The sequence below is a fragment of the Paenibacillus polymyxa genome, assembly GCF_015710975.1.
In the GTDB taxonomy this organism is placed as follows: domain Bacteria; phylum Bacillota; class Bacilli; order Paenibacillales; family Paenibacillaceae; genus Paenibacillus; species Paenibacillus polymyxa.
In genome coordinates, this window is the sequence record NZ_CP049783.1 from 4709288 (window position 1) to 4766958 (window position 57671).

The following is a 57671-nucleotide window of genomic DNA, read 5'->3' on the forward strand; positions in this document are numbered from 1 at the left end:
TACAATTATGCTGGAACGATGGATCCCCGGTGAGGGAGCATCAGGAGCAGCGGCGGGAATGCTGGCAGCGGAAAGCGAAGAGTTCTCAGACCTTGAGCTGGCGCGATTTGCTCGCGCAAGTCGAGATGCTTTCCCTGACCTTGTCTGTGATTTGGAGCGTTTATCGGGTATTTCAGTTGATTTTCGTACAGAAGGTTTTGTGACCCCTTTTCGTTCAGAAGCAGAGGGCCAGAGACGCTGGAATGCTGCGAATATCCGAGAGGATGATAGCCCTATTTGGTGGGATGCCAGGGAATTGGCTCGACGGATTCCGGGCTTGGCAGATCAAGTAATTGGGGCTATATACCGATCAAAGGAGACACAAGTGGCCCCTGTTCAGCTTTGCCGTGCTTATGCAGGGGCAGCTGCGGTGCTGGGAGCAACAATATGGTCTGGAACTCATGCTGAGGAACTGATCATACAGGACGGCCGAGTTTGCGGTGTGCGAACGGATAGTGGATTTTTTTCCTGCGATCAGGTCGTGATTGCCGCAGGCTTGGACAGCTTGAAATTGCTAGAACAAATTGGATTTGATTATCCTCTTTATCCAGTCAAGGGTGAAGTGGTAGCAGTCTCCTTGAAGGACCATCCGTTGGATTATACCATTTATGCCGATGATGTTTACCTCGTGCCTAAACAGAATAACGAGCTTTGGATTGGGGCTACGAGTCTTCCACATCAATATGACAAAGAGGTGACCGTAGGAGGCTTAAAAGGACTGTTAGTACGTGCATCTGCCTGGTTGCCGCGTGTACAAGAAGCTTCTTTTATACGTGCTTGGGCGGGCTTACGTCCACAGGCAGCTGCGGAGCGTCCTTTCATTGGCCCTGTTCCTGGAGTAGAGGGCGTCTATGCTGCAGTCGGGCATTATCGTAACGGTGTCTTGCTTAGTGATGCGACTGGGCGAGCGATGGCAGCTATGCTTAAAGGGGCTGATGCGGCTGGACTTGGAATAAGCAAATTTTCTTCTGAACTCCTCAAGGAGGAAAGCTTATGAAGCTGATCATTAACGGACAGAGCATGACCATTTCTAATCGAATCACTCATGTGGATCAATTGCTGCATGAACTTGATTTAAAGGTGAAAACCGTAGTGGTAGAGCTGAATCGGCATATATTGACCCGTGAAGATCATCATGAGACGGTACTTAAGGATGGAGATTGCCTAGAAATCGTACATTTTGTAGGAGGCGGTTGATCATGTTAACCATTGGAAAAGCATCATTTACCTCAAGGTTGTTGCTGGGAACAGGGAAATTTTCGGATCTGGATATCCAATCCCAGGCTGTAGAGGCTGCTGAGACGGAAATATTAACGTTCGCTGTGCGCAGACTGAATTTGGAGGAACGGGATAAGCAACATTTTCTTGATACGCTAGATTTGAGCCGGTATACACTTCTTCCCAACACAGCAGGAGCAACAACAGCAGAAGAGGCAATCCGTATTGCCAAGTTGGCAAAAGCCTCTGGTTTGTGCGACATGATTAAGGTGGAAGTCATTGGGGATAACAAAACGCTGTTGCCTGACCCTTTTGAAACGTTGAAGGCTAGTGAAAAACTGCTAGAGGAAGGCTTTGTCGTACTGCCCTACATATCGGATGATGTGATACTAGCAAAGAGGCTGCAAGAGCTTGGAGTACATGCCATTATGCCTGGTGCCTCACCGATTGGTACAGGACATGGTTTGCTCAATCCGTTTTCATTAGAGTTAATTATTGAGCAAGCAGAAGTTCCGGTTATCGTCGATGCAGGTATTCGCTCACCTGGTGACGCAGCAATGGCGATGCAGTTGGGAGCAGATGGTGTTCTGCTAAATACAGCTGTGGCGGGAGCGAAGAACCCTGTGAAAATGGCTGAGGCCATGAAGCTGGCTGTGCGTGCAGGCAGATATGGTTTTGAGGCAGGGATGATACCTGTAAAACGATATGCTTCAGCGAGCAGTCCAACTGAAGGTATGGTTCAAGGATGAGGATATCTGAAAAATCCGGTGCTGGAACATCACAAATTGATCGTTATTCCAGACAGGAAAGGTTTGCACCCTTTGGGCCTGCAGGCCAACGCCGGCTTGCTTCTTCTCACGTACTAATCATAGGTGTTGGAGCGCTGGGTACAGGCATTGCAGAAACGCTAGTTCGTGGAGGCGTAGGTACGGTAAGTCTCGTAGACCGGGATTATGTGGAATGGAGCAATTTGCAACGCCAGCAGCTTTTTCAGGAAAGTGATGCAGCGCAAAGGTGTCCCAAAGCAATAGCGGCCCAGCGAAGATTAAAGGATATTAATTCGCAAACAGTCATACATGCACATGTTTTGGATGTTGGGGTAGAAGAGCTGGAAGAGTTGATCCAGGGAGTGGATCTCATGATGGATGCAACCGATAACTTCGATACCCGGCTTCTTATGAACGACATGGCTCTCAAGCATCATATTCCTTGGATTTATGGAGGATGTGTGGGTAGCTACGGTGTAACTTACACTTTTTTACCGGGTCAAACACCTTGTCTACACTGTCTGATGGGAACTGTACCGTTTGGAGGAGAAACATGTGATACAGCCGGCATTATTCCGCAGGCAGTACAAATGGTCACCGCTAACCAGACTACAGAAGCTTTCAAACTTCTTGGTGGATATCCCGAGGACTTGAGAGGAAAATTGCTTTCGTTTGATTTGTGGAAAAATGAATATGTAGCAATAGCAGTGGATCGTCTTAAAAAGTCGAATTGTCCTTCTTGCGGTAGCCAACCAACGTATCCCTATTTATCGGCCTCTCATCGGCAGAAAACAGATGTTTTGTGCGGTAGGGATACCGTTCAAATAAGACCTGCCAACCGGATATATCTGAATCTCGCAGAGATAGCAGATAGATTTGCAGCATTGGGCGAGGGAAACGTAGAGTGGAATTCGTATCTGGTTTCCTTTAGTGTGGGAGAGCATCGCTTGGTGGTTTTTGCAGATGGCAGAGCGCTGATCCATGGGACAAAGGACGTGGCCAAAGCAAGAAATCTATATCATCGTTATTTGGGCTAAAAACCATAAACCTTAAAGCAGAAAGCCATTCTTCAGAGAATGATTTTCTGCTTTTTTGTTACACTAATACAAATATGTTTAATGGCTTATAACAAACTTGTTCGTATCCAATATGTAATGCGATGTCCAAACCAGGTGGGTGAAAAAGATGAGCCCGTTAATTGTACTTGTGGATGAAAATGAAGCGCCCGCTGTATTCGTTCGTCCATTGGAGCAGGCAGGTTATCAGGTGGTTCATGTTCGTAATACGTCGGATGTACGCTCTTATATAGCTCAGCATCCTGTAAGTTTGCTACTCCTAAACATTAAAGATGAACAGGCGGGCACTCAAGGCTTGATTCGCATTTTGCAGCAGAACCATCCTCATGTCCCGATACTTGCAATGATTTCATCAGATGAAGAGGCACATATGGTTTCCTGCTTTGAACAAGGAGCTCATGATGTAATGGTAGTGCCCTTTTATCCTAGAGTTCTTCAGGCTAGAGTGGCTAATTTATTACGAATTTTTGGTGTTGAACGTGATGTGAAAAGGGCAATCGAAGCGGGGGATATACATATAGACACTGCAAGCAGAATGGTGAGCAGAGGGGAGCGAAAACTGGAATTAACTCCAAAAGAATTCGATCTTTTGCTACATCTGGCAATACATCTTAACCAAGTTTGCAGCAGGCAGCAAATTTTAAAAGATGTTTGGAAACATGATTATATCGCTGATACGAACGTAGTAGATGTGTACATCAGGCATTTAAGGGTTAAAGTAGATAGAGGACAAAAGTTTAAAATGATTCGAACGGAACGAGGTATTGGCTATTCACTCAGAACGCCAACCGAAGCAAAATAGCATAAGTTATATAAAAAAAGCCGGAACTTTTCGTCCCGGCTTACCTATTTCAAATGAGTGTTACATTACAGCACGCGACGTGCTTTAATGTATGTTCTTTTCCAGTTGCCAGAGTTTAAATCAGAGATGGTCACCCCAGGTCCGCCGTAAGTGTGTAAAATTTTACCCCCGCCCATATATACTGCTACGTGAGTAATGTTACGTCCTGTGGCACGGCTACCGCTTGAAAAGAAAACTAAGTCCCCTTTTTTCAAATTGGCCTTGGATACGGCATGTCCGACTTTAGATTGTTGAACAGAAGTACGCGGCAAATCGACTCCGTATTTCTTGAATATGTGCTTCATGAAAGAAGAACAGTCAAAATTGCGTGTGGTGCTTGTGGAAGCTCCAAACTTATAAGGAGTACCCATATATTTTTTGCCGTAGTTAATTACTTTTTGACCTACGGTAGTAGTAGCAGTAGCAGCTTGTGCTGTATTTGTTCCCTCTATGGCAAAAGTACCAAAGCCGATCGTGGCAGCGACTCCTGCGATAATTACCTTTTTTATGATTTTATGCATATTCATGTTGTAAATACCTCCAAAAATTGATTTGTGCAATAATTTGCTGAGTTGCTAACTAACTGACAGCGTTGAGTATAACAGTTTTGAAGCCACCTAATAGTTGGAAAACTACTCTCAAATGCTTGAGGGACAAGGCTTACGTCGTAATTATTAAAAAACGATTAAAAATTACAATTTGTAAAAAATAAAATGATTCTAGAACCTGTGAAAACGGAAAAACCCTTGTTAATCAAGGGTTTTGAGTGGGTGAACAACTTTTGAAATAGTTACAACAATGTCATAATTAATCCTTGCTTTGAATAACGAGTAGTAGACCGCTTTTAATAGAAATTGTACCTTTTGCAGCCGTTAGCTTATTGCTAACACCACGTGATTGTCCCATTTTAAGGGTTGCATTATGAAGTGGATACATAAATCCTTCCAGTTGTATACCTGTTACTTCGGCGGTCATTGGAATCAGCGATGCATATGTATAGCCCATAGGCTGGATCTCGAGCGTTGATCCGGTCAGCTCGATATAATTATGTGCGTCCATGATAGCGCAACTAATATGATGCTGCATAGCCCGTACTAATATTTGAACATTGGCTAATGTGTGGTCCATCCGAGTACCAGTCACACCGAGCATGAGTACATGATCTGCTTGTTCGTCCATAGCGATTTCTAAAGCGAGTTCTGTATCTGTTAGGTCCTTAAGTACTGGATCACACGCAAGCATACGTTGGCTTGCTGATTTTACCCTTTCTTGTTCCTCTGAAGTAATCGAATCAAAATCTCCTACAGAGACATGAGGCGTAATACCGTGTTCTATCAGGAACAGGGCACCTTTATCTGCACCTATAATAAAATCATCGGGTTGTATTTGTTGTAAATCTTCTTCATTAAGACGACCGCCTGAAAATACAATGGCTCGTTTTTTCGTCATATCCAACATCCTTTCTTTCTGCATACGGTCCCATATATACGATCATTTTAAGTATACCGCGATAAATATGGCTTGCACAATTTTGGAGGACCTGGCTACAATGGAACAGAAAAAAGAAGTGTGACGTGAATAGGAAGGGGAACGAAATGATTAACGTTTTGTTTGTGTGTTTGGGCAATATTTGCCGCTCTCCCATGGGGGAGGCAATACTGAGACATAAAGCAAAGGAACGGGGATTAGACGCAGAAATCCGGGTGGACTCGGCAGGAACAGGCGATTGGCACATTGGAAATCCTCCGCATGAGGGAACGCTAAAGCAGCTTAAACTGCACGGAATCAGCGAACAAGGCATACAGGCACGACAAATAACGGATCGTGATTTTGACGCGTTTGATTATATTGTGTGCATGGATGACTCTAATGAACGAAATATGCGTAAACTTGCAGGTGGAGCAGATGCTGATATTCTAAAGTTCATGGATTTGCTTCCCCAAGAAAAGTTAAGAGAAGTACCCGACCCATATTATACCGGAAATTTTGAAGAGACCTATCGATTATTGGACGCGGGATGCGAGGCCTTGCTGGACAAGATCATAGAAGAAAAGCTATAATGTGAACGACAGATGACGGCAATCGTTGCCGTTTTTCGTTATACATTTTTGAAAGCGTAACCAAATTATAAAAAAGAGGAAGGAGCCTTATGACCTCCTAGGTCAATGCTCCATTCCTCATCATGCTGGGATGTTTTTTACTCAGGCACGATCCAAAAAATACATTAGCGCGTCAGGCAACTCGTTTTGCCAAAAGCCCCATAAATGTTTGCCATCCTTTTCACGGTAAGAAACTTCGGCGTTCCGCTCGCGCAGTAAATCTGCGCATTGACGGTTCAGCTCTACAAAGTTGTAAATGCCGGTATCACTCTCAAAAGCATCTTCCTGAAGGCCAACTGTCATCCAAACATTTAGATGCGACAGTTCTTTCTCACGGGCAATAATTTCTTGCGAAGCTTCATAGTAGGCACCTGAGAGGCTGATAATACGATTAAACAGCTCAGGATACAATAGCGCCAAATGCAAAGACACACTGCCTCCCAGTGAATCTCCAGCAAGAATGCGGGAAGTTGCATCTTTTCTTATAGGATACTTTTGCTCCACATAGGGAATAATCTCTTCTGCAAAACAGGCAGTGTATGCCTTAAAACGATTGCCGAAGGGAGCGTACTCCTGAGTTCTGATTTTGGTGTTCACTTCTACACCTACAATAATGAAGGGTTCCACGCCTTCATCCAGTATGAGACGGTTGGCGTGTGTTGCAATGCGTCCAAAGTTGAAGAATTCCTCTCCATCCTGACAGTAGACGACAGGGTAGCTCAATATTTCATTATAGCCGGGCGGCAAATAAATCCGAAGAATTCGGGTTTCGCCAAGTAAGCGGCTGTCTACTTCGTCTTTAAGGATAGTTCGTTTTAAATACCGAGAATCCGTCATTTTTCGTCACCTTTCTTGGGTATTATTTTGCATTAAGGATCACAATAAGTTAAGATTACCCTGATTGCAATAGATGTTTAAAATTTCAATCATGTACTAAGCTGTTATAGTAAAAAACACACCCTGTTACATACACAAAAATGTGGCAAACTCAAAAAAAATAACTAAATCTTTGACGCGAGCGATATAACAGGTGTATAATAATCCTATAACAGCGGAACTTGATATTCAAATTTTTTTGTTGAGGTGAAGAAAATGAGCAAGGTTCCTTATGAAGTTTACACAGAGGAAGTTGAGGCTCTGTCCGTGCTTTCTCCGGATGGTGAAATTATCAATAAAGATAAATTGCCTAAACTTACAGATGATCAATTGAAAGAAATTATGTATCGTATGGTATTTACACGTACTTGGGATGACCGTGCTGTTAACTTGGGCCGTCAAGGACGTCTCGGCTTCTACGCTCCGGTATCCGGACAAGAAGCAACAATGGTTGGTAGTGAATTTGCGCTCCAAAAAGAAGACTTTATTGCACCAGGCTACCGAGATATTCCGCAACTCGTTTGGCATGGCCTGCCATTATATCAAGCTTTCTTGTATTCCCGTGGTCATCAACACGGTGGTCAAATTCCGGACGGCGTTAACGTATTGATGCCGCAAATTATCATTGGTGCGCAAATTCTGCACGCTATGGGTATTGCAATGGGCTACAAACTGAAAAAACAAAAACAAGTCGTCATTACATATACAGGCGACGGCGGTTCTTCCGAAGGTGATTTCTACGAAGGTCTGAACTATGCTGGTGTGTACAAGTTGCCAGTTATTTTCTTTGTGCAAAATAATGGTTACGCGATCACAACGCCATTCTCAAAACAAACAGCTGCTCTTTCGATTGCTCATAAAGCAGTAGCTGCTGGTATTAAAGGTGTTAAAATTGACGGTATGGACGTGCTTGCAGTTATTAAAGCCGTTCAAGAAGCTGCAGAGCGTGGACGTAATGGCGAAGGCGCAACATTGATTGAAGCCGTTACTTACCGCTTCCGTCCGCATTCCCTTTCTGATGATGCGACGAAATATCGTTCTAAAGAAGAAGAAGGCGAATGGAATGCAAAAGATCCAATTGCCCGCTTTGCGAAATATCTTGAGAAAAAAGGCCTTTGGACTGAAGAAGATACAGCTCGCGTAAAAGAAGAAGCTAAGGCAAAAGTGAACGAAGAGATCAAAAAAGCCGAGAAAACAGAAAAAATGACAATTCCTGGCCTGATCGATAGCATGTTCGAAACTACGCCTAAGCATTTGGAAGAACAAAAAGCTGATTTTAAATAATTGAACTTGAAAGAGACCGGGTGGCAACCCGATCCGGTCTGCTTTTCGATTGACCTGAACTGAAATTGATCTGTCAATGTTTAAGGAGGAAATGAAGCAAATGGCACAAATGAACATGAAAGAAGCGATTCGTGACGCACTGCGCGTAGAGTTGAAACGCGACCCTAACGTCCTGCTTTTCGGTGAAGACGTAGGTCATGTAGGTGGCGTATTCCGCGCTACAGAAGGTTTGCAAAAAGAATTTGGCGAAGAACGTGTATTCGATACTCCGCTGGCGGAATCCGCAATCGGGGGTCTTGCTGTCGGTCTGGGTATCCAAGGGTTCCGCCCTGTAGCTGAAATCCAGTTCGTAGGCTTTATCTTTGAAGCGCTCGATCAAATGGCGATTCAAGCATCCCGTATGCGTTACCGTTCCGGTGGACGTTACAATTCTCCAATCGTATTCCGTACACCTTTTGGTGGCGGTGTTAAGGCAGCCGAGCTGCATACAGATTCCTTGGAAGGTCTTTTGACTCAAACACCAGGTATTAAGGTTGTTGTTCCTTCCAACCCTTACGATGCAAAAGGTCTTATGATCGCGTCTATTCGCGATAACGATCCAGTATTTTTCATGGAGCATTTGAACCTGTACCATGCATTCCGTGCTGAAGTTCCTGAGAATGATTACACAGTTGAACTGGGCAAGGCTAATGTAGTTCGTGAAGGTTCTGATGTAACGATCATTACTTACGGTATGATGGTACACACTTCAGTTAAGGCTGCTGAAGAGTTGGAAAAAACAAAAGGTATTAAAGTGGAAATCATTGATTTGCGTACAATCAGCCCGATTGACATTGATACCATTGTTGCTTCCGTTCAAAAAACAAATCGTGCCATCGTTGTTCAAGAAGCGCAAAAGAGTGCCGGTGTTGCTGCTGAAGTTATTGCACAAATTAATGAAAAAGCAATCCTGCATCTGGAAGCACCAGTTCTGCGTGTAGCAGGTCCGGATACCGTTTATCCATTTGCTCAAATTGAAGATACTTGGTTGCCAACGCCAACACGTATCATTGATGCGGTTAATAAAGTATTGGAATTTTAATTAAAGCACACCGTAAATTTGGGAGGTTTTAAACGTGGCAAAATTTGAATATAAATTCCCGGAGCTAGGTGAAGGTCTTCACGAAGGCGAAATCATCAAGATGCACATCAAGCCCGGCGACAAAGTAACTGATGATGATATCATCATGGAAGTACAAAACGACAAGGCTGTAGTTGAAGTTCCATGTCCGGTTAATGGTACGGTTCAAGAAGTATTTGCCAAAGACGGAGACATCTTTAACGTAGGTCAAGTTGTAGCTATCATCGACGCAGAAGGTGAACTTCCTGAACAAGAAGATGCACCGGAAGCACCAGCTGCTAGCCCTGAGCCAAGTGCTGCTGCGCAAGGCGGAGCTGCAGGTACAGCTAGATTTGAATATAAATTCCCAGAGCTGGGTGAAGGTCTGCACGAAGGTGAAATCATCAAGATGCACATCAAGCCCGGCGACAAAGTAACTGATGATGATATCATCATGGAAGTACAAAACGACAAGGCTGTAGTTGAAGTTCCATGTCCGGTTAATGGTACGGTTCAAGAAGTGTTTGCCAAAGACGGAGACATCTTTAACGTAGGTCAAGTTGTGGCTGTGATCGCTGCTGAGGGTGAGCTTCCTGAGCAAGAAGAAGCACCAGCTGCTGTTAAACAAGAAGAGGATGCTGCAAAAGGTGGAGCGAACACGCAACCAGGTGCAACACCTGCTGCTTCAAATAAAGACGTACTGGCTACACCTAGCGTCCGCAAATTTGCACGTGAGCAAGGTGTTAACATCGCTCAAGTGAGTGGCTCCGGCAAAAACGGTAAAATCACTAAAGAAGATGTAGAAGCTTTCAAAAATGGCGGAGGCCAAGCGGCTGCACCAGTAGCGAAAGAAGCTGCAAAAGCGCAAGAGCCAGCTAAAAAAGAAGCGAAAGCTGCAGCACCATCCGCACCAGCTGCAGATCCGCGTGCTGAGGAAGAACGCGTACCATTCAAAGGTATCCGTAAAGCAATTTCCAATGCTATGGTTAAGTCAGCTTACACAGCTCCACACGTTACAATTATGGATGAAGTGGATGTAACCGAGCTGGTTGCTTTCCGTACTCGTATCAAACCAATTGCAGAGAAGAAAGGTACAAAAGTAACTTACCTGCCGTTCATCGTAAAAGCTTTGGTTGCTGCTTCCCGTCAATTCCCGGCTCTGAATGCCTCGATCGACGAAGAAGCTAACGAAATTGTCTACAAAAAATACTACAACATCGGTATCGCTACTGATACAGACAACGGCTTGATCGTTCCTGTTATCAAAGATGCTGATCGTAAGAGTATCTGGATGATTGCTGATTCCATTCGTGATCTGGCTGTACGCGGTCGTGATGGTAAATTGGCTGCCAATGAGATGAGAGGAAGCACGATTTCCATCACGAACATTGGTTCCGCAGGCGGTATGTTCTTTACTCCAATCATCAACTTCCCTGAAGTTGCAATTTTGGGTACTGGCCGCATCAGTGAAAAAGCAGTCGTGAAAAACGGTGAAATTGTTGCCGCTCCAGTAATGGCTCTTTCCCTGAGCTTTGACCACCGTATTATTGACGGTGCAACTGCTCAAAACTTCATGAACTATATTAAACAGCTGCTCGCTAACCCTGAGCTGCTTGTAATGGAGGTGTAATCAATGGTAGTAGGAGACGCTTCTCTGGATATTGACACATTGGTTATCGGTGCGGGTCCTGGCGGCTATGTAGCTGCCATCCGTGCCGCACAATTGGGACAAAGCGTATTGATCGTTGATAAATCTGAGCTTGGCGGTGTTTGTCTGAACCGTGGATGTATTCCATCCAAAGCTTTGATCTCTGCGGCTCATCAATACGAAGCAGCTAAACATGGCGAAACTTTCGGTATTACAGCTGAAAATGTAAAAGTTGATTTTGCTAAAACACAAGAATTTAAAAACGGTGTTGTTAAGAAAATGACAGGCGGCGTAAGCGGCTTGCTCAAAGGTAACAAAGTTGAAGTTTTCAATGGTGAGTGCATGTTTATCAACGAAAACGAAGCACGTGTATTCAACGAACATGAATCACCACGTTACCGTTTTAAAAATGCAATTATCGCAACAGGCTCCCGTCCTATCGAATTGAAGCCATTCCCGTTTGGCGGACGCATTCTGTCTTCTACTGAAGCATTGAACCTGCCTGAAATTCCGAAAAGCCTGATCGTTATCGGTGGTGGATACATTGGTGCAGAGCTTGGACAAATGTATTCCAAATTCGGTTCCAAAGTAACGATCATTGAAGGTATGGATACTGTTCTTCCTGGCTTCGATAAAGATATGACTTCCATCGTTTCGAAAAGCATGAAGAAAACAGGTATCGAAATCTTCACTGGCGCTAAAGCGGAAAGTGCGGAACAAACTGATAAAGATGTAACAGTGAAATTCTCTGTTAATGGTGAAAGCAAAGAAGTAACTGCTGAGTACCTGCTTGTAACTGTTGGACGTCGTCCAAATACAGACGGTGAACTGGGTCTGGATTTGATCGGTGTAGAACTGGATGACCGCGGAATGGTGAAAGTTGACCACCAAGGACGCACAAGCATTCCTCACATCTTCGCAATCGGTGATATTGTTCCTGGTCTTGCTCTGGCTCACAAAGCTTCTTACGAAGGTAAAGTAGCTGCTGAAGTAATTGCCGGCCAACCATCCGTTGTAGACTACAAATGTATTCCGGCTGTTGTGTTCACAGATCCAGAATGCTCTAGCGTAGGCTACACAGAGACACAAGCTAAAGAAAAAGGCTACAATGTCAAAGTTGGTAAGTTCTCTTACGGAGCAAACGGTCGTGCTGTTTCCCTGAACGCTGCTGAAGGCTTTGTGAAAATCGTAGCTGACGCAGATACAGGTCTGGTACTGGGTACGCAAATCGTAGGTCTGGAAGCTTCCAACCTGATTGCTGAGCTGGGTCTGGCGATTGAAATGGGTGCTACACTTGAAGATATCTCCCTGACTATCCATGCTCACCCTACACTGGGCGAACTTGTGATGGAAGCAGCAGAAGTCGTAATGGGTCATCCGATCCACGCATTGGCGCCACGTCGCTAATTCCATTTCATTATCTTGTTTTTGGATTCATACATGAAAAAGAGGCAAGGAGCGCTATATGTGTGCTCTTTGTCTCTTTTTTTCAAACTTTAAGATTATTGGACTATCATGAAAATTCACACAGTACATGGTCAAAAAAGTACCCTACATGATAAACTAAATATAGATTAATGGTGTAGATCGAGAGTTTTCAAAATTAAAAATGGACGATACTGTTTTTTATTCATGCTCAAAGGAGAGAAACGACGTGCGCAACTACTTGGAATTGCTGGAGGATATTTTAGAGAACGGGGTAAAAAAAGAGGATCGGACAGGAACGGGAACATTATCTGTTTTCGGAAGGCAACTTCGTTTTGATCTGGCCAAGGGCTTCCCGTTAGTGACCACTAAAAGAGTACATTTGAAATCCGTTATACATGAGCTGTTATGGTTTTTGCGAGGTGATACCAATATTGCTTATCTCAAGGAGAACGGAGTTAGCATTTGGGATGAATGGGCAGATGAACAGGGGAATCTGGGACCTGTATATGGATCGCAATGGCGCGCATGGGAAACAACGGACGGACAACATATTGATCAAATTGCGAATGTCATTGAAGCTATCAAAAACAATCCGGATTCACGTCGACATATCGTCAGTGCTTGGAATGTGGCTGAAATTGAATCGATGAAGTTGCCGCCATGTCATTTTGTATTTCAATTCTACGTAGCTGGAGGAAAGCTATCCTGTATGCTGACGATGCGTTCAGTGGATACCTTCCTTGGACTGCCGTTCAACATCGCTAGTTATGCATTGCTGACGCATATGGTTGCACAGCAGTGTGGTTTGGAGCCTGGAGAGTTTATTTGGTCAGGTGGCGATGTGCATATTTATTCAAACCATATACAACAAGTGCATACGCAGTTGGAACGTGACCCATATCCGTTACCACAGTTAAAAATCCTGCGCAAACCGGAATCCATTTTTGATTACACTTACGAGGATTTTGTTTTTGAGAATTACGAGCATCATCCAGGGATTAAGGCGCCTGTCGCCATCTGATTAGAGGAGGTGGAAAGATGAGCATTTCGATGATATGGGCTATGGCGCAAAATGGTGTGATTGGTCGGGATAACAGACTTCCTTGGCGCCTTCCCAGAGACATGGCCTTCTTTAAAGAGCAGACGATTAATAAAACAGTACTCATGGGACGCAAAACGTGGGAATCCTTTGGCGGGAGAAGCCTACCAAACCGCCGCAACGTCGTTTTGACTCGTGATGAGCACTATCAGGCAGAAGGTGCAGAAGTGATCCATACACTGGAGGAGGGGCTCCAACTTGCACAGCAAGAAGAGCTAATGGTCATTGGTGGATCGGAGATTTACTCACTGTTTTGGCCACATGCGGATCGGCTGATTGTGACTCGAATTGAGGAGACTTTTGAAGGCGATACGACGTTTCCTGAGCTGGATTGGAGCGGCTGGACTATAGTCAGTGAGACGCCAGGTATCAAGGACGACAAAAACTTGTATGACTACTGTTTTGTTGTTTACGAGAGAACAGAATAACATACATGAATTCAACCTAGCTCATTTGAAAAATTAATAAACCATATAAAAAATCCTTTTGGCTGTAGATGCAGAAAGTTGCATAAGTTTTCATTACTTTTACGCTGTATTGTGATACAATAAATCAAATTCAATGAGAACAGACCCTTTCATAACACAAACAGACAAGTTCGAATTTGATTAGAATTCTGAATGGATGATCGGGGTTCATAAGCGAAGAGATGGGGGAACGTAACATGTCTACACCAACTGGATTTATGGAATACACACGACAACTTCCTACAGACCGGGACCCGGCAGAGCGTATAAAGGATTGGGAAGAATTCCATAAGCATATGTCTGAAGAAGAGCTGCGTACCCAAGGGGCGCGTTGTATGGACTGCGGAACTCCTTATTGTCATACGGGGATGGATCTCATGGGAGCAACTTTAGGCTGCCCGGTTCATAATCTTATTCCGGAATGGAACAATCTCGTATATCGTGGTTTGTGGAAGGAAGCGTTAGATCGGCTGCACAAAACGAATAACTTCCCCGAATTTACGGGGCGTGTCTGTCCTGCGCCATGTGAAGGCTCATGTACTGTTGGCCTTATCGGGCAGTCTGTTACCATTAAGACAATTGAGGAAGCGATTATCGAAAAAGGTTTTGAGGAAGGCTGGGTTGTTCCTAACCCGCCGGAAAAACGTACAGGAAAACGAGTGGCTGTTGTCGGCTCGGGTCCTGCGGGATTGGCTGCGGCAGCACAGCTCAACAAAGCAGGACATAGCGTGACTGTGTACGAGCGTGCAGATCGTATAGGTGGGTTACTGATGTATGGAATCCCATCCATGAAGCTGGATAAGAAGGTTGTACAGCGTCGTGTAGATTTGCTGGAGGCTGAAGGTATCCAATTTATCACGAATACGGAAATCGGCAAGGATATCCCTACTGAGCAGCTGATTGCTGACTATGATGCAGTTGTGCTATGCGGTGGATCTACAAAGCCGAGAGAATTCAATATTGAAGGCAGCGATTTGAATGGTGTCCATTATGCTATGGATTATTTGAATGGCACCATCAAGAGTTATCTGGATTCCAACCTCGAAGATGGCAACTATTTGTCCTCCAAAGGTAAGGACGTTATTGTTATCGGTGGCGGTGATACAGGTTCGGACTGTGTAGCTACTTCTTTGCGGCACGGTTGCCGGAGTGTCACTCAATTTGGCACACACACCAAAGCTCCACTGGAGCGTGATCCGATTGCGAATCCTTGGCCGCAGTTTCCGAATGTGTACTCTCTCGACTATGCACAGGAGGAAGCTAAAGCATTGTTTGGGGAAGATCCGCGTGAGTTTTCCATCATGACAACCAAATTCGTGGGTGATGAGAATGGCAATCTGAAAGAACTGCACACCATTCAAATTCAACGTATTGTCGATGAAACAGGACGTAAAATCTATCAACCGATTCCAGGTACGGAGCGCGTATTTCCGGCACAAATTGCGCTGATTGCGATTGGGTTTGACGGACCTGAGCAAACGATTGTGAAGGAAATCGGTTTGGAAACAGACCGTCGTTCCAATGTTAAGGCACGTTATGGGAAATATGTGACGAATGTGGATAAGGTTTTTGCTGCAGGTGACATGCGCCGCGGACAAAGTCTTGTTGTGTGGGCTATTAATGAAGGTCGAGAAGCAGCACGTGAAGTTGATAAATACCTCATGGGTGCTACTGTTTTGGTATAATTATAAATTTTTATGTTACCGTTACGAATCAAGTAAAGGCTCCATCTTAGGATGGGGCTTTATTTGTTTTTAAAGCTTTATCACTAGTAGTTGTTGAAACCAATTTTCTAGTGAGGTATACAAATCGTTGTGAATTCAATGTTATATAAAATCACTCTAAATTAACTTTTTAATCATGTAGTTGTTATCTATAGTGATCATAACATAAATAAGGACGGTGTGTGTAGCCTTTTTTAAAGAAAATACATTTATTTTACAAAATAATTAGATGAAAACTTAAATTGTGTAATATAAATTAACATTAATATTACACAAATTTGCTAATAGTGCAGTTTTATTTTGGGTTTTCTATATTTATATTGCTTTAAAAGGAAGATGACATGATCTTTTCCAAGGTTACATAAAATCATGACCTGAGAGAATCATGATATCTATGGTATAATAGACGTACATTGTTGAAGCGCTAGACTAAATGAATTTACAAAGGAGCTTTCGCCGGGAGAAGGCTCCTTTTGCATGAGGCCGGGAACCTGTGTTTTCATTTGCGTTCCATGTATATCTATGATTCATGGAAGAGAAACAGAAGGCCGTCAGGAAGGAATGGAATGAATGAAGACGTTGATTATTGCTGAGAAACCAGATATGGGGCGGACAATTGCCGCTGTTATGGAGCCGCGTGCTAAAAATAACCGTACCTATTTGGAAGGGGAGAAATACATTGTAACCTGGGCGATCGGTCATTTGTTGGGTCTGGCTGAGCCGGATGCTTACGATGCTAAGTACAAACGATGGAATATTCAAGATCTTCCGATTATCCCTGAACAATTCAAAATTGTACCTAATCCGAAAACAAAAGATCAGCTAAAAATGATTGGTGAGCTGGCCAAACGCTGCAATGCCATCGTGAATGCTTGTGATGCTGGACGGGAGGGGCAATATATTTTTGCGTTAATTCAGCAGCAGTTAAAGCTACGACAGCCGGTTAAGCGATTGTGGATCTCGGACTTGACGGCGGAAAGTATTGCGACAGGCTTTGAACGATTGCGAGATGCCTCGGAGTTTGAATTCCTGACTCAAGCTGCGCGGGCACGAAGTGAAGCAGACTGGCTGATTGGCATGAACGCCTCCAGAGCGTTCACAACACGACATAACACCTTGCTGTCGGTAGGACGGGTGCAGACTCCCGTGTTAGCACTAATTCATGATCGAGAAAAGGAAATTGAAGCATTTCAGTCTCAAACCTTCTATGACGTATGGGCTGAGTTCAAGCAAGATCAGATTAAGTACAAAGGGGCATGGCAGGGTGATCGGCTGACGAATCCGGAAGAAGCTGAGGGGATCGCTGCGGCGGTACGCGGAAAAGAGGGTGAAATTACCAAATATGATACAAAGCAGACAAAGGAGTATCCTTTTAAATTATACGATTTGACGCTGCTTCAACGCGAGGCGAATGCCAAGTACGGTTATTCGGCTAAAAAAACGCTGGATGTGGCACAAGCGCTTTATGAGCGTCACAAGGTCATTTCCTATCCGCGGACCAACTCTAATTATGTGACAGAGCAGAATATAGACGGCATGCATAAGGCATTACGGATGCTGGGGACAGGCCCTTATGCTGATCTGGTACAACAAGCAAACCCTAATTTGGTCCATAAACAGAATAAATCGGTCTGCAATCCGTCTCGTGTTGAGGATCACCATGCTATTTTGCCGACGTTAAAAAGGCCGGGAACGCTAAGCAAGGAGGAACAAAATGTATATGACCTGGTTATTCGTAGGTTTCTGTCGCATTTTTTTCCGCCAGCTGAATATAAAATGCATACCGTAATGACGCAGGTGGACAAGCATCTGTTTAAAACTAATATTAAGGAGCTTCTGTCCTTGGGATGGAAAGTGGTTTTGGGTAAGGCTGATCAGGATAAAGGTAAAAAAAGCAAAACATCCAAAAAAGAGGATGAAGAGGAAACGGACGAGTGGACGGACAAGAAGTTTGAAATTGATGCAGGGCGTCCGGTAGATTGTGTGCGCGCTGAGATGAAAGAAAAGGCGACTCAGCCTCCTAAAAGCTACACGGAGGGCACATTGCTTAAAGCGATGGAAAGCGCGGGCAAGCAGATGGAGAATGAGGAATTACGCGAGGTTATGAAGGATGCTGGCTTAGGTACACCTGCGACACGGGCCGCTACAATTGAACGATTAAAGAAAGTCGGCTACATTGAAATGAAGGGCAAAAAGATTCTGATTACGGATAAAGGAAAGATGGCTATTAACCTGATCCGTCATGCCGGGGTAGATCTATTAGCTTCACCGGAGATGACAGGTCAATGGGAACGCCGTCTTCATCAAATTTCCAAGGGTGAGGCAGCTCAGGAGAAGTTTATGGATAACGTTAAAAGATTTACGTTGTCCATCATTGATAAGGTAAGGCAGCAGCCACCTGCTCCCGCAAATGCCTTTGGCGAGGAGGCAAGGAGTAATCGCTCGGGAGGAAAGACGAACGCCCGCGGCGTAGGTACGAGTGGACGTGCCACCACCGCCAAAGGAAGAGACCGCACAGCATCAGGAGGCGGTAGCAGTGCAGGAAGTGCTGCGCTAAAGCAAGCATCGGCGCCAATAAGTCGCAGTTCGACTACAAAAGCAGTGCGGAGCTCATCTGATGGACAGTCAGATACTTCAGCGAGCCAAAGGCAGGCGTTAGGCAGCTGCCCGTGCTCCAATTGCGGTGGAAGCATTATTGAAGGCCGCAAAGGGTATGGGTGTAGCCACTTTAAGCAGGGCTGTGGTTTTGTCATTTGGAAGGAATATGCGGGCAAGCAGATTACCGAAACGATGCTCAAGTCCCTGCTCGCCAAGGGGCAGACGCAATTGTTGTCTTTTAAACGTAAAGATGGATCGACCGTCAAAGCGCGGATTGTTCTGGATGTGCCAGGAACAGGACAACTTAGCGTTCGTGAGGATGCCTGAGATAGGAGCATCAACAAAAAAGGACCCTATCCGAGGGTCCTTTTTTGTTGATGCAATTGTATGCTTTCGTGGATCACCCGTGGCACTTCTGTTAGCTTTTGTATAGTATACATCACAGAGTTCACGTTTTTTTGCAATTCAACCATATTGTAAATCCATTCTTTGGGCTGCTTAAGATACACAGCGTGAATACCTGCCGCAAGGGCTGGAGATACGTCGGTGCGTAAAGAATTCCCAATCATCCAGGTAATGTTTCGGTCCAAGCGATTCATTTGGATGATTTCTTCCAGTGCATCTACATTTTTATGCTGGCGAATGTAGATACGGTCATCAAAGTAAGTAGCCAGCTTCATTTGTTCAATCTTTCTTTCTTGAATGACCTGCTCACCCCCAGTGTAAAGATGAAGGGAATGCCCTGCTTTTTGGAGTGAATTTAACGTTTCGGCCATACCTGGATACGGTTCGATTTCCTGCTCGTACACACTTCGGCCAAGCGAGCGAAGCTCCTGCTCTTCCCGAGAATCCGTACGGCGTCCAAATTGTTCCGAGAAAAACTGGTACGTATCTATTAGGGATTGTGGAAAATGCTCGCTGGCAAAACCCACCTGATGAACTCCAGCCACATCAATTTCGATTTGTTTTTCACGGATCGAATTTCTCGTTAGGTTATGAGCTGCAAACCATTCCTGAAGCAAATCGAAAAAGTGGTTGAGAATAAGATCGAAATACTTGTTGCAGTGGACCAAAGTGTCATCAAGATCAAATAAAATGTGCTGCTTCGGATACGACATGATGCATACTCCTTCCAAGCCAAAGCTTTAACGGTGTTCGGTTTATAACTAAGTTGAGATTCAAATTACAGTCCAATATAGGATTCCAAAAATACCTGCAAATCAGCCGCACCGTCGGGACGGATGCTGAATTTTTCCTTGTGATAGCGTCCAATGTGAATGCGGAGCAAGCCAGCCACACGCAAAATCATCATATCAGACATAAGTGTATCTTCCAATCGGCTCAAATCATGACGCATGTCTTCAAGAGACTTAGGACCTTGAGCTACATAACGCAAAATGCGCAGTCGTTGCGGATCATTGACAGCACGAGTAAGCCGTAGTAGAAGCGTAGGCGGTTCTTCCTCACTCTCCTCGGGAATATCTACCGGATACTGGATCAGCAGTGTACGGGTATAAAAGCAATATGAATTAATTGGGCGATTATGGACGACCGGAAACAGCACCACTGTATCGAGATCTTCCATATGTGGGACGACTAGCCCGGCTGTTGCATATTCAACAAGTGCTTCCGGTTCCATTTTACTTAACAGCATGCGCTTTTCCGCAGCGTCTTCTTCTGCCAACACACGCAGTTCGCCTTCCAAGGTCCGAAAATAATCACGATCCCACAATCTGAGGAGTGGTGCATATACCTTACGAATGCGTAAAGATTCTTCAAAGGTTAAAAAAGGAATATGCGGAACAAGTAGCTCAAACATATCCTTGTCCGGTCCGTGATCCAAGTAAGAAATATAGTCGGATATTTCATCTGATTCCGGTCGAAGCAACGCCCAGGCATAGAGTGCGTCATAATCGCTAAAAGGGCAATCCTGAGCTGTAGCAAGCTCAGTACGAACTTCTTGTTGTAGTCGTGCATCCACCTTGTCGATCCATTCATGGCCCAAGTCCATATCTTGGACCCACTTTTTAGTTACATAGGCCATAAAGCTGCCGAGCAATTCATAAATTGGAGAAGTGTCTATTTTAATTTGATAACTCATGGAACCAAATGCCTCCTATTCTGTCTTCTAGCCCAGAGCGGTGAACGTAAATAAAGCCCGTCCATAAGCAAAACATGAGCATTTTGAAATTGCCCACTTATTTATTATGGCTTGTTCTGCCGGGCATTGTCCACTATAATATGAAATAGTGCGTTGTGACGTGAACTTGGTCGGATTGAACATACGAGGCTCACCAAATGGAGTCGGATACATACCAGACTAGCTCTATCCGTAAAATCGTCATCTCAGATGGCGATTTTTTTCTTTCTCTCTTTAATACACTAAAATTAACGCTAAAAACATCTTAATATGTAATATACCGATTTTTCAGATGGTCATGGTATACATCGTGATAAGAATTATTATTGATTATGGTATCAAATGCAAATCATTTCTAAGCATTCATTTTATGATGTTAATAATTTAATTGTTCGGGCAGGAGGAGCTAGGATGTCGTCGTCGTTACGTGTTCATTATTTTATTTTAATTGCAGTTATTATTGTTGCTGGATTATGTCAGGGTTTACTATTACCTATTTTGTCGATTTCTTTGGAACAAATGGGGGTTTCGTCTTCGCTAAACGGAATGAACGCGGCTGCACTGTATATTGGTTCATTTGCAATGACACTGGTGGCTGAACGGACTTTGGGATGGCTGGGGTTCAAAAAGCTGATGGCCGGTGGTCTTGTGCTTGTGCTCATTACCCTGCTGCTGTTCCCGCTAATTCCTGATATTCGGATTTGGTTCGTACTGCGTCTGCTCGTAGGTATTGGAGACAGTGCGTTGCACTATTCTGCGCAGTTGTGGATATTGCTAGTAACTCCACCAGAGAATCGAGGCCGCAACATTTCCTTTTATGGTATGTCTTACGGTCTGGGTTTTGCATTAGGCCCATTGGGATTATGGCTACTCGATTATGGAATGCTGGTTCCATTTGCTGCGTTGGCTTTTTTGTGCTTGCTTGTGTTGCTGTTAGTGTTAATCAAGTTACCTGACTCAAGACCCGAGAAGCAGGAAACTGAGGCGCGTCCCGCACAAAGATTCCGACGCAGCTATAGCTGGGCATGGTATGCTCTGTTGCCTGCATTTCTATACGGTTATATGGAAGCGAGCCTGAACAGTAATTTTCCAGTCTATGGCCTGCGTATTGGCTTCCATACCGATGAAATTGCTGCTTTGCTGCCTTTCGTTAGTTTGGGAGGCTTAGTGTTGCAACTGCCTTTGGGTATATTAAGTGACCGTTGGGGACGTAAAAAAGTGCTAATGAGCGTAGGTATAGCGGGAGGATTGTCCTTTATGTTGCTACCCTGGAGTGGTAATCATTTTATGTTCACTTTGGTATTGCTGACCATCGCAGGTGGATTGGTAGGCTCCTTTTTCTCACTCGGTTTGGCCTATGCAGCTGACCTGTTGCCCAAATCATTTTTGGCGGCTGCAAATGTGCTGGCATCCTTTCATTTTAATCTGGGAAGTGTGGTCGGACCTAATATTAGCGGAGGGTTGCTAGACATTGGAACTCAAGGCAGCATGTTTCTAGTTCTTGGAGGTAGTTACATTGTTTTCGGATTGTTGGGTCTGTTTTCCCGAAAAAGAGTACCGGCGGTTTAAAACTGCGGTTTGCATGGTATTTGTTTCACAATTACTATAAAATATAAACATGTATTGATGGCGGACAAAGGGGAATCATAGATGATTAAAATTCGGAAGCTGACCAAGCAAGTGGGGCCTGAACGTACCCCGTTGCTTCGAGGGATTGATGCTGAAATTCATCAGGGTGAATTCATTGCTATAGTGGGGCCAAGCGGAAGTGGTAAAACGACACTTCTTCGCTGTCTTGCTTTACATGAATCTTGGGAAGAAGGCAGTTTAATTGTAGGAGGCAATGATGTACTGAAATCCGGGTGGACAGGCAAGATGAAATTAAAGCGGGAATGGGCATATCTGGAGCAAAATCCGCATCTTAATATGAATCGGACCGCTCTTAAAAATGTGCTCATTGGCAGATCGGGTCAGACCCCCTGGTGGAGAATGGTTACTGGCATGGTGCGTTCCGACGACTATATGGGAGCGATGGACGTTCTGGAGGATCTGGGTCTGCTGGATAAGGCGCATGATAAATGCGACAAACTCAGCGGCGGCGAACGGCAGCGGGTAGCCACAGCGCGTGCTCTCGTTCACGGAGCCAAGGTTATTTTAGCTGATGAGCCTGTAAATGGACTTGATCCTGCCTCAGCAGCGCATGTACTGGAAACCTTTCGCAAGCTGTGTTCTGACGAACGAGTAACAATCATTACTGTACTGCCGCTGGAAATGGCTGAACGTTTTGCTTCCCGAATCTGGGGGCTGAATGAGGGCGAGCTGGTGTTTGATATCCAGGGAAGACGATTGACACAGGCAGAAAAGAACAAATTGTGAAGGGGACGGCAAGAGAAGTGAAAAAAATGCTGTTGAAAATGGTGGCGTGCTGCTGTTCCTTGCTGCTCCTTGCCGGATTTTTAAGCGGCTGTAATGTGATTAGCGATCCGATTTCGCTGATGCAGACACCAACGATGTCTGATGAGAAACAACAGCTGAATGGAGCAGTGAATACGCAATTAGGGGCGGTACAGCCTTTAAGGCCGAATGATCCGGATGATCCTACGCCAATTCGGACGGGAGATTTGAATAATGATGGTATAGATGAAGCGGTGCTCTTTTATGAAACACCAGATGAGAGCGTAAAGATACATGGTGCCTTGTTTGAAGATCAGGGCGGCACGTGGGTAAAGAAGCTTACATTTGATGGGGAAGGCACGGTGTTGGAATCATTTAAGCTTGTGGATTTAACCAATGACGGTACGCTTGATATTGTAGCAGGTTTTTCGAGCGGAGACAGTAGTGAGAACGGGGACCAGAAGGGCCTCATCGTATACTCTTATACTGGAGGAACGTTGGAAAAAATATATGCAACGGGCTATACGGACTTCGTTGTAGACGATTTTAACCATAAGAAGATGGATTTGAACGGGGACAATCTGAATGACTTGACGATTATCTTGCTCCGTCGTAATGAATTTTTTACCGTGAAAACATTCCAGTTCAGCGGAGGGACCTTTAAGGAGATCGGGTCGTTGGAATTGGACAGTCAGGCTTTAGGCGTCTACAATGTCGTCGCTGGTAAGGTAGCCCAAGGTAGGCAAGGGATCATTATTGATACAAAGATTGCCGAGACAACTACGGTTTCCAATGTTATCGTGATGGATCACGGCAAACTCAGAAAGCTCAATCTTATGGATGTTACCTTTAAGGATGCTACCATCGCCAGTGGTGATGTGGATGGTGACGGTATTCTCGAATTTGGGAATTTAGAGAAGCCTAAAGGTTGGAGCAACAGGCCGCTGGATGAAGTTCCTTATTTTGTATCGTTCTATCAGTGGGATGGGGCCAAAGGGACGATTTTCAAGCAGCAACAGTATCGTGATTCTAATGAACAGGTCTACTTCAGACTGCCGAAAGAGCTGCATGGCAAGGTGACTATTGATCCGAAGGTTTCCAGGAAAGACAGCTATTTGCGGTTTATTCTGGATGATACAGACAAAACAATAGCGGAAATTAAATTTTTCTCATTGTCACAATGGGAGCGAAACAATGAAGGCTATAGCCAATTGTGGCGAACGAACGCACAGGTAATTGGCATTAAGCGATCCAGCGAGCTGGAACCACGTAAAACCATTAAAAACAAGATGGGGGAAAGGCAGGTAGAATAGAGTGAGTAAAGTTTTAATCATGGAAGATGAGGAATCGATCCGTAGCTTTATCGTTATTAACTTGAAACGTAACGGTTTTGAGGTGCTGGAGGCAGCAGATGGGCATGAGGCTCTGAATATTTTGAACACGGTGCGGGATATTGATATCGCGCTGCTTGACGTGATGGTGCCTGGGATGGATGGTTTTGAGGTTTGTCGGAGAATTCGGGAAACGAATGAGCGTATTGGCATTATCTTTCTGACAGCCAAGGTACAGGAACAGGATAAGGTGTATGCCTTGTCTGTAGGGGCTGATGATCATGTGAGCAAGCCTTTCAGCCCGACAGAGCTGATTGCACGTATCCAATCGTTATTGCGTCGGGTAAATGTACATCGTGAAACAGCAGCCAAGGTGTCTTTCCAATCCGGTCCGTTCACGCTGGATTTGATAGCTAAGCAATTTAAGAAAAACGGACAGCTGATCGAACTGACACCGACAGAGTTTTCGCTGATTCAGTTTTTTCTGGAGAAAGAAAATACGCCGCTTAGCCGAGATGTGCTACTTGACCACGTATGGGGCAAGGAATATATGGGCGATCCGAAAATTGTAGATGTGAATATCCGACGTCTGCGGCAGAAAATTGAAAACAATCCATCCGAGCCGGCTTTCTTACAAACCGTGTGGGGACATGGATATAAATGGAAAGGTCAGTCTCAATGATCAAAAAGGGGATTCGCCGACAGATTGTGCTTCACTATTTTTTCGTAGTGTTCTTGGCGCTTCTGTTAGTAGAAGTCATTTTTATGTTTGCACTCCGGTCGTATTATTACGACTCCATTTACAAACACATCGAAAGCCGTATCGAATCGGTAAGTGAATTTGCATCCAAATTCAAAGAGCCAGAACAGTCTTTACAATCGTATTTGTTGAATACATTTTCTCTGCCCTTCACTGAATTACAATTGCTTGATGAACAGGGAAATGTAATTGATAACTCGACAAATTTTGCTGCGGATCTAAGTGTGCAAACCAGTGATGTGACACAAGCCTTAGCTGGAGATACGGGCAAATGGATTGGAAAGCAACCCGGCACGGGACAGCAGGTGATGGCGGTATCTCAGAAACTGGACAATATCGTCGGAGATCAGGTGTATATTATCCGGTATACGACTTCGTTGGAATTAGTAAATGATAAATTATTCATCATTACATTATTTTCGGTGGGAATCATGGCAGCTGTACTGATTATTGTATTTATAGTAAGCACAGGGCTTGCCAATTCCATTGTCAGACCGATTAACAATATTCGCGATGTATCTGCTCAGATGGCGCAGGGACGATTTGATGCACGTATCAAAGGCGATTATCGCTATGAACTGGGTGAATTGGCATCGACGTTGAACTACATGGCACAGGAGATTGTCCGAACCAATCAAATCAAGGATGATTTTATTTCTTCTATTTCTCATGAGCTGCGTACTCCGCTTACATCGATTAAGGGCTGGAGTGAAACGCTAAATTCTGGCGGGTATGACCCGGAAGAGACTAAGATCGGGATGCAGATTATTTCCAAGGAAACGGATCGGCTGATTGGCTTAGTGGAGGAAATTCTCGATTTTTCCAAACTGGAGCAAAATGCCATGAAGCTCGTGATGGGAACAGTTGATCTTCGAGAGCTTTTGCAGGAAATTATGCTGAACGTATGGGCAAAGGCAGAAATGAAGCAGATCAAGCTTCAACTGGATTCCGAGGAAACGGCTTATCTCGTTCATGGAGACGGTAACCGTCTGAAGCAGGTATTTTTGAACATTGTAGATAATGCTATCAAGTTTTCGCATGAAAGCTCGATTATTTATTTGTCTCTTCAACGCATTAAGGGTAATATCGAGATATCGGTACAGGATACGGGGATTGGGATTAGTGAAGAAAACCTTGCCAGAGTAAGGGATCGCTTTTTCCAGGTAGACCACCAAAATGGGGGGACGGGTCTCGGATTGGCAATCTCGCAACAGTTTGTTGAGCGTCATCACGGTCAGATGCTCATCAGAAGTGAATTGGGAGCTGGAACCACCATTACGGTTTCATTGCCTGCTCTGCAAGCAGAGTCATCCGTGGAACTACCACAACTCTCGGAAGGGCAAATTTAAAGTCAGTTGTAAGAGGTAATAAAAAACAGCCAGTCCTCACTATATTGGAGGGCTGGCTGTTTGAAATTTTAGGGAGAGTTATGATGTAAAGCCTTCTGCACGCAAGCGTGTGTTACGCTCATAGGCTTCTTTTAGCATACGTGTAGTTTGCGGCCGTACTGCCATTTTACCAAATACTGTTTCATTGGGTCCGATAACCATAATTTCGCTCGGATTACCTTTAATCACAGCACCATCACGAATCACAGCACCTTCACCGATAATGGCATGCTCAATATGCACGTTGCGCCCAATACGTGTGTCGGGCATAACGATACTTTCCTTGATGGATGAGCCTTTTCCCACCTCGACGCCACTAAACACTACAGAGCGCTCAATTTGGCCTTCTACTTGGCAGGAATCATGCAGGAGGCTGTCCAATGACTGCATTTTACGACCAGGCACCTTTTGCGCGCTCAGCCTTGTGCGGCGTTCACGTGTATACATCGGCCAGTCTTGACGCTGAAGGTCAATTGCGCAATTTTCATGGAGCAGGTCCATGTGGGAGTCCCATAGGCTTTTAACTGTACCTACGTCTTTCCAGTAGCCCTGGAATTCATAAACGTATAGAGATTCTTGGTCCGCCAGCATTTTAGGTATGATATCTTTGCCAAAATCATGACTGGATTGAGGATCCTGTGCGTCTTCCAACAGGTAATTTCTTAAGTAATCCCATTTGAAAAGATAAATCCCCATAGAGGCCAAATTACTTTCGGGTTTCTCCGGCTTCTCTGCAAATTCAGTGACACGCAGATCTTCATCGGCGCTCATAACACCAAAACGGTGTGCTTCATCCCAAGGAACCTCCATGACAGAAATGGTTGCCGCAGCTCCTTTTTCCTTATGGTAGTTCAGCATCTCGCGATAATTCATATAGTAAATATGATCACCGGATAAAATAAGCACATGCTCTGGATTTTGGCTGTCAATATATTCGATATTCTTATGAATAGCATCTGCCGTTCCTAAGTATTCAGCGTTACCTGTATTATAAGATGGAAGCAGGGTAATTCCTTTGTCATCCGTTTTTGTAAGGCCCCATGGAGTCCCATCCCCAATATGTTCGTGCAAGGATTCCGCCTCATATTGCGTCAGTACACCTACAGTATCAATGTTTGAATTTACGCAATTACTGAGAGGAAAATCGATGATCCGGTAATGACCGCCAAAAGGTACGGCGGGTTTTGCAATCGTTGAAGTAAGGGGAGCAAGACGGCGTCCCTCTCCGCCTGCCAGCAGCATGGCAATGCATTCTTTATTAAACATTTCGTTTCCCTCCCGGTTTAGTTGTCTGTTGTAGTACATACATAAACGGTATGGGGTACTCTTGAAACCATCAGGTATATAAGATTCCCCAAAAACTAAGGTTTATTTTTTTCCTAGTCATTTTTCTGTTCATTGTGGCTAGAATGGGGTAATAACTCAGGTCAGCTTTGACCCAAAAGCGAATGCATTACCGACTCATACATTTTTACTCACAAAACATAAAAGGGTGGTGACGTGATGACAGACCAAACTCTTCCGCAACAGACGATATCATCGGAAGATACTTATTTGTTTCATGAAGGAACGCTTTATCACAGCTACCGATCTTTGGGTTCCCACCTTACTGTGGAGAACGGAGAACAGGGCGTTCGTTTTACGGTCTGGGCTCCTCATGCTCTCCATGTCGGGCTTGCTACAGATCGCAACAACTGGAATGGGGAACAGGATTCCTTATATAGGGTTCCCAAATCCGGTTTTTGGAGTCGTTTTTTTCCGGGGATATCCCAAGGAACATTTTACAAATACGACATTACAGGTCCAAATGGTGAACGATTTCTGAAAGCAGATCCTTACGCCGTACGTGCTGAAGTAAGACCGGCTACGGCGTCAGTGGTAGCTTCATTGGATGGTTATGTTTGGAATGATGCAGCTTGGCGCCGTAAACGTAGAGCACCATATGGTAAACCTCTACATATATATGAGCTTCATCTAGGCACTTGGAAGCAAAAAGCAGATGGTACGTTTTATACATACAGGGAGATGGCTGAGCTTCTTGTGCCTTATGTAACAGATATGGGGTATACACATATTGAGCTGATGCCGCTGAGTGAGCATCCGTATGATCTTTCCTGGGGCTACCAACTCACCGGGTATTTTGCACTCACAAGCCGTTATGGTGAACCACATGATTTTATGTATTTGGTGGATCGTTGCCATCAGGCGGGAATTGGAGTGATTATGGATTGGGTTCCAGCTCATTTTGCCAAGGATGCTCATGGATTGAGACGGTTTGACGGATCGCCGCTGTTCGAATACGCGGACCCGCTAATTGCGGAAAAGCCCGGCTGGGGAACCCTGACATTCGATTATAGCAAGCCAGAAGTACGTTCTTTTCTGATCTCCAATGCATTGTTCTGGATGGATGTGTACCATATTGATGGTCTGCGTGTAGATGCAGTGACGAGCATGTTACGGCTTGATTTTGAAAAGCAGGATGGACAATATTGTCTCAATTCCAAGGGAGGGATTGAAAATGAGGAGGCTATCGCCTTCCTTCAACAGCTGAATGAGACGGTATTCCGCTATTATCCATACGCACTCATGATGGCAGAGGAGTCCAGCGCTTGGCCGATGGTGACCTCCCCAGTAAGCGATGGAGGACTCGGTTTTAATTACAAATGGAATATGGGTTGGATGAACGATACACTTGATTATATGGAATCAGAGTTTGATCAACGACCCGATCGCCATAATTTGCTGACATTCCCCATAGCCTATGCGTACAGCGAAAATTTTACACTGCCATTGTCACATGATGAGGTTGTGCATGGTAAAAAGTCGCTGCTTGATAAAATGCCGGGCACCTATGAACAAAAATTTGCCGGACTACGGGCACTTCTTGGCTACCAAATGACCTCACCAGGTAAAAAGCTTTTATTCATGGGAGGGGAATTTGGTCAATTTATTGAGTGGAAGGATGAGGATCAGCTTGACTGGTTTTTGCTGGACTATGACAGTCATCGGTCTCTGCACGCATATTCGAAAGCACTGAATCATTTATATCTTCAGGAGAAGGCACTATGGGAATTGGACCATTCGTGGGACGGCTATCAATGGATTGAAGCTGAAGACCGCGGACAGAGTGTGATTACGTATTTACGTAAAGGCAAAAAAGCAGGAGATACGCTGGTTGTCCTCATTAATTTCCAACCTGTGCCAAGAGAAAATTATCGAATTGGGTTGCAAAAGGCAGGAAGCTATATGGAATTACTGAACAGCGATCATAAGGACTTTGGGGGGAGTGGTCAGCTTAACTCTGGGGTGATACGTACTTCCAAAATCCCTTACCACGGCCAGCTTCACAGCTTGGAAGTGACGATTCCACCCCTAGGCATCGTTATACTCAAGAAAACACCACCACGTAGGTCTAAAAAAGTAGATTAACCACATAAGGAGGAAGCACATATGAACATTTTGTTTGCGGCAGCAGAAGCACATCCATTTATTAAAACAGGCGGGTTGGCTGATGTTATTGGCGCACTGCCAAAGGCACTTCATCAGGCAGGATGCGACGTCCGAATCATCTTACCTAAATATGCGGGCATTCCCGATACCTATAAGAAGTCTCTGCGTCCGGTAACGGTCAAGCATGTAGCTGTAGGCTGGCGTGATCAGTATTGTGGAGTAGAGGAGCTGACGTTGGACGGGATCAGGGTTTATTTTATAGATAATGAATATTACTTCGGTCGTGACGGTATTTACGGTTACATGGATGATGGCGAACGCTTCTCCTTCTTTAACCGGGCGATTTTGGAAGTGCTGCCTGAACTGAATTTTCGGCCGGATATTGTGCATTGTCATGACTGGCATACGGCAATGGTTCCGCTGCTTCTGAATGCCGATTATCGACATTTGCCCTTTTACAACGATATTCGCACGGTGTTTACGATACATAATCTGTTGTATCAGGGTGATTTTCCATATGAGGTCTTAACGGAGCTGCTTAACTTGGATGGAAGCTATTTTACTTCCGAAGGTGTGGAATATTATGGCAGACTGAATTTTATGAAAGGTGGGCTTACTTACTCCGATCATGTCACGACCGTGAGTCCAACCTATGCAGAGGAGATTCAAACTGAATTTTACGGATACGGACTGGAGGGTTTACTTCGTAAACTAGGAGAGCAGGGACGCTTAACGGGGATTGTGAATGGAATTGATACCCAAAGCTACAATCCTGCCACAGACAACCGTATTTATACAAAGTACCGCACAAGTCTGGCAAAGAAAAAGGAAAATAAAATTGCCTTGCAAAAGGAGCTAGGTCTGCCGGTGCGTCCGGACGTACCTATGATAGCAATGGTAACTAGACTTGTGGATATGAAGGGACTAGATCTGGTTACGAGAGTGCTTGACGAAATCTTGTATTATGACGATATTCAGTTTGTCGTGCTGGGAACAGGGGACCCGGCTTTTGAGCACTGGTTCCGGGAAGCAGCGGGACGGTATCCTCTGAAAATGTCGGCGCAGCTTACTTTTAGCGAGCCACTGTCACGAAAAATATATGCGGCAAGTGACATGTATCTTATGCCATCGAGGTTTGAGCCTTGTGGGATTAGTCAACTGCTGGCGCTTCGTTATGGAAGTATCCCTATAGTGCGAGAAACTGGAGGGCTGAACGATACTGTACAGGCTTACAATGAATCCACAGGTGAAGGTAACGGTTTTAGTTTCACGAACTATAATGCACATGACATGCTGCACACCATTCGTCGTGCTGTTGATTACTATCGCCAACCTGAGCATTGGAACAAGCTTATACAGACGGCCTTTGCAGGAGAGTACAGTTGGGATGTATCGGCCGAGGCTTATATGGATATTTACCATTCGCTAGCAAAGATTGATGGAACAGAGTAGGATACCATATTTGTGCTAATAAAAAAGGGAATCCCTTTAGCCAGTGTCTGGCTGAGGAATTCCCTTTTTTGCTGCGGTCAGTCGCCCCCGCCACCACAACTGCTTCCACACGAAGATCCGCTGCTACAAGAGGAATGACTCCCAGAATCGCCTGAATCGTGGTGAGAAGAGCCTCCACCATGAGAACTGTCATGGGAGGAATGATGGTGCGAGTGGTGTGTATCCCAGTTTGAGCAGCCGCTTGCAGAGCTACAGCCGGATGAACTGGCTAGGGCGGCACTGCTTGTAGAGTCTGGGTGCATGTGTATGGCAAATTCATCAGGCCGATACCATGAATACCACACAACAGCCAGTAGCAAATAGTCAACCTGCAAATAGTTGATCTTGGGGAGCTGCTTGCCCTCAGGATCATTTACAGCTTTATTTACCCGCTCACGGAGGTGTTGGACTATCTTATGAATCGCTTGTTGTGTCTGCTTTGAAATGCCCATATTTTCACTTATATTCCATCGGTCACCTACTGGCTGCGCTGAAGCTGTCAGGTTGTAATAGTGTGAAAGCTCATCATTCGGTAATGGATGATTAAAAAAAGTTCCCCACAAACTGGCGCTATAGCGATTCCAGCCAAAGCATTCCACATACAACCAGTCAAACCACGCCCGCTCCTCTGGCATCGGCTGAGAGCTGCCCGAATGGGGAGCATGGTGAAGCATACGACCAAAAAAAGCTTCCGAGAACTGCTGGTATTCGCGCGTAAACATTAACATTTCGTGCCATAGTTCATCCACATCACTACTGAACATAGGCACTCGATTCATAATCGCGCATAGCATGAAGTATCGTTTTAGCTCATGCCAGCGCCAGTCATATTCTTGTTCCGTCAGATTAGGGTGGGCTTCCATGACACGTTGCTTTACGTTGTGAGCATAGGAGGCTGGAATGGATCGCTCCAGCAGCTCCTTCAGCTCCGTAATTTCTGGATGACGCTCTTGCGTGAGTGACGAAGGAGACGGGGAACTAAGGAAAAATGCATTCCGGCGGCGCGTGCTTCTGTTTCCACGATTCCTGCGTATTGCTCGGAATATAAACCAAAAAATGATGAGGTCAACCACAATAAACAACGTCCAAAAGCTACTCATACTATTCATAAAGGCACTCCTTTCTCCAAGAAGACGGCATTTCCGATTTTAGCTTTTGCTATTCAGTAGAGCGAATTCTTCTTTAATCTGTGCCAGCAGCTCAGAACCTGTGATTACATCGCAAGCTGTCCATGCCAAGGTCCTCGCGGCCAAGAGCATTCCTTCCATTGCGCGGTCCTGCATCGCCAAATCGCGGAATTCTGGTGTATGCAAGGCATGCTTCTCGTCAATAACTTGAATGTACGGATGGATCGCAGGGCAATGAAGTGATACATTTCCGATATCCATAGAGCCATGATCTTCGCCTTCCGTAATATCTTCTTGCGCAATACCAGCCTGCACCAAATTTGCAGTAAAGATGTCGGAGAGTACACCGTTAGTCACCATTTCATCATAAGAAGTCTCATAATTGGAGGTTTCCAAGCGACACCCGGCTTGTAAAGCAGCTCCTTCAGCAATTTGAATAACACGACGGGTAAGCGGGTTCAGTTCTTGGCGTGTCGCGGCTCTCACGTAAAATTGAGCTGAGGCGTAATCAGGAATAATATTGGCAGCCTGCCCACCCTGATTAATGATGCCATGGATACGTACTGTACTTTTCACCTGTTGCCGAAATGCGTTGATCCCATTAAACGTTTGAATCACAGCGTCCAAGGCATTAATCCCTTCGTGCGGACTGGCCGCAGCATGAGCGGATTGACCAAAAAATTCGAACTGTACAGCATCAATCGCCAGCGATTTTCCTGATTTTTCGTAGCGATCGAAGGGATGTGTCATCATGGCTATGTCGCAATCATCAAACAATCCAGCCGCCGCCATCGGAACTTTTGCACCGCGTGTTTCTTCGGCAGGTGTGCCGTATACACGTACTTCTCCACCAGTCTCGTCGATGATCGATTTGAGACCGACGGCAGCGCCTGTACTCATCATGCATATCAAATGGTGTCCACAGGCGTGCCCTAAACCTTTCAGGGCGTCATATTCTGCCAGAAAAGCAACAACTGGTCCAGGCTTGACTGCTTTGTAAGTAGCAATAAAGGCCGTTTCTATACCCAATATGGGTGCCTGAACTTCAAAACCGTGAAAGGCAAGTTCTTCTTTTAGACGGGCAGAGGCCAGGAATTCCTCGTTTCCAAGTTCAGGGTTTGCGCCTATATACAACGAAATGTCCTTAAACCGCTCGGCATGCTGTTCAATGGTGTGTTGAATGGTCTGTTTAAAATTCATGCTGAAAACTCCTTTATATATGCTGTAATGTAGGTACTGCGATAGATATACTAAAATTGTACTATAACATTCATTGCATAATCATGCATATTCATTTATAATGACACAATCTTATTTATTATAAAGAATTTAAGGAGAGAAAAAAAGATTGAAAAAGGCATATCGTTTTACCGCCCTGGTTTTGACGGCGGTTATCTTGCTGTTGGCTGGTCTTCCTATGCTCACTGCATACGGATCGGAAGGAAAGCCACAGAAAAAACTTGTAGTGGGTATGAGTGCTGACTTCCCGCCGTATGAGTTTCACAAAGTTATTAACGGTCAGGATACCATTGTCGGGTTTGATGTTGAAATCGCCAAGGAAATCGCCAAGGATCTGGATGCAGAGATGGTCCCAGAGGACATGAGTTTTGACTCTTTGCTGCCTGCTCTGCAAAGTGGTCGCGTAGACCTGGTGCTGTCTGGTATGACACCGACGGATGAACGCAGAAAGAGCATTGATTTTTCGGATGTATACTATCGTTCCAAGCAAGTCATTATGGTACGTCCAGAGGACAAAGACAAATATTCAACGATGGCTGCTCTAAAAGGAGAGAAGCTCGGTGCGCAGAAGGGGAGTATCCAGGAAGAAATTGCGCAAAAAGTACCTAATGCTTCGGTAACCTCATTGGATAAAATATCCGATCTGGTACTCCAGCTTCGGACCAAGCGTATCAACGCGGTTGTAATCGAAGATACCGTTGCTAAAGGATACACGCTAGACGGTACCGTAACACTTGCCAAAGCAGTACCTGAAGATGAAGGAGCAGAAACTGCTGTAGGCATCCGTAAAGGAAATGCGGAATTGCTTGCTTCAGTAAATAAAACGTTGGCTCGCCTGAAAGCGGACGGTTCGATTGAGAAGTTTTCTACAGAAGCGAGTGCACTGTCTGCTGACAGACAGGTTTCTTCGAATAGCATTGTAGATATATTTTTGAAATATCGCAGTTTCTACGCTACGGGTATCGGCTACACTCTATTGCTGTCTGCGCTCGGAGTACTGTTCGGATTCATTATTGGGCTGATCATATCCTTGCTACGGATGAGTGGTATTCGTATTATCGAGTGGCTAGGTACCGCATATGTAGAGATACTGCGCGGCACACCTATGCTGGTGCAGCTTATGATTATTCATTACGGAGTTGCTTTGACGTTAGGTGTTAATTTTACGCCACTCCAGTCCGGTATAATTACGTTGTCTCTGAATAGTTCGGCATATTTGGCTGAAATTTTCCGTGCTGGTATTCAGGCCGTAGACCGTGGACAGATGGAAGCTGCCCGCTCGCTCGGGATGGGACGAGGCAAAGCGATGCGTCACGTTATTTTACCGCAAGCATTTAAATCTATATTGCCTGCTATTGGTAATGAGTTCATTACGATCATTAAAGAATCTTCTATTATTTCGACCATTGGGATGGTGGACATTATGTATCAAGCCCAGGTCATTAAGAATATTACCTACGAAGGCTTAAGTCCATTCGTAATCGCAGCCGCTATTTATTTTGTAATGACATTCAGCTTATCTAAGCTGTTGGGTTTATGGGAAAGGAAGTTGAGAGCCAGTGATCACCGTTAAACAACTGCGTAAATCATTCGGTAAGAATGAAATTTTAAAAGGCATTGATATAGATATCGCCAAAGGTGAAGTAGTCGTCATTATCGGCCCGAGTGGTTCGGGGAAAAGTACGTTTTTGCGTTGTATGAATCTGTTGGAACAGCCAACAGAAGGGGAAATCTTGTTTGAGGGTGAGCCGATTACGGCCCGTGGTCATAATATTAATGCGACTCGGGAGAAGATGGGGATGGTTTTCCAGCATTTTAATCTGTTCCCGCACAAAACAATACTGCAGAATCTGACGCTTGCACCAACGCAGGTGAAAAAGCAGTCGGGGAAAGAAGCGGAGAAAATTGCGTTGGAGCTCCTGCGGACCGTGGGTCTTGAGGATAAGAAGAATACCTACCCGAACCAGTTATCTGGCGGTCAAAAGCAACGTATAGCGATAGCACGTGCTCTGGCTATGCAGCCGCACGTAATGCTGTTTGATGAGCCTACTTCAGCTCTGGACCCTGAAATGGTTGGAGAGGTTCTAGATGTAATGAAGAAGCTCGCTGAAGGCGGCATGACGATGGTGATCGTGACGCACGAAATGGGCTTTGCCCGTGAAGTAGGGGATCGGATCATCTTTATGGACAACGGCCAAATTATAGAGCAAGGCACGCCTGAGCAAGTTTTTGGTACTCCAAGCCATGATCGTACTCGTGACTTTCTTGCTAAAGTACTGTAAGAAAATGCTTTTATAAAATATTGACATAGCCCTTCTCGTGACGATGGTTCACGGAGGGCTTTTCTTTTTTTGTCACCATATCTCCATATTTTCGTAACAAAAAACGGATTCTTAATGACAAAATTGTAATGAGTGTAGTATGATGTTCAAGGTTCCCAACATTTTCATGCAGATAAGGTTACAAAATTGTGATATTATGCAGTAAGCCAAAACTTACCGAGGCAGCACTTATGATAATAAATACTCAGGTGCTGGACTCAAACTATGGGAAGTACGGGGGACGTAACAACGGCCATTGTTCCAATACATCATAAAAAGTATGGAATATGACCTAGGGGTGAATTGCGCAAGCATAGGGCTTCTCCTGAGCCCGAATCCGACAGCTAACCTCGCAGGCACAACAGAGGAGGTACATATCTTTGAAACACTTAAAACATATTGGAAAAACCATGAAATTTGCGGTGCTTGCCGCAGCGATTGCAGGATTGGCACAGACAGCTGGAGTAGCAAATGCTGCTTCGCTTCATACTGCCAAAGAAGGCGATACTTTCTTTTTGCTTGCTCAACGTTATGGGGTATCGGTAGATGACTTGACGAAGGCTAACCCGGATATTGCGTCCAACAACATATATGCAGGTCTACAAATTAAAGTGCCAGACGAAAAAAGTGTGAAGGCGGCTTCGGATTCGAAACCACAGCTACTTACGGAGAAAGCACCAGCGAATGAGAGGCCAACAATTGAAGCATGGGGCAAAACATTCAATTACAGTAAAGTTGTTGATGTTAAAGCAACAGCATATTCAGCCGCAGCTGATGAAAATGGCAAATGGGGTGCAGTCGATTACTACGGTAATCCGCTTAAACTGGGTACAATTGCAGTAGACCCGAAAGTCATTCCTATGGGAACAAAGGTGCTAGTTACAGGCTATTCCCATCCCGGCTTGCCAGACCATTCTTTTGTAGCCGTTGCCCGTGATCAGGGCAGCGCTATTACCGGAAAGCGGATTGATATCTTTATCCCTGGCAACAAATCATTCGTGAACGACTTCGGCTTCCAAAATGTGAAACTGTACGTTATTGATAAATAGCATTGTGCATATATTTGATTTCATTAAACATAATATATATTATGTAGACTTAATATTATAGCACACAACATATAACTGGGACGACTTCTTATCAGTACGGTCGTTTATCGCTAAAAAAGGCTGTCTTACAAGCAGAAGCATTCTGCTCGTCAAGGCAGCCTTTTTACGTTGTTGGTATATACGAGGCTTAGACATACTGTTATTTTCGTTCCGATGTGTGAAGTAGCCGGGGGACTGTGACAAACTTGTAGCCCTTAGCTTTTAAAGAGTGGATTAGACCCGGCAAAGCTTGGACAGTACCTTGCAAGTTGGAACTTTGACCTCCACCTGCATGCATTAAAATAATGGAGCCAGGTCTGGTAGCCGGGATCACGTTACGCTGAATCTGTGTTTTGCTTAATCCCTTCCAGTCTAGAGAGTCCACATTCCAATTGACGATCATGTACCCATGACGACGCGCCCACTGAATTTGAGGCTCCGTGATTTCACCATAGGGTGGTCGTATCAATCTGGGCCGAAAACCTGCGCTGGCTTCTAAAATGCGTTCTGTTTTTGTAATCTGGTGGCGAAAGCGTTCTGGTGTGGCCTTCCTGAAATCCGGATGAGTATAGGAATGGTTTCCTATAGCATGACCCTCGCGGATGATGCGGCGTATGATCCCCGGATGCTTTTCCGCACGATGGCCGACGATAAAAAACGTAGCTTTGATACCGTTTGCGTGTAATACGTCCAAAACCTGCGGCGTATACCTTGAATCGGGCACATCATCAAAGGTTAAGGCAATTTGGCGGGTGTGCGGGCCGCACATTTTAAAAATGTCCGCATGCTTTTTTCGTAGCATCGCTAATGTTGGAGTAGCTCGATCTTTACTTTGATATACCGAAGTAGCGACAGTAGCTTCCTTGGGATGGGGCGTTCCGATGTTGGGAGGCGTGTCAGCGTGAACGGGAAAACTTGAAAATGCTAGTAACAGTGCTAAACATGGCAACACTCCCCTGTACCGCATTTGTATTCCCCCTTTCCGTGCAGTGGTACCTAGTGGTGCTCTCAGCTATTATGTACCTGTCCTATTAAAATTATGCTGGTGATTGAGTGAAGTCCTACACGACTGAAGAGAAGCACATCATGAAGCGGATATCCGTGAAGATGACGAAGTAAACGCGCATATTCTCTTAAACATGAACGAAAACTGGAGCATTTTCGTAAGTTTTAGCCTTACAAAGGATTCGGTATACCGTGACAGCTGGTGTATAATGGGGATGCTATTCATAATGCTACAGACTTGGAATTGAGGGAAGGATGGATAAAAGTGACCGACTTGTTTACTCCTTATCAATTAAAGGGGCTTTCTTTAAGAAATCGGATTGTCATGCCCCCAATGTGCCAATACAGCGTGGAGGCCAAGGACGGCAAACCGACGGATTGGCATTATGTCCATTATGTGAGTCGCGCGGTAGGAGGGACTGGACTCATAATTGTGGAAATGACAGCGGTTCATCCGGATGGGCGCATTACGGATCGTGATTTGGGCATTTGGAGTGATGAACATATTCCTGCATATCGTAAAATGGTAGAGGAAGTCCACAAGTATGGTGCCAAAATTGCCATTCAATTAGGCCATGCCGGACGCAAGGCTGAAGATGCTGAGCCACCTGTAGGCCCGTCCTCGATCCCCTTTAGTGAACGATTTAAAGGGCCGCACGCTTTGACGCGAGCAGAAGTCAAGGAACTGGTTCTTGCCTACAAAGAGGGGGCGCGCCGGGCGGTAGAAGCTGGTTTTGACACGGTAGAGATTCATGGCGCTCACGGCTATCTAATCCATCAATTTCATTCTCCTTTAACCAATACTCGAGAAGATGAGTATGGGCAGGATTTATCACTGTTTGGTGTTGAGGTGATACGTGCTGTTAAAGAGGTACTTCCTGCTGATATGCCTGTGCTAATGCGGATATCTGCCAAAGAATATGTCCAAGACGGATATGATGTTGAATACATAGCAGCCATAGGGGAACGATATCGTGATGCGGGTGTAGACATTTTCCATATTTCTTCTGGTGGTGAGGGTCCGATTGGTTCCAGCGGAGGTCCGTCTGCGCGTGCTGGTTATCAGGTGGATTTGGCTCATACCATCCGTGAGAAACTGAATGTGCCTGTCATTGCTGTCGGCTTATTGGATGATTATGAGGATGCCCGCCGAGTCGTTCAGCACAATGAAGCTGATCTGGTAGCCATAGGGCGTGCCATGCTGCGTGATCCCTATTGGGCGCTGCATGCATCACGGGCGCTAAAAGTACAGGCGGATATTCCAGAGCCTTATCTACGCGGTTTTTAGATATTTTTGAAACCTCTTTGCAAAGCTTGCGTAAACATGTGTACAGAGCTTAAAATTTAAGCATTCAATTCTAGGAGGAACTTCACATGTCTATTTTCAAACGATTAAGAGATCTTACGATGTCTAACATTAACGCCATTATCGACAAGGCAGAAGATCCAGTTAAAATGACGGATCAATACATTCGTGATATGCAAGAGGATCTGGAAGACGCAGAGAAAGCGGTAGCCGCTCAAATTGCTATTGAAAAGAGATTTAAACAGCAATACGAAGAACAGGCAGCTTTGGTGAAAAAACGCGAAGAACAGGCTCATACGGCTGCAAAAGCACAAAATGTGGATCTTGCTCGTCGTGCGCTGGAAGAAAAGAAATCTGCCGAACAAAAAATGAACGAGTTCCAAGCTGGTTATGAGCAAAACAAAGCTGCAGCTGACAACCTGCGTGGTAAGCTGGATGAAATGCGCAGACAGCTGACTGAAATGAAGAACAAGCGCGAGACACTGGTTGCCCGTTATAATGCAGCTAAAGCGCAAACTGAAATTAACAAAGCGATGAATGGTTTTAGCTCGGATACGGCAACTGCTGGATTAAAGCGTATGGAGGAAAAAATGCTGCAAGCAGAAGCACGTGCTGAAGCGAGCAACGAAATGGCTTCCAAGGAAAAATCGCTGGATGAAGAGTTCAAAGAGCTGGATAAGAAAAGTGCTGTGGACGACGAACTTGCTGCTTTGCTGAAACAATACGAAAACAAATAAGAACTTTTAAGCATTGCCGCTAGTGTGGTGGCTCAGTAAGCGAAGGAGAAACGTTATCTCCTTCGCTTTTCCCTGCCTGGGGGCGTAAATCAATATATGTAGTCAAGAAGATGTGGAGGATGGTAGCAAATGCATTTTTTAGAAACGATGAAAGCGATGCTGGTATGGACGGGCGCAGGTGCTATTTTGCTGTTCGTATTAATGTATGTCGATTCTTTATTTACAAAGTATAAGGATTTTGCCGAAGTAAAAGCCGGAAATATGGCTGTAACAGTCCGGATGATTATGAAGCTGATTGCACAAGGATACATTTTATCGGGTTCAATTGCTACAGCTAATAATTTGCTCGAAGCGCTTGTGTATTCTGTGATTGCCTTTATCATCTTGCTTGTTCTGGAAGTGATTGTGCGTCTGCTGTTGCGGTATTGGGCACAGTTTGATTTGGATAAAGGTACCCAAGAAGGTAAAATTGGTTTCGGCTTGTTCTCAGGAGCGCTGCATTTGGTGGGTGCCTTGATCATTACAGCATGCTTCTAGGCAAAGTAAGGAGGGAATATGACCATGAGTGTATGGAAACGAATTTCAAATCTATTTGCCAAGCCTGAACCGCCGAAAGCGGAAAAAAGCATGCTTCACTTAAATCCTGGTGATATTTGTGAAGTGTCGCTTGTCACCTATGAAGTGGTAGGTCGTGTACATAATCGTGCCCGGAATGCCGTTGTTTTGACGCTTCAGGATGGTAATCAAGTGAGTTATCTTCATATTGAGGAACGGGAAACACTGCAATTCGGACTATATCAGGCTATCGATGGCAGACTAGACAACCCGGAGGAAGTACCGACCATTTTAGAACTGGATGATACAACGTATCATTTGGAAGAACAGTATTTTGGGCATGTTACCGTTATGGGCCGTGCTCCTTTCCGGCAGGGTGGAGAGCAACATGTTTGGCAGTACCAGTCTGATGATTACCATCTACTGCGGGTAGAGTGGCAGGACGGTCGCTTTATGCTTTATGAAGGAGAAGAAGTGATTACCGGAGACGTCAAGGTTATTCGGGCTAGCTAGGAGAGGGTTACACATGGGCAAACGCACCTGGCAATATGCATTAAAGGTCATTGTGGCGCTGAGCTTGTTCGTATCCGTGCTAAGCGGCTGCGGGGCGCCAAATGTGAAAGATACGTATCCGCTGGAATCCGTTAGTGGTAGCGGAAACTCGACCTCGTACGTATATCGGGCGGCAGGCAAAACGGTTCCCGAAGTAGCGGAGGAATTGAAAGAACAGCGTACACCGGAACAAATATCGCCTCAGAGCAATGAGCGGATGTTTCTGGTATATAGCGATGAATGGTACCATTTGCAGCAAGATCCAGCTAAGAAGGAAGATACACTCATTGAAATCGACAGTAAAAAGTATGTCGAGCAAAATTACAGTTCCAGCTTTCTAAAAGGATACTTAACTGCAACTGTGCTGGATGCTCTGTTCGATTCATTGCGGGGGTCTGGCTCCTATCGAGGTTATTCGAGCAGAGATGTATACCGACCTTCACAAGGGCAATATCGTGCTCCAACAGCACAGGAGAAAAAAGCGATTCCGCCGATAACGGTGGAACGAAAAGGTTCAGTTACCCGTAGAGGGAAAAATTCGGATTCCAGCGTTGGATCAAGCGGAAGTCTATTCGATCGAGGCTCCAGCAGTTCACCGAGCAGAGGCTCGATTTCACGTGACCGAGGCAGCAGCGGTGGTTCCAGCATATTTGATTCACCACGCAAATCTTATAGTAAGCCTAAAACACGCAGCGGCTCAGGTAAAATTAGCCGGCGAAGTCGACGATAATAGGTAATATTTTATTTTCTTCTAAAGTTGTTTGCGGAACTGTGGAACTGTCTTGCACAGTTCCTTTTTTTGTTGTTTAACATTTACTAATGTAAATTGAATGGATGCTCCCTCACTTCGATTTTATTGCCGTCTACTTTGACCTGCGATCAGGGCTTATGTGCTCAATGCCATCTTCTTCAATGATATTGCTTTTTTTGATATGGAGATGACGAGCTATCTTTTCTATAGCACCCATCCGTGGTTCAGAAAGTCCGCTCTCCCAAGCTGAAATTGCTTTATTGGTAACCCCAGCGATCTCAGCAAGCTCTTGTTGAGTCAAATGATATTTTATACGTAATTTTTTAAAATTGTCACTTAAAGCCACAATAATCCCTCCACCCCAAATTAAGTAGATTATAACCTTGATATCGAAAAAAAACCAACATAATACATTGGCAAAAGCAACGTCGCTCACTTGGGGTGACTTTTTTTATTAGCACGAATGGATGTCGAGTTTGAAAAAGAAAGCCAGGGGAAGAAAATTTCATCTCATATTCATACAAAAAATTCCAATTTACTAGATTATTTTATTGCCACATCTATTAGTAAAATATACAATTACATCAGGCGAAATAGGAGGATGATGTAACTGTGTTATCTGCTTTCTTATATATTATACTTGGTTTTTTCGATGCTTTAGCGGCAGTTACTTTGGTCTTGAAGCTTTATATGCTTCCCGTGTGGGAAAATCGAAGAAAAATAATTTTCTATGCAATGGGCATAGCCTTGTTTTCCTTTCTCATGAGAGAAGTTATAGGCATGCCTAAATTTGATTTTCCGCTTCAGTATTTGTTAATGGTTCTCTTTTTAAGATTTGGTTTAGGGATCAAAACATATCTTGCGGCTTTTTCTGCTGGTTCCGGTCTTACAGCTTACATTAATCTACAGCTATTTGTATATATCTTTGCAAACTTTTTCGGAGTAGCACAACCAGGTGTTATAAGTGATACAGCTGGCTCTTCCATTTACGTTATACAGCTAGCTTCTATTTTTACTGCGTACTTTATTTCTTTTGTCATGGGGAAATACAACTTTGGTTTCTCATTTATCATTCAGCCCCCACATGATTTTTTGAAAGGTGAAAATTACCTATCACCCCTTAATAAAATGTTCATTATAGGCTCCTTAATATCATTTGTCACGATTCTTGTTACTTTGTATATGCTCTATAACTCCAATACGATAGGACTACTTTCCATCTCATTGCTGACTTTTGGAATTTCGTACTTCTTATCAGAGAAAGGAGATTACGAGGATGCTAGAAACGCTATCGAGGCACATCGCATCAGAAATAAAGAAAGCTGATCCTGATGGACCTACAAGTGTAGAAGTGATGGAGTATGCGATTGGTGTGAAAATTACCGAAATTTCGGCAGTACTAATGGTCGCAGTTATGGCCTGGATAACAGGACATTTTTGGGGGGCATTACTAGCCCTAGCTACGATCATGTTTGTAAGGAGATTTTCAGGAGGGGTGCACTTCAGCAACCTTACCCTTTGTGTCTGTTTTACAACGGCCATATGTGTAACTATACCTTTCGTCTCTTTAAGTTTATCAACGATTTTGATAATTAACGCTTGTTCATTATTAATGTTTGTAGTATATGCTCCCAATCATTTTATCTATATTAACAAGACCAAACATCACAAATATTATAAAACGATATGTATTTTGGTTTGCATATTAAATTTTTTATACAATCTCACATAATATGTTTATCTTTAATTATACAAGCATTCAGTATTCTTCCTTTATGGAAAGGAGGTGAGCGAAAATGGATAAGAAATTGGCGAGAGCTTTAAGTATAAGCCTTGGTAATTACGCTAACGAGTCTACCAAAAAGAAAAAACAATTTTTGGCGCTAAACCTGTACCAGCTGAGCTGAAGAAAACAGAAAAGAACTGAATTTAATGGAAGAGGGAAAGCGAATCCTAGCTACTCCATTGCTTGATGACAATTCACTTGGAGATTGCTCTTTTTTTGTGAGAATCACCTAGTTGCGATTGAATTGTGGAAGCCTAAAAGCAATTATCACATCCCGCTTTTCATACTTCTCATGGAAGATTTACAGTTCCCACCACCCTCCATGAATGTTCCGTAGGCTTACCCACTTTTTGCAATTTGGACGGATCTAATTTGGTTAACATCACACAAGTGGACAAGATCGTTACGGGAGATTATGGAGGGGGCAGGTTGTTTTTAAAAATCAAGACATTAAAGAAAGTATAAATTCAGCAAATTTATCTCGATGGAAACAAATATATGAGAATGCAATGAATGCCGATAGAGAAATTCGTTATATTTTCGGATCGGAAATTAAGGTAGTGGGTAAAGCGGCAGTGAGCGGTTTTTTTAAAGTAGGGAATATGCTTAGTGTGGATATGTGGGAACCTAAAAAAATTATTATGTCCCGCGTTTTCACTCTGGAGATCGCTCTTATTCAATCGGGCTAACCGCTCAAGCTTGCAGGGAAGCTTTTCCGTATCTATATCCTGCTTATAAAGACACCCTGATAAACCTAGAATTGGTTTGTGAGATTGAGTCTAACGCATTTGGAGGTTTGGTACGATTCGAAGGATCAGACTTCACTTGCTCGATGTCTCATAATAAACTTAAAGCACTTAAAAAATTGTGGAAATGACCCATGAAAATTCAGGGTCATTTTTGTTACCAGATTTAAATGAATAAGTCAATAATCAGTTAGACTAGGATAAGCCGGACGGGTTCGATTTAATTCGACATATTTCCCGTTTTTAATCATTTTCTATGTGATAAAATTTGATTATGAAAAAAATAACAATCTTTTAAATTAAGGTAAAAACAATCTACATATAAGAAAAGGAGGGTGAAAGCGGGATATATAATGTAAATGCCGGCATGTACAAACGGCCCGAAGGAAATGCCTGTTTGTCAGGCAAGTTCCCACTCATATAAGTCCTCAGCTTTACACTCCAATATCCTAGAAATGAGGACTGCCGCCTCGAATGACATTTTGTCACGTCCCGCGATCCAGTTGGATATTTGTTGCCGCGAATATCCAGTTCGTCGGGCGAGCCATGATTGAGTGCGTCCATGAGATTTGAGCTCCTCTTTCAAAAGGCATTTCCCCCGAGTAAGTTTTTGCACCTTACTTGCTCCTAACAGGGGAAAAGTGTTTCGTTCAGAGTATACAGGTAAATTACTTTTTTATCAATTATATTGTGGAGTTGATTGGATGGTTGCAGATAAAAATGAAAATGTAACTTGCACTAGCTTTTATACAATAAAGATGGCACGACTCGCTTCAGGTTATAGTGAGTTAATAGCTTGCAATATACTTGGTATGTCAATGAATGAATTAAAACATATAGAGGAAGATTCATCCGATTTAACAATAGCTCGAGCGCAGCAAATGTCCTCGTTGTATGAGGTTTCAATAGATTCAATCTATTTCGGTAAAAATAATATAACCTAATATACGTAGAAAACTGACGTGATGACATGCAAAACCAAAAACCGAAATCTACCAATAACAGCCGAGATATGATATTCAGGCTGTTTTTTGGCGGATAGAGACTTGCAGTATCCAATAAACACCGTTCGGATTTGCCAGATAACGGTTTTAGCGTTATAACAGAAAGAGGGTATTTTAGAAGAACGGAGTGAGAACATGAATCAGACGCCATTAAACACAGAAAAATTCCAACGTAAAGCAGTTAAGGTGGAAGAAGCACAAAGCAGGATAGCTAGCTATGTTCAACAGGGCGAAAGGGAGGACGTAGGGCTCGAGCAAGCACATGGTCGCTATCTGGCGATGGATTTGACTGCGCCACATCCGTATCCCCGCTTTCGTCGTTCTGGTATGGACGGCTATGCGATCCTTGCCTCGGACACTGAAGTCTGTTCGACCGGTCAGGAAATCTGGCTACACGTGATTGATGAAATTCCTTGTGGCACCGTATCGGACAAGCGGGTGGAGACGGGAATGGCAGTCCGCATCATGACAGGAGCACAACTACCTGAAGGAGCGGACACGGTGGTGATGCTGGAGGCGACACAGCTGCGTGAGGAAAATGGACAGACATATGTTGGCTTGAAGAAGCGTATGGAAGTTGGCAAAAATGTGACACAAATTGGTCATGAGATTAAGGAAGGTCAGCTTTTGCTCAGTAAGGGAACTTGCGTGGGAGCGGGGCATGTCTCGGTACTAGCTACTTTTGGTGTACATCGGGTGCCTGTTTACAGGAAGCCACGGGTGGCTGTCTTTTCCACTGGATCAGAATTGCTCGCAGTGGATGAGCCGTTACAACCGGGGAAAATTCGAAACAGTAATACATATATGCTGGCTTCTCAAATTAGAGAGGCAGGAGGAGAGCCGTTCATTCTGCAAGCCATTCATGATGATTTGAACCTTGCTCGAGCTTCTGTCCGAGAAGCGATAGCTGCCTATGATATTGTGGTTACGAGTGGTGGAGTGTCGGTGGGTGATTTTGATATTATGGGTGATCTCGTACGACAGGAAGATGTGAATATGCTGTTCAACAAGGTTACGATGCGTCCAGGTAGTGTAACCACAGCCGCAGTGATAGACGGTAAGCTGTTATTTGCGCTCTCTGGCAATCCCGGTGCATGCTTTGTAGGCTGTGAGCTGTTTGTACGACCAACTATTCAAATGATGTTATCTTCGGCACATCCGTATTTGCAAACCTGGACGGCGAAGCTAGGAGCAGATTATACGAAGGTAAACAACTATACCCGCTTTGTACGCAGTTCTCTGGAGTTACGTAGTGGGCAAGTATATGCGATTCCTGCGCGAGTAGATAAATCCAGTGCTATGGTTACGATTAAGGACAGCGATTGTCTGATCGTAGTTCCTCCCACAACAGAAGGCTTGCACGAAGGTGAAGAGGTGCATGTACTGGTGCTTCAAGGCGGACAGGTGACGTGAAAACGAAATATCCATTTGTATGTCAAATCGTCGGATTCAAAAATACAGGAAAAACAACCTTCCTCGGAGGTTTGATTCGTTATGCGCAGCAGTCAGGACTGCGTGTAGCTGTGATCAAGCATGATGGTCATGAATTTGAGATGGATCATGAGGGGACAGATACGTATAAGCACCGACAGGCGGGTGCCAAAGGCGTAGCGATTGTTTCGGCAGGAAGAACTGCCATTTTAGAGGAACATAGTCGGCCTGTGATCGGACTCATCCGGCATTTTCAGACCTATGACTGTGTGTTGCTGGAAGGTTTCAAGCAGGAAAAATATCCGAAGCTGATCATGGTGCGGGAACAATCGGATGCGCAGCTTGTTCAGGAACTGACAAATGTACAGGGAGTAGTAGTTTGGGAGTACCACATGGATTGGGCTCAGGACTACTACTCAGTTGAACAAACGGTGCAAATATTTCCTGCCGATGCCAGTGAACCGGCAGGCTGCTGGCTACTCGAACAGATTCAGAGGCACAAAATGGGATTCCAGACAGAGCAGGGATGAGAGGGCTACTAATTAGCGGAGTCAGTCTGAGTCTCTATCCGTCGTTCGATCGCCTGAGACATCGTTTTGTCAGTCAGGTGGGCATAGACTTCCGTTGTTTCTGTCGAAGCGTGACCCAGCTGTTCCTTGGTTTTGTAAATATCATTTTGTAAATAATAGTCTGTAGCAAAGGAATGACGGAGCTTGTGAACGGTCAAATAGGGCTTGCCGAACCGCTTGGCGTATTTGATGATCATTGCTTGAATCGCTCTTTTAGTCATCCGTTTGCCCTCAGCACTACCGTTGGGTCGCGCGACAAAAAAAGCTTTTTCTTTTTTTGGAGCGCGATAACGGGTATGTCTTAAGGATAAATAAAGTGCGAGATCATCTTTGGATTGCTCGCGGAAATATACTGGCGTTTTAAAAGTTTCATCGTTATTTCCTTTACGGTACACATACAGCAATTTATTGTTTATATCGAGATCGTCCATGTTCAAGTTGACGATTTCGGATACACGCAGTCCCGAGTTCAGAATAAGACTTGCGATACAGGCATCTCGCTCCTTGTTCAATTCATAAGAGTATAGGGCTTGCTTGTTATCAGCCAAATCTTGTCCATAGCCTTCATAAATATAGCCGATAAATTCAAGCAGTTCTTCCTCTTCCAGTATTTTTCCTTTGAGCTTGGCGGCCGTATCCTTGGGTTTATGTACGCGCTTAATTTCGACTTTGGCCATAATATTGCGCTTGAGCAACGGATAAAAGTTTTCATCCTCAGCGATTTGGCTCAAATAATGAAAGAGTGAACGCAAGGACGATAGCTTACGTGAAATGGTGATGCGGGAATTGGAGCCTTCGCGTTTGGTAGACAGGAACAAACGAAAACCTGTAATGCTATCCATATGGAGTGTCTCTAATTCTTCCAGTGTCACTTGGGCATTCGTTTCTCCGGCAGACAAGCCTTCCGAGCGAAGCCATGAAAAAAAAGCTTCGTAATCCCGCACATATTCCAGCAAAGTAGAGGGGGATAGGTCGGGAAGCTTGTAATCCATAAATTGCTGTACGTACCATGGCAAATCCGGCAACTTTTCATCCAGTTTGCGCCGGTCGATGATCTTTTGTATGTTCATAGGGTTCACCTCGTCCGGTCATAATACATGTATTTTAGCATATTTTGAACAGCACTGGATGGGAGTAATCAAAGTAAAGAACAAGCTGACCGCCAAGAGAGGTGAAAGTATGGGATATAATATCAAAACAGAATTGAAGCTGTCCATAAAGAGTGTACCAGAGTCGCAGAAGGACATTATTGTCCAGCTCATGCAATTTTACTTATACGATTTTACAGCCTATCTGCGAATTGATGTCACTGAGAAGGGGACATTCCCGGCTTATCCAGACTTGTATCAATACTGGACGAGCGGCGAACAAAAGCTGCCTTTTTTGATCTGGAGACAGGATATTCCTGTGGGCTTTGCACTCGTTGACCGAATGTCTAGCAATCGAGAAGCTGACTATTACATGGCTGAGTTCTTTGTACTTCGTCCTTATCGACACAATGGCGTGGGCACTTGGGCGGCTCATGAGCTGTTTGGACGTTTTAATGGGCGATGGAAGGTGACTCAGATGAGCACGAATAGACCAGCCCAATCCTTTTGGCGCAAGGTCATTGGAAGCTATACGAATGGTGAGTATAGGGAGCAAACACATCCAGTACGAGGGAATATAAGTCAGTTTTTCAATACATGAAAAATTCATAATAGAAAACCACCAGAAAAAAGCCGAGGAGAATATTTTGTCGGCTTTTTTGTTGTCATTTCAAGCCTTCTGTTCATGGATCGTTCCAATTAGAACTTGCATTGACATTGGTAAAAACGCAGGTATACAGTTATTTGGTAATTCATATATAACTTATTGGAATCATTTATGGTAAGATAAGGATAGAAGTATATAAATTCAATAGGAAAAGAGGGTAATATGCTGGAGAAATGGGTTCAGGAACTAAAAGATGGTGAACAAGAACTGATTGCGTGGAGAAGATATTTGCATCAGCATCCAGAGCTTTCTTTTGAGGAAACGAATACATCTGCATTTATCGCAGACCAATTACGCTCTTTTGGTATTGAAGTAAGAACGAATGTCGGTGGTAACGGTGTGCTCGGTTTTTTAGAAGGCGGGCAGCCAGGTAGAACGATTGCATTTCGTGCTGATTTTGATGCACTTCCTATTCAGGATGAAAAGGATGCGCCTTATAAATCGACCGTTCCCGGTGTTATGCATGCTTGTGGACATGATGGTCATACCGCTGCGTTGCTAGGAGTGGCACGAGTGTTAAGCCATCACCGTGAGACACTGAAGGGGAAGCTTGTGTTTATTTTTCAACATGCCGAAGAAAAACCGCCTGGTGGAGCCAAATTCATGATTGAGGATGGTTGTCTGGATGGGGTGGAAGCAGTATATGGTATTCACCTTTCCTCGGAAATTCCACTGGGCAAAATCGGTTTAAAGAGTGGGCCGGCAATGGCTGCTGCCGATGCCTTTTCAATTCAAATCAACGGCAAGGGCGGACATGGCGCCAGACCGCATCAGACAGTGGATTCCATTGTTATTGGAAGTCAAATTGTGAACGGACTACAACAGGTCGTGAGTCGCAGAGTGGACCCTACGGAATCAGCAGTGTTAACGATTGGGGTATTTCAAGCAGGAACTGCCTTTAATGTAATTGCAGATAAAGCCAAAATTGAAGGGACCGTACGTACGTTTAATAAGGATATACGCAAGGAAGTCGAAAACGAAATTCGTAGTATCGTAAAAGGTCTAACGGATGCTTATCATGCGGGATACGAAATTGATTATTTGAATGGTTATCCTGCTCTGGTGAATGCCGAGGCCGAAACAGAACGGGTACGTGAGCTAGTCAGTAGGCTGTATGGAGCAGATGCTTTTATGGACTTAAAACCGGCCATGGGAGCAGAGGATTTTGCCTATTATCTAGAACAACGACCTGGAGCTTTTATTATTGTGGGCGCTCGTAATGAGGATGAACGAACCCATTTTGCTCACCACCATCCTCGCTTTGATTTTGATGAGCGTGCGTTACTCATCTCAGGACATATTTTTTTAGCGCTGGCGCTTGAATATTTGCAGTAATTTCAACCTATTAATGAATAGCCATAGCATTACGGAAGCCCGAACCGCGCATAGCGCGGTTTTTTGCTGTAAATCAAAGTATTTTGGTACCTCGTTCGAATGAAATTTAAAGAAAATAATTCATTATATGAAAAATTCATATTAGTAATTTATAAGAGGAATCAACTGTAAGTGGAAGCCAACTCGTTATCAAGCAGAAGATACTATTACATTATCTTGATTTTTCACACAAGGAAATGAGAAAAAGATGACGAATCTTTTGAGCAGACACCGATGTAAGCGCTAACAAAAAAGAGGTTGCAAATCTATTGGATTACTGGAGGTGAGCTTGAGAGAACGCTTGTTTGATTGATGAATGGAATAATAACGATAGGAACGAATCCGCAATTGACTGCTTACTTTTAGCTCGAAATGACTTGCATTTTTAAATGATTACGGAGAAGGAGGTTGAATTCATTGACTAAGGCAAAAAGCAGGTTGAGAATTGTATGTTTGGCGCTTATAGTAGCGGGTGCTTCCTGGACAGGCATGATAGCACCCACCCATGCTGCTCCAAGTGACGATTATACTTGGAAAAGTGTCGTTACAGGCGGTGGAGGTGGTTTTGTACCTGGTATTATTTTTAATGAAACGGAAAAAGATCTGATCTATGCCCGTACAGATATTGGAGGAGCTTACCGCTGGAATCCTGCGAGTGAAAGCTGGATTCCGCTGACGGATTCTGTGGGCTGGGAGGATTGGAACAAAAATGGTGTCGATGCACTAGCCACCGACCCTGTGGATCCGAATCGTGTATATATAGCTACAGGCACGTATACTAATTCCTGGGATAAACAAAACGGGCAAATTATGCGCTCTACCGACAAGGGGAATACGTGGCAAACTACAAAGCTTCCCTTTAAGGTAGGAGGCAATATGCCGGGACGCTCGATGGGTGAACGTCTGACAATTGATCCGAATAAAAACAATATATTATTCTTCGGAGCTCGAAGTGGTAATGGGTTGTGGAAAAGCTCCGATTACGGGGCGACCTGGAGCAAGGTGAGTAGTTTTCCGAATCCGGGGACGTATGTACAGGACCCTTCCAATGAATACACCAGTGATATTGTCGGTTTAACCTGGATCACTTTTGACAAAAAAACGGGCTCTTCCAGTAAAGCAACACAGACCATCTATGTGGGTGTCGCAGATAAAAAGCAAAGTGTCTATCGCAGTACAGATGGCGGGACAACCTGGTCTGCTATAGCGGGCCAGCCTACAGGCTATTTGCCACATCACGGCGTTTTATCGCCAGATGGCGACCTGTATATTTCTTACAGCGATGGAGCTGGACCGTATGATGGAACAAAGGGTGAGCTGTGGAAACTGAATACAGCCAGTGGACAGTGGACTAACATTAGCCCCGTTGCCAGCAGCAGCGCAGACAATCATTTTGGATATGGTGGACTGACAGTGGACGCCCAGAAGCCAGGTACACTTATGGTTGCAACGTTGAATGCCTGGTGGCCGGATGAAACGATTTACCGCAGTACTGATCGTGGGGCAACTTGGAGCCCTATTTGGGAATTTGATGGTTATCCAGCTCGTAAGCTGAAGTACAATTTGGATATATCCGGTGCGCCTTGGCTGACTTTCAATGCCAATCCTGCACCGCCGGAAGTATCGCCCAAGCTGGGTTGGATGATTGGAGATCTGGAAATAGATCCATTTAATTCAGATCATATGCTGTACGGCACAGGAGCTACGATATACGGCTCTAAAAATCTGACCAATTGGGACAAGGGAGGTAAGCTGGACATTTCGGTAGCCGCTAAAGGGGTAGAGGAAACGGCGATTTTGGATTTGGTGAGCCCTCCAACTGGAGCTCCTCTGGTGAGTGCAGTGGGTGATGTCTCCGGATTCAGACATGATGACCTGTTCAAGGCTCCTGCTAAAATGCTGGATAATCCAACCTTTACAAGCAGCGAAAGCATTGATTATGCCGAGTTGAACCCTTCTTTTATGGCTCGGGTAGGTAAAGCGGACTATAAAAAAGATCCAAACGCCAAATCTATCGGATTATCCAATGATGGCGGAGCGAACTGGTACAAAGCTAATAGCGAGCCTTCCGGTACAGCAGGAGGAGGCGGCATCGCTGTAGCGGCAAATGGTAATGGATTGCTGTGGAGTACATCGGACAAAGGTGTATTTTATTCCAAAACCGGAGGAAACTCATGGACAGCAAGCACGGGAGTTCCAGCTAATGCAAAGATCGCCTCTGACCGAGTAAATCCTAACAAATACTACGCGTTTGCTGCTGGGAAAATATATGTAAGTGTTGATGGAGGCGCATCCTTCACACCATCCACAGTTACTGGTTTGCCAAGTGTAGGGAATGCAGATATTGGTGCTGTACGAGGAGCGGAAGGAGATGTGTGGTTTGCTGGAGGCTCCGAGGACGGAGGGCCATACGGCTTATGGCATTCCAAGGATTCAGGTATTACATTCACCAAGCTTGATCATGTGCAGGAGGCGGATTTTGTAGGCTTTGGCAAAGCAGCACCCAATCGTACGAATGCAGCAGTGTTTATCGTTGGTAAGATTGACGGAACTCGTGGATTTTATCGTTCGGACGATGCTGGCGCAAACTGGGTGCGCATTAATGATGACAAGCATCAATATGCTCGAGTGACCACCATTATTGGGGACCCTCGGGTTTACGGACGTGCTTATCTGGGAACGAATGGCCGAGGCATTCTGGTGGCAGATCGTGTGGGTGGTGACCAGCCATCTACCGGGCAAGCAAGTATTACGCCGACGGCTGCAACCTATGAAGTGGCTAACAGTAATACCGATATTACTGTCAAGCTTACTCTTAACGGTAACACACTAGAAGCGATCAAGCAGGGGAGTGTGGCACTGAACAAAGGTGAAGATTATATGGTTAGTGAAGAAACAGTTATTCTTACCAACAAGTATTTATCTAAACTTCCTAAAGGAGAGACAACGCTCAACTTCCATTTTAGTACAGGCAATGATGCGTTGTTCACGATTACGGTGAAAGGGGATACGCCAAGTGAGCCGGGAACAGGCGAGGGTGCTCTGAAGGTGCAATCCTTCAATGGGAATGTATCTGCAACAAGTAATACGATCAGTTCCAAGTTTAAAATAACCAATACAGGAAGCTCACCCGTTTCCCTAGCAGATGTGACATTGCGTTATTATTACACCGTTAACGGGGAGAAATCACAAAACTTCTTTACGGATTGGTCTAGCATCGGTACAGAGAATGTCATTGCTAACTTCAAAACATTAACTAATACGAAGCCAGGTGCAGATTCTTATGCAGAAATTGGTTTTAAGTCGGCAGCAGGTTTTTTAGAGCCTGGTCAGAGTGTTGAGCTACAAACCCGGATATCCAAAGCGGATTGGAGCAATTATACACAAACTGATGATTATTCCTTTAATCCCACAGCAAATAGCTTACAAGATTCCACTAAAATAACCGCTTACCTGTCTGGGATCAAGCAATGGGGAATTGAGCCTTAAATCTTCAAAAAAATAATTTTAAGTCAGCCACTCTAATGAGCGAGCTGGCTTTATTTTTGGAGGAATCAGAGGTTTAAATTCAAAAATATAACTATTTCACTATATGAAAAATTCATAATAGAAAAAATTCCTTCTCGCATACCATCATCGTCAAACAAACACACCACTATAAACAGAAAAAGAGGTACAATAACGAACATGTGTTCCTATTTTAATTGAAAAAGAAACGCTCCTGTCGTCAGACAAAAAGCGTTACAAATCAAGCTTTATATTTATCATACACCTCAAGTAAGATGACGGGATATTGAAATTAATAAGGTCATCGTAATGACATTCACAATCGTAGAAAGTAATACTGTCTGTGCCGCAAAGTCAGGTTCATTTTTATATTCTTCTGCCAAAATACTCGTGTTAACACCGGTAGGCATACCTGATGCAATGAGCAATGCTTGAGCGGGAATCCCCTTAAGATCTAGAAAAAACACGAGCATAAAGCCAACTATTGGACCTGCAATTAGGCGTAATACCATACTGATATACACGGCTGTCCGGCGCAAATGAAAAGGATACTGCACAATTTGTGCTCCCAAAGTAAGCAGAGCCACTGCGACCATCGAATGGCTAATATAATTTAGAGGCTCAGCCAGCAAATTAGGCAATGGACTGTGCAGTAGATTCAGGAGCAGGCCCAGCACAAGCGCGTAGGGGACAGGCATTTTTAAAAAATTAATTAAAATTTTTCGTGTATTGGCCTTACCGTTCTGTACAACAAAAGTACCATATGTAAATGTAACAAAGCTTTGAAAAGTCATAATCAGAGCTTGGACAGAAATAGCCAGCGGATCACCTTTAAACACCAACTGATTAATTGGTAAACCATAGTTCCCTGAATTATCTAGCATTACACTGTTTGTAAAAGCTCCACGCATTCCGGGGCTGTATTTCAGAGATCTGGCAACGGTAGTGCTGATTACGTACAAAATAGCTATGTACAGGGCATAAAAAAGTGAAACCTCACCCATGAGAATTAAAGAAATTTCAGAGTTATAAAGACCGGTAAACACAACTGCAGGGGTGATATAATAAAAATTAATTTTAGCTAGGGTATACAAATCCAATCGAAAATAATATTGCATGATACAGCCAAAACCGATAAGGACAAAGATAGGTAAAACAACGTCTAAAAGAATGGTGCCGAACATGTCTGTCTCCTCTTCTTTTTATTATACGAATGTAAACGTTAATCCTAAAATTGCATGTGCATTTCCCATTATACTGTGGAAATAGGTTGACGCATAATAAAATTTATTATAATGATTCTGCCATCAGCCCCTACAAATGCAGCACTAGTAAAAAAGGGCTTCATATTCAGCTTATAGTAGCCGTTAATATATGTAGGTTACATTTAAACCTGGTCTTTTACTATAAGGAGGAAGCGCATCATGAGAAACACTTGGACAGCATTATTAGCGTGTATACTGGTCTTGGGACTGGCAGCAGGAACAGCCGAAGCCAAACAGGGGCGCGGAAATGGTCAGGAGAACAAACAGGAAGCAAAGGCGTCTGATAAAGACCGGAATGAAAAGAGCAGCAAAAAAGATAAACACGACGAAATCAAAAAGAACACCCCTGTTGCAGTAACGGATGATACATACGGGGAGTCCAAAGACCATAAAGGTCACAAGGGACACAACGGGTACAATGGTCTGCTTCAAGCAGTAGAAAATACAAAAGATAAGCCGGCAGGAGCGGTTATTGCGAATCTGCTGCTTACAAAATACCCGGATCGTTTGACCTCGGAGCAGGTAGCTGAACTTGAATTGATCCGAAATTCTGACAAAGCACTAACTAAGGCTGCTGAGCTACTGGATAAAAACGGAAATGTAACAGATGCCGTTTACATGCAGGAGGAGGCAGTTTTGGCTGATGTGTCCAATCTGGATAGCTACAAAAAGCTGGATGTATTCTCAAGGAAGGCTGGAAGGTCATCAGGTATGAAGCTGTTCGTGAATGGTGAAAAATATGATGCCGAACCGATTAACCGCAATGGCACCACACTTGTTCCTTTTAGAACAGCTTCCGAAGCCCTGAATGCCAAAGTTTCCTGGGATCCGAAAGAAAAGGCTGTTACTGTCAGTCGCAACGGCGTGTCCGTCAAATTATTCGTGAATAGCGCCAAAGCATATATTAACGGCCAGCCGTATTCTATCGAGCAGCCAGCATCCATAGTGGATGGAACTACAATGGTACCTGTAAGGGTAATCGGAGAGGCTTTGGGAGCAAATGTTAAATGGGAGCCTGAGAGCCAGTCTGTTGTTGTATATGAGCAGCCAACAACATCTGAAGCATTATAACGTGCTGTCAACAAAAAATGGTGTATACAGAAAGGGCGCCTGACTGAATGTCAGGCCCTTTTTTGTGTTGCCTTGCTACTGCGTACCGAACTATTCGCATTATGTAGTGGTCATGTGTACAATTAAATAGAGAAATCTCAGAAAAGGGAGTGTCATAGATGGATTTAGGATTAACAGGAAAAGTAGCCTTTGTTGCAGGCTCCAGTAAAGGCCTTGGCAAAGCAAGTGCACGCGAATTGGCACGTGAGGGTGCGAATGTTGTTATTTCTGGACGAAATGAAGCAGAGCTTCAGCGGACTCAGGCCGAATTACAGGAAACAGCGAGTGGTCGCGTTGAATATGTAGTTTGTGATGTAACCAAACCTGAACATATCTCCCAGGCCATCCGCCGTACAGTTGATTGGTTTGGCACCGTCGATATTTTGGTTAACAATGCGGGCGGCCCTCCTGCGGGCACCTTTGATGATTTTACAGATGAAGTATGGATGCAGGCCTTTGAGCAAAATTTACTTAGTCATATCCGGTTGATCCGTGAGGCGTTACCCTATATGAAAAAACAACAAAGTGGTAGAATTTTAAATATCGCCTCATCATCAGTGAAGCAGCCGATTCCGGGCCTGATTATTTCCAATACACTACGTACTGGAGTTGCCGGATTGGCGAAAACATTGTCCATGGAATTAGCCCCATATAATATTCTGGTACATACTGTAGCACCAGGGAGAATTGCAACCGATCGCGTACGTAGCTTGGACGAGCATCGAGCCGAAAAATCCCACCAAACGACGGATCAAGTTCGCAAACAAGCAGAAGAGGGCATTCCGTTAGGACGGTACGGTGAGCCTGAAGAGTTCGGTAAAGTCGTTGCTTTTCTGGCGTCATCGGCTTCATCCTATTTGACCGGCAGCACCATTCTTGTGGATGGCGGAATGATTAAATCATTATAAAAAATTAAAGAAGCGTGCCGCATCAGGCTTAATTGCTGCTGGCACGCTTTTTCATAAGTTATCTAAAGAGAGGTTTAGTTCATTGGCTGATCAGCTCTCGCGGCTTGGAAGCTCACAACCATCATCAGTACATACACCAGCTGCATCCTGTTTGGACGAACTGCCGCTAATCATAGTGAAAGGAGAACGTTCATCCCATGCTTTTTGAAGCGCATCGTGAAATACCTCCTCAGGCTGAGCACCAGAAACAGCAAATTTTCGATCAAATACAAAGAATGGAACACCCTGAACGCCTAACTTAGCACCTTCAGTTTCATC

At 44.3% G+C, this 57671-nt stretch carries 54 protein-coding genes and 1 riboswitch (2 of these 55 running past the window's edge); of the genes, 40 read left to right on the forward strand and 14 right to left on the reverse strand.

Going from position 1 to position 57671, the window contains the following annotated elements:
- From thiO to G7035_RS21770, 5 genes are all read left to right on the forward strand, one after another.
- Window positions 1–1036 carry the 3' portion of a glycine oxidase ThiO gene (gene thiO, locus G7035_RS21750; protein WP_019687412.1) on the forward strand. It extends 113 nt beyond the left edge of the window, so the window shows 1036 of its 1149 coding nt (coding positions 114–1149); its start codon lies off the left edge, out of view; it ends in the stop codon at window positions 1034–1036.
- Complete coding sequence (gene thiS, locus G7035_RS21755) at window positions 1033–1236, forward strand: sulfur carrier protein ThiS (protein ID WP_016821918.1); 204 nt, start codon at window positions 1033–1035, stop codon at window positions 1234–1236. Before thiO ends, thiS begins: the two co-directional genes overlap by 4 nt.
- Before the next feature lie 2 nt (window positions 1237–1238).
- Window positions 1239–2006 (forward strand): thiazole synthase, encoded by a 768-nt coding sequence (locus tag G7035_RS21760; RefSeq protein ID WP_019687411.1) that lies wholly within the window; start codon window positions 1239–1241, stop codon window positions 2004–2006.
- Window positions 2003–3061 (forward strand): ThiF family adenylyltransferase, encoded by a 1059-nt coding sequence (locus G7035_RS21765; protein WP_019687410.1) that lies wholly within the window; start codon window positions 2003–2005, stop codon window positions 3059–3061. The genes G7035_RS21760 and G7035_RS21765 overlap by 4 nt, the downstream gene beginning before the upstream one ends.
- Window positions 3062–3209: 148 nt before the next feature.
- Window positions 3210–3902, forward strand: a complete 693-nt coding sequence (locus G7035_RS21770; protein WP_016821915.1) for a response regulator transcription factor — start codon at window positions 3210–3212, stop codon at window positions 3900–3902.
- 65 nt (window positions 3903–3967) lie between these two features.
- Here G7035_RS21770 and G7035_RS21775 read toward each other — a convergent pair whose 3' ends face one another.
- Window positions 3968–4468, reverse strand: coding sequence for a C40 family peptidase (locus G7035_RS21775; protein WP_013371461.1), 501 nt, complete (start codon window positions 4466–4468; stop codon window positions 3968–3970).
- A 280-nt stretch (window positions 4469–4748) separates the two neighbouring features.
- A complete protein-coding gene (locus G7035_RS21780; protein ID WP_019687409.1) occupies window positions 4749–5390 on the reverse strand; it encodes a thiamine diphosphokinase in 642 nt (213 codons plus the stop codon).
- Window positions 5391–5536: 146 nt separating this feature from the next.
- Here G7035_RS21780 and G7035_RS21785 point away from each other — a divergent pair, with 146 nt between their 5' ends.
- Entirely contained in the window at window positions 5537–6001 is a 465-nt protein-coding gene (locus G7035_RS21785) for a low molecular weight protein-tyrosine-phosphatase (protein ID WP_019687408.1), read from the forward strand.
- 141 nt (window positions 6002–6142) lie between these two features.
- On the opposite strand, the gene G7035_RS21790 is transcribed toward G7035_RS21785, so the two are convergent.
- Entirely contained in the window at window positions 6143–6877 is a 735-nt protein-coding gene (locus G7035_RS21790; protein WP_019687407.1) for an alpha/beta hydrolase, read from the reverse strand.
- A 255-nt stretch (window positions 6878–7132) separates the two neighbouring features.
- Here G7035_RS21790 and pdhA point away from each other — a divergent pair, with 255 nt between their 5' ends.
- The 8 genes from pdhA (at window position 7133) to G7035_RS21830 (ending at window position 18590) form a co-directional block, all read left to right on the forward strand.
- On the forward strand, window positions 7133–8200 hold the full coding sequence (gene pdhA / locus G7035_RS21795) for a pyruvate dehydrogenase (acetyl-transferring) E1 component subunit alpha (RefSeq protein ID WP_013371457.1): 1068 nt from the start codon (window positions 7133–7135) through the stop codon (window positions 8198–8200).
- A 100-nt stretch (window positions 8201–8300) separates the two neighbouring features.
- Window positions 8301–9281: an alpha-ketoacid dehydrogenase subunit beta gene (locus tag G7035_RS21800; protein ID WP_013371456.1), complete on the forward strand. Its 981-nt coding sequence runs from the start codon at window positions 8301–8303 to the stop codon at window positions 9279–9281.
- A gap of 34 nt (window positions 9282–9315) precedes the next feature.
- Entirely contained in the window at window positions 9316–10929 is a 1614-nt protein-coding gene (locus G7035_RS21805; protein ID WP_115293066.1) for a 2-oxo acid dehydrogenase subunit E2, read from the forward strand.
- 3 nt (window positions 10930–10932) lie between these two features.
- Window positions 10933–12354 (forward strand): dihydrolipoyl dehydrogenase, encoded by a 1422-nt coding sequence (lpdA, locus tag G7035_RS21810; RefSeq protein ID WP_016820706.1) that lies wholly within the window; start codon window positions 10933–10935, stop codon window positions 12352–12354.
- A 247-nt stretch (window positions 12355–12601) separates the two neighbouring features.
- A complete protein-coding gene (gene thyA, locus G7035_RS21815; RefSeq protein ID WP_016820707.1) occupies window positions 12602–13396 on the forward strand; it encodes a thymidylate synthase in 795 nt (264 codons plus the stop codon).
- Window positions 13397–13413: 17 nt separating this feature from the next.
- Window positions 13414–13902 (forward strand): dihydrofolate reductase, encoded by a 489-nt coding sequence (locus G7035_RS21820; RefSeq protein WP_016820708.1) that lies wholly within the window; start codon window positions 13414–13416, stop codon window positions 13900–13902.
- A gap of 236 nt (window positions 13903–14138) precedes the next feature.
- A complete protein-coding gene (locus tag G7035_RS21825) occupies window positions 14139–15626 on the forward strand; it encodes a glutamate synthase subunit beta (RefSeq protein WP_017427722.1) in 1488 nt (495 codons plus the stop codon).
- A 609-nt stretch (window positions 15627–16235) separates the two neighbouring features.
- On the forward strand, window positions 16236–18590 hold the full coding sequence (locus G7035_RS21830; RefSeq protein ID WP_029515045.1) for a type IA DNA topoisomerase: 2355 nt from the start codon (window positions 16236–16238) through the stop codon (window positions 18588–18590).
- Window positions 18591–18616: 26 nt separating this feature from the next.
- Here the strand turns inward: G7035_RS21830 and G7035_RS21835 are convergent, their stop codons facing one another.
- Together G7035_RS21835 and G7035_RS21840 are read right to left on the reverse strand one after the other, a co-directional pair.
- On the reverse strand, window positions 18617–19381 hold the full coding sequence (locus tag G7035_RS21835) for an HAD family hydrolase (RefSeq protein ID WP_016820710.1): 765 nt from the start codon (window positions 19379–19381) through the stop codon (window positions 18617–18619).
- Window positions 19382–19446: 65 nt separating this feature from the next.
- Complete coding sequence (locus G7035_RS21840) at window positions 19447–20364, reverse strand: hypothetical protein (protein ID WP_017427725.1); 918 nt, start codon at window positions 20362–20364, stop codon at window positions 19447–19449.
- Between the two features lie 450 nt (window positions 20365–20814).
- Between G7035_RS21840 and G7035_RS21845 the strand changes: the two genes are divergently transcribed.
- From G7035_RS21845 to G7035_RS21865, 5 genes are all read left to right on the forward strand, one after another.
- On the forward strand, window positions 20815–21972 hold the full coding sequence (locus G7035_RS21845; protein WP_017427726.1) for an MFS transporter: 1158 nt from the start codon (window positions 20815–20817) through the stop codon (window positions 21970–21972).
- 81 nt (window positions 21973–22053) lie between these two features.
- The gene (locus tag G7035_RS21850; protein WP_017427727.1) at window positions 22054–22779 is read left to right on the forward strand and encodes a phosphonate ABC transporter ATP-binding protein; all 726 of its coding nucleotides are present in this window, start codon (window positions 22054–22056) and stop codon (window positions 22777–22779) included.
- Entirely contained in the window at window positions 22776–24110 is a 1335-nt protein-coding gene (locus G7035_RS21855; protein ID WP_019687406.1) for a hypothetical protein, read from the forward strand. The genes G7035_RS21850 and G7035_RS21855 overlap by 4 nt, the downstream gene beginning before the upstream one ends.
- Before the next feature lies 1 nt (window position 24111).
- Window positions 24112–24810: a response regulator transcription factor gene (locus G7035_RS21860; RefSeq protein ID WP_016820715.1), complete on the forward strand. Its 699-nt coding sequence runs from the start codon at window positions 24112–24114 to the stop codon at window positions 24808–24810.
- Entirely contained in the window at window positions 24807–26237 is a 1431-nt protein-coding gene (locus tag G7035_RS21865) for a sensor histidine kinase (RefSeq protein WP_017427729.1), read from the forward strand. The genes G7035_RS21860 and G7035_RS21865 overlap by 4 nt, the downstream gene beginning before the upstream one ends.
- Window positions 26238–26315: 78 nt before the next feature.
- Here the strand turns inward: G7035_RS21865 and G7035_RS21870 are convergent, their stop codons facing one another.
- Window positions 26316–27542, reverse strand: a complete 1227-nt coding sequence (locus G7035_RS21870; protein WP_017427730.1) for a glucose-1-phosphate adenylyltransferase — start codon at window positions 27540–27542, stop codon at window positions 26316–26318.
- Between the two features lie 237 nt (window positions 27543–27779).
- Between G7035_RS21870 and glgB the strand changes: the two genes are divergently transcribed.
- Window positions 27780–29705: a 1,4-alpha-glucan branching protein GlgB gene (glgB, locus tag G7035_RS21875; RefSeq protein WP_016820718.1), complete on the forward strand. Its 1926-nt coding sequence runs from the start codon at window positions 27780–27782 to the stop codon at window positions 29703–29705.
- A gap of 21 nt (window positions 29706–29726) precedes the next feature.
- Window positions 29727–31178, forward strand: coding sequence for a glycogen synthase GlgA (glgA, locus tag G7035_RS21880; RefSeq protein WP_016820719.1), 1452 nt, complete (start codon window positions 29727–29729; stop codon window positions 31176–31178).
- Between the two features lie 77 nt (window positions 31179–31255).
- On the opposite strand, the gene G7035_RS21885 is transcribed toward glgA, so the two are convergent.
- A complete protein-coding gene (locus G7035_RS21885; RefSeq protein WP_019687405.1) occupies window positions 31256–32326 on the reverse strand; it encodes a glycine-rich domain-containing protein in 1071 nt (356 codons plus the stop codon).
- Between the two features lie 39 nt (window positions 32327–32365).
- On the reverse strand, window positions 32366–33544 hold the full coding sequence (locus tag G7035_RS21890) for a M20 family metallopeptidase (protein WP_016820721.1): 1179 nt from the start codon (window positions 33542–33544) through the stop codon (window positions 32366–32368).
- A 148-nt stretch (window positions 33545–33692) separates the two neighbouring features.
- Here G7035_RS21890 and G7035_RS21895 point away from each other — a divergent pair, with 148 nt between their 5' ends.
- The 3 genes from G7035_RS21895 to G7035_RS21905 all read left to right on the forward strand — a co-directional run bounded on the left by G7035_RS21895 (window position 33693) and on the right by G7035_RS21905 (window position 36953).
- Complete coding sequence (locus tag G7035_RS21895) at window positions 33693–35156, forward strand: ABC transporter substrate-binding protein/permease (protein ID WP_017427733.1); 1464 nt, start codon at window positions 33693–33695, stop codon at window positions 35154–35156.
- On the forward strand, window positions 35143–35865 hold the full coding sequence (locus G7035_RS21900) for an amino acid ABC transporter ATP-binding protein (RefSeq protein ID WP_013371435.1): 723 nt from the start codon (window positions 35143–35145) through the stop codon (window positions 35863–35865). The genes G7035_RS21895 and G7035_RS21900 overlap by 14 nt, the downstream gene beginning before the upstream one ends.
- 239 nt (window positions 35866–36104) lie before the next feature.
- A riboswitch (cyclic di-AMP (ydaO/yuaA leader) is annotated at window positions 36105–36278 on the forward strand.
- 6 nt (window positions 36279–36284) lie between these two features.
- On the forward strand, window positions 36285–36953 hold the full coding sequence (locus G7035_RS21905) for a 3D domain-containing protein (protein ID WP_019687404.1): 669 nt from the start codon (window positions 36285–36287) through the stop codon (window positions 36951–36953).
- A 199-nt stretch (window positions 36954–37152) separates the two neighbouring features.
- Here G7035_RS21905 and G7035_RS21910 read toward each other — a convergent pair whose 3' ends face one another.
- Complete coding sequence (locus G7035_RS21910; protein WP_016820724.1) at window positions 37153–37959, reverse strand: polysaccharide deacetylase family protein; 807 nt, start codon at window positions 37957–37959, stop codon at window positions 37153–37155.
- 303 nt (window positions 37960–38262) lie between these two features.
- Between G7035_RS21910 and G7035_RS21915 the strand changes: the two genes are divergently transcribed.
- The 5 genes from G7035_RS21915 to G7035_RS21935 all read left to right on the forward strand — a co-directional run bounded on the left by G7035_RS21915 (window position 38263) and on the right by G7035_RS21935 (window position 41877).
- On the forward strand, window positions 38263–39285 hold the full coding sequence (locus G7035_RS21915) for an NADH:flavin oxidoreductase/NADH oxidase (RefSeq protein WP_019687403.1): 1023 nt from the start codon (window positions 38263–38265) through the stop codon (window positions 39283–39285).
- A gap of 86 nt (window positions 39286–39371) precedes the next feature.
- The gene (locus G7035_RS21920; RefSeq protein WP_013371430.1) at window positions 39372–40040 is read left to right on the forward strand and encodes a PspA/IM30 family protein; all 669 of its coding nucleotides are present in this window, start codon (window positions 39372–39374) and stop codon (window positions 40038–40040) included.
- Window positions 40041–40169: 129 nt separating this feature from the next.
- Window positions 40170–40577 carry a DUF350 domain-containing protein gene (locus G7035_RS21925; protein ID WP_013371429.1) on the forward strand — a complete coding sequence of 136 codons (408 nt, stop codon included), beginning with the start codon at window positions 40170–40172 and terminating at the stop codon, window positions 40575–40577.
- Window positions 40578–40601: 24 nt separating this feature from the next.
- A complete protein-coding gene (locus tag G7035_RS21930; RefSeq protein ID WP_017427734.1) occupies window positions 40602–41108 on the forward strand; it encodes a DUF4178 domain-containing protein in 507 nt (168 codons plus the stop codon).
- A gap of 13 nt (window positions 41109–41121) precedes the next feature.
- Complete coding sequence (locus G7035_RS21935; RefSeq protein ID WP_019687402.1) at window positions 41122–41877, forward strand: DUF4247 domain-containing protein; 756 nt, start codon at window positions 41122–41124, stop codon at window positions 41875–41877.
- 133 nt (window positions 41878–42010) lie between these two features.
- Here G7035_RS21935 and G7035_RS21940 read toward each other — a convergent pair whose 3' ends face one another.
- Entirely contained in the window at window positions 42011–42244 is a 234-nt protein-coding gene (locus G7035_RS21940) for a helix-turn-helix transcriptional regulator (RefSeq protein WP_016820729.1), read from the reverse strand.
- A 266-nt stretch (window positions 42245–42510) separates the two neighbouring features.
- Here G7035_RS21940 and G7035_RS21945 point away from each other — a divergent pair, with 266 nt between their 5' ends.
- The 3 genes from G7035_RS21945 to G7035_RS27530 all read left to right on the forward strand — a co-directional run bounded on the left by G7035_RS21945 (window position 42511) and on the right by G7035_RS27530 (window position 44373).
- The gene (locus tag G7035_RS21945; protein ID WP_016820730.1) at window positions 42511–43224 is read left to right on the forward strand and encodes a hypothetical protein; all 714 of its coding nucleotides are present in this window, start codon (window positions 42511–42513) and stop codon (window positions 43222–43224) included.
- 28 nt (window positions 43225–43252) lie between these two features.
- Window positions 43253–43630 (forward strand): accessory gene regulator B family protein, encoded by a 378-nt coding sequence (locus G7035_RS27950; protein WP_413782956.1) that lies wholly within the window; start codon window positions 43253–43255, stop codon window positions 43628–43630.
- Between the two features lie 563 nt (window positions 43631–44193).
- The gene (locus tag G7035_RS27530; protein WP_230877332.1) at window positions 44194–44373 is read left to right on the forward strand and encodes a hypothetical protein; all 180 of its coding nucleotides are present in this window, start codon (window positions 44194–44196) and stop codon (window positions 44371–44373) included.
- Window positions 44374–44830: 457 nt separating this feature from the next.
- Here the strand turns inward: G7035_RS27530 and G7035_RS21960 are convergent, their stop codons facing one another.
- Window positions 44831–45046 carry a helix-turn-helix transcriptional regulator gene (locus G7035_RS21960; protein ID WP_016820733.1) on the reverse strand — a complete coding sequence of 72 codons (216 nt, stop codon included), beginning with the start codon at window positions 45044–45046 and terminating at the stop codon, window positions 44831–44833.
- A gap of 88 nt (window positions 45047–45134) precedes the next feature.
- On the opposite strand from G7035_RS21960, the gene G7035_RS21965 reads away from it, so the two are divergent.
- The 3 genes from G7035_RS21965 to mobB all read left to right on the forward strand — a co-directional run bounded on the left by G7035_RS21965 (window position 45135) and on the right by mobB (window position 47395).
- Window positions 45135–45374, forward strand: coding sequence for a helix-turn-helix domain-containing protein (locus G7035_RS21965; RefSeq protein WP_016820734.1), 240 nt, complete (start codon window positions 45135–45137; stop codon window positions 45372–45374).
- 195 nt (window positions 45375–45569) lie between these two features.
- Window positions 45570–46847 carry a molybdopterin molybdotransferase MoeA gene (locus tag G7035_RS21970; RefSeq protein WP_196478880.1) on the forward strand — a complete coding sequence of 426 codons (1278 nt, stop codon included), beginning with the start codon at window positions 45570–45572 and terminating at the stop codon, window positions 46845–46847.
- On the forward strand, window positions 46844–47395 hold the full coding sequence (mobB, locus tag G7035_RS21975; RefSeq protein ID WP_019687400.1) for a molybdopterin-guanine dinucleotide biosynthesis protein B: 552 nt from the start codon (window positions 46844–46846) through the stop codon (window positions 47393–47395). Before G7035_RS21970 ends, mobB begins: the two co-directional genes overlap by 4 nt.
- Before the next feature lie 8 nt (window positions 47396–47403).
- Here mobB and xerS read toward each other — a convergent pair whose 3' ends face one another.
- On the reverse strand, window positions 47404–48504 hold the full coding sequence (xerS, locus tag G7035_RS21980) for a tyrosine recombinase XerS (RefSeq protein ID WP_019687399.1): 1101 nt from the start codon (window positions 48502–48504) through the stop codon (window positions 47404–47406).
- A 109-nt stretch (window positions 48505–48613) separates the two neighbouring features.
- Here xerS and G7035_RS21985 point away from each other — a divergent pair, with 109 nt between their 5' ends.
- The 3 genes from G7035_RS21985 to G7035_RS21995 all read left to right on the forward strand — a co-directional run bounded on the left by G7035_RS21985 (window position 48614) and on the right by G7035_RS21995 (window position 54052).
- Complete coding sequence (locus tag G7035_RS21985) at window positions 48614–49123, forward strand: GNAT family N-acetyltransferase (RefSeq protein WP_019687398.1); 510 nt, start codon at window positions 48614–48616, stop codon at window positions 49121–49123.
- 228 nt (window positions 49124–49351) lie between these two features.
- Window positions 49352–50524 carry a M20 metallopeptidase family protein gene (locus tag G7035_RS21990; RefSeq protein WP_019687397.1) on the forward strand — a complete coding sequence of 391 codons (1173 nt, stop codon included), beginning with the start codon at window positions 49352–49354 and terminating at the stop codon, window positions 50522–50524.
- Between the two features lie 456 nt (window positions 50525–50980).
- Window positions 50981–54052, forward strand: a complete 3072-nt coding sequence (locus tag G7035_RS21995) for a X2-like carbohydrate binding domain-containing protein (RefSeq protein ID WP_019687396.1) — start codon at window positions 50981–50983, stop codon at window positions 54050–54052.
- A gap of 284 nt (window positions 54053–54336) precedes the next feature.
- Here G7035_RS21995 and G7035_RS22000 read toward each other — a convergent pair whose 3' ends face one another.
- Complete coding sequence (locus G7035_RS22000; RefSeq protein WP_019687395.1) at window positions 54337–55254, reverse strand: AEC family transporter; 918 nt, start codon at window positions 55252–55254, stop codon at window positions 54337–54339.
- 240 nt (window positions 55255–55494) lie between these two features.
- On the opposite strand from G7035_RS22000, the gene G7035_RS22005 reads away from it, so the two are divergent.
- Together G7035_RS22005 and G7035_RS22010 are read left to right on the forward strand one after the other, a co-directional pair.
- Entirely contained in the window at window positions 55495–56406 is a 912-nt protein-coding gene (locus tag G7035_RS22005) for a copper amine oxidase N-terminal domain-containing protein (RefSeq protein WP_019687394.1), read from the forward strand.
- A gap of 158 nt (window positions 56407–56564) precedes the next feature.
- Window positions 56565–57353 (forward strand): SDR family oxidoreductase, encoded by a 789-nt coding sequence (locus tag G7035_RS22010; protein WP_019687393.1) that lies wholly within the window; start codon window positions 56565–56567, stop codon window positions 57351–57353.
- Window positions 57354–57443: 90 nt separating this feature from the next.
- On the opposite strand, the gene G7035_RS22015 is transcribed toward G7035_RS22010, so the two are convergent.
- On the reverse strand, window positions 57444–57671 hold the end of the coding sequence (locus G7035_RS22015) for a DsbA family oxidoreductase (protein ID WP_019687392.1). 501 nt of this gene lie beyond the right edge of the window; 228 of the gene's 729 nt are visible here — the last part of the coding sequence; its start codon lies off the right edge, out of view — the gene reads right to left on this strand; its stop codon occupies window positions 57444–57446.

Coding starts and splice junctions, on each gene's coding strand:
- G7035_RS21990 (WP_019687397.1), top strand. CDS start 49,352: ATGCTGGAGAAATGGGTTCAGGAACTAAAAGATGGTGAACAAGAACTG.
- G7035_RS21850 (WP_017427727.1), top strand. CDS start 22,054: ATGATTAAAATTCGGAAGCTGACCAAGCAAGTGGGGCCTGAACGTACC.
- G7035_RS21770 (WP_016821915.1), top strand. CDS start 3,210: ATGAGCCCGTTAATTGTACTTGTGGATGAAAATGAAGCGCCCGCTGTA.
- G7035_RS21930 (WP_017427734.1), top strand. CDS start 40,602: ATGAGTGTATGGAAACGAATTTCAAATCTATTTGCCAAGCCTGAACCG.
- thiS (WP_016821918.1), top strand. CDS start 1,033: ATGAAGCTGATCATTAACGGACAGAGCATGACCATTTCTAATCGAATC.
- G7035_RS21760 (WP_019687411.1), top strand. CDS start 1,239: ATGTTAACCATTGGAAAAGCATCATTTACCTCAAGGTTGTTGCTGGGA.
- G7035_RS21890 (WP_016820721.1), bottom strand. CDS start 33,544: ATGAATTTTAAACAGACCATTCAACACACCATTGAACAGCATGCCGAG.
- G7035_RS21835 (WP_016820710.1), bottom strand. CDS start 19,381: ATGTCGTATCCGAAGCAGCACATTTTATTTGATCTTGATGACACTTTG.
- G7035_RS21935 (WP_019687402.1), top strand. CDS start 41,122: ATGGGCAAACGCACCTGGCAATATGCATTAAAGGTCATTGTGGCGCTG.
- G7035_RS22000 (WP_019687395.1), bottom strand. CDS start 55,254: ATGTTCGGCACCATTCTTTTAGACGTTGTTTTACCTATCTTTGTCCTT.
- G7035_RS21820 (WP_016820708.1), top strand. CDS start 13,414: ATGAGCATTTCGATGATATGGGCTATGGCGCAAAATGGTGTGATTGGT.
- G7035_RS21865 (WP_017427729.1), top strand. CDS start 24,807: ATGATCAAAAAGGGGATTCGCCGACAGATTGTGCTTCACTATTTTTTC.
- G7035_RS21830 (WP_029515045.1), top strand. CDS start 16,236: ATGAAGACGTTGATTATTGCTGAGAAACCAGATATGGGGCGGACAATT.
- G7035_RS22010 (WP_019687393.1), top strand. CDS start 56,565: ATGGATTTAGGATTAACAGGAAAAGTAGCCTTTGTTGCAGGCTCCAGT.
- G7035_RS21985 (WP_019687398.1), top strand. CDS start 48,614: ATGGGATATAATATCAAAACAGAATTGAAGCTGTCCATAAAGAGTGTA.
- G7035_RS21845 (WP_017427726.1), top strand. CDS start 20,815: ATGTCGTCGTCGTTACGTGTTCATTATTTTATTTTAATTGCAGTTATT.
- G7035_RS21765 (WP_019687410.1), top strand. CDS start 2,003: ATGAGGATATCTGAAAAATCCGGTGCTGGAACATCACAAATTGATCGT.
- G7035_RS27530 (WP_230877332.1), top strand. CDS start 44,194: ATGAATGCCGATAGAGAAATTCGTTATATTTTCGGATCGGAAATTAAG.
- G7035_RS21965 (WP_016820734.1), top strand. CDS start 45,135: ATGGTTGCAGATAAAAATGAAAATGTAACTTGCACTAGCTTTTATACA.
- G7035_RS21790 (WP_019687407.1), bottom strand. CDS start 6,877: ATGACGGATTCTCGGTATTTAAAACGAACTATCCTTAAAGACGAAGTA.
- G7035_RS21775 (WP_013371461.1), bottom strand. CDS start 4,468: ATGAATATGCATAAAATCATAAAAAAGGTAATTATCGCAGGAGTCGCT.
- G7035_RS21780 (WP_019687409.1), bottom strand. CDS start 5,390: ATGACGAAAAAACGAGCCATTGTATTTTCAGGCGGTCGTCTTAATGAA.
- G7035_RS27950 (WP_413782956.1), top strand. CDS start 43,253: ATGGAGTATGCGATTGGTGTGAAAATTACCGAAATTTCGGCAGTACTA.
- G7035_RS21825 (WP_017427722.1), top strand. CDS start 14,139: ATGTCTACACCAACTGGATTTATGGAATACACACGACAACTTCCTACA.
- pdhA (WP_013371457.1), top strand. CDS start 7,133: ATGAGCAAGGTTCCTTATGAAGTTTACACAGAGGAAGTTGAGGCTCTG.
- glgA (WP_016820719.1), top strand. CDS start 29,727: ATGAACATTTTGTTTGCGGCAGCAGAAGCACATCCATTTATTAAAACA.
- G7035_RS21920 (WP_013371430.1), top strand. CDS start 39,372: ATGTCTATTTTCAAACGATTAAGAGATCTTACGATGTCTAACATTAAC.
- G7035_RS21910 (WP_016820724.1), bottom strand. CDS start 37,959: ATGCGGTACAGGGGAGTGTTGCCATGTTTAGCACTGTTACTAGCATTT.
- G7035_RS22005 (WP_019687394.1), top strand. CDS start 55,495: ATGAGAAACACTTGGACAGCATTATTAGCGTGTATACTGGTCTTGGGA.
- G7035_RS21785 (WP_019687408.1), top strand. CDS start 5,537: ATGATTAACGTTTTGTTTGTGTGTTTGGGCAATATTTGCCGCTCTCCC.
- glgB (WP_016820718.1), top strand. CDS start 27,780: ATGACAGACCAAACTCTTCCGCAACAGACGATATCATCGGAAGATACT.
- G7035_RS21840 (WP_017427725.1), bottom strand. CDS start 20,364: ATGAGTTATCAAATTAAAATAGACACTTCTCCAATTTATGAATTGCTC.
- G7035_RS21925 (WP_013371429.1), top strand. CDS start 40,170: ATGCATTTTTTAGAAACGATGAAAGCGATGCTGGTATGGACGGGCGCA.
- xerS (WP_019687399.1), bottom strand. CDS start 48,504: ATGAACATACAAAAGATCATCGACCGGCGCAAACTGGATGAAAAGTTG.
- G7035_RS21885 (WP_019687405.1), bottom strand. CDS start 32,326: ATGAATAGTATGAGTAGCTTTTGGACGTTGTTTATTGTGGTTGACCTC.
- lpdA (WP_016820706.1), top strand. CDS start 10,933: ATGGTAGTAGGAGACGCTTCTCTGGATATTGACACATTGGTTATCGGT.
- G7035_RS21870 (WP_017427730.1), bottom strand. CDS start 27,542: ATGTTTAATAAAGAATGCATTGCCATGCTGCTGGCAGGCGGAGAGGGA.
- G7035_RS21970 (WP_196478880.1), top strand. CDS start 45,570: ATGAATCAGACGCCATTAAACACAGAAAAATTCCAACGTAAAGCAGTT.
- G7035_RS21800 (WP_013371456.1), top strand. CDS start 8,301: ATGGCACAAATGAACATGAAAGAAGCGATTCGTGACGCACTGCGCGTA.